This window comes from Streptomyces tritici (assembly GCF_048500665.1).
GTDB lineage: Bacteria > Actinomycetota > Actinomycetes > Streptomycetales > Streptomycetaceae > Streptomyces > Streptomyces tritici.
This window is the reverse complement of record NZ_CP183183.1, coordinates 6,985,503-7,040,065: the sequence shown is the minus strand read 5'-3', so window position 1 is coordinate 7,040,065 and position 54,563 is coordinate 6,985,503. Positions and strand designations below refer to the sequence as shown.

The 54,563-nt window shown below is 73.5% G+C and carries 53 protein-coding genes (2 of these 53 cut by a window edge); 28 read left to right on the top strand and 25 right to left on the bottom strand.

Annotated elements, in window-relative coordinates:
- The 4 genes from ACNJ93_RS32510 to ACNJ93_RS32495 all read right to left on the bottom strand — a co-directional run.
- A protein-coding gene (locus ACNJ93_RS32510) for a winged helix DNA-binding domain-containing protein (RefSeq protein ID WP_418961058.1) crosses the window boundary here: on the bottom strand, positions 1–1,052 show its 5' portion. It extends 40 nt beyond the left edge of the window; 1,052 of the gene's 1,092 nt are visible here — the first part of the coding sequence; the start codon lies at positions 1,050–1,052; its stop codon lies beyond the left edge, outside the window.
- Between the two features lie 114 nt (positions 1,053–1,166).
- Positions 1,167–2,840: an FAD-dependent oxidoreductase gene (locus ACNJ93_RS32505; RefSeq protein WP_418961057.1), complete on the bottom strand. Its 1,674-nt coding sequence runs from the start codon at positions 2,838–2,840 to the stop codon at positions 1,167–1,169.
- 36 nt (positions 2,841–2,876) lie between these two features.
- The gene (locus ACNJ93_RS32500) at positions 2,877–3,815 is read right to left on the bottom strand and encodes an AurF N-oxygenase family protein (RefSeq protein WP_418961056.1); all 939 of its coding nucleotides are present in this window, start codon (positions 3,813–3,815) and stop codon (positions 2,877–2,879) included.
- A 181-nt stretch (positions 3,816–3,996) separates the two neighbouring features.
- Positions 3,997–4,389, bottom strand: a complete 393-nt coding sequence (locus tag ACNJ93_RS32495) for a winged helix-turn-helix transcriptional regulator (protein WP_418961055.1) — start codon at positions 4,387–4,389, stop codon at positions 3,997–3,999.
- A gap of 118 nt (positions 4,390–4,507) precedes the next feature.
- Between ACNJ93_RS32495 and ACNJ93_RS32490 the strand changes: the two genes are divergently transcribed.
- A complete protein-coding gene (locus ACNJ93_RS32490; RefSeq protein WP_418961601.1) occupies positions 4,508–5,353 on the top strand; it encodes an NAD(P)H-binding protein in 846 nt (281 codons plus the stop codon).
- Between the two features lie 72 nt (positions 5,354–5,425).
- Positions 5,426–6,109: a class I SAM-dependent methyltransferase gene (locus ACNJ93_RS32485; RefSeq protein ID WP_418961054.1), complete on the top strand. Its 684-nt coding sequence runs from the start codon at positions 5,426–5,428 to the stop codon at positions 6,107–6,109.
- Positions 6,110–6,310: 201 nt separating this feature from the next.
- Here the strand turns inward: ACNJ93_RS32485 and ACNJ93_RS32480 are convergent, their stop codons facing one another.
- Complete coding sequence (locus tag ACNJ93_RS32480) at positions 6,311–7,378, bottom strand: enoyl-CoA hydratase/isomerase family protein (RefSeq protein ID WP_418961053.1); 1,068 nt, start codon at positions 7,376–7,378, stop codon at positions 6,311–6,313.
- A 151-nt stretch (positions 7,379–7,529) separates the two neighbouring features.
- On the opposite strand from ACNJ93_RS32480, the gene ACNJ93_RS32475 reads away from it, so the two are divergent.
- A complete protein-coding gene (locus tag ACNJ93_RS32475) occupies positions 7,530–8,315 on the top strand; it encodes an SGNH/GDSL hydrolase family protein (RefSeq protein ID WP_418961052.1) in 786 nt (261 codons plus the stop codon).
- A gap of 60 nt (positions 8,316–8,375) precedes the next feature.
- Here ACNJ93_RS32475 and ACNJ93_RS32470 read toward each other — a convergent pair whose 3' ends face one another.
- Positions 8,376–9,182: a LysR family substrate-binding domain-containing protein gene (locus ACNJ93_RS32470; protein ID WP_418961051.1), complete on the bottom strand. Its 807-nt coding sequence runs from the start codon at positions 9,180–9,182 to the stop codon at positions 8,376–8,378.
- Positions 9,183–9,239: 57 nt separating this feature from the next.
- On the opposite strand from ACNJ93_RS32470, the gene ACNJ93_RS32465 reads away from it, so the two are divergent.
- The 5 genes from ACNJ93_RS32465 (at position 9,240) to ACNJ93_RS32445 (ending at position 12,420) form a co-directional block, all read left to right on the top strand.
- On the top strand, positions 9,240–9,620 hold the full coding sequence (locus ACNJ93_RS32465; RefSeq protein WP_418961050.1) for a DUF5997 family protein: 381 nt from the start codon (positions 9,240–9,242) through the stop codon (positions 9,618–9,620).
- Positions 9,621–9,777: 157 nt separating this feature from the next.
- Positions 9,778–10,413, top strand: coding sequence for a hypothetical protein (locus ACNJ93_RS32460; protein WP_418961049.1), 636 nt, complete (start codon positions 9,778–9,780; stop codon positions 10,411–10,413).
- 309 nt (positions 10,414–10,722) lie between these two features.
- Positions 10,723–10,914, top strand: a complete 192-nt coding sequence (locus tag ACNJ93_RS32455) for a hypothetical protein (RefSeq protein ID WP_418961048.1) — start codon at positions 10,723–10,725, stop codon at positions 10,912–10,914.
- 97 nt (positions 10,915–11,011) lie between these two features.
- Positions 11,012–11,368 (top strand): hypothetical protein, encoded by a 357-nt coding sequence (locus ACNJ93_RS32450; protein ID WP_418961047.1) that lies wholly within the window; start codon positions 11,012–11,014, stop codon positions 11,366–11,368.
- Positions 11,369–11,412: 44 nt separating this feature from the next.
- Positions 11,413–12,420 carry a DUF7638 domain-containing protein gene (locus ACNJ93_RS32445; protein ID WP_418961046.1) on the top strand — a complete coding sequence of 336 codons (1,008 nt, stop codon included), beginning with the start codon at positions 11,413–11,415 and terminating at the stop codon, positions 12,418–12,420.
- Positions 12,421–12,430: 10 nt separating this feature from the next.
- On the opposite strand, the gene ACNJ93_RS32440 is transcribed toward ACNJ93_RS32445, so the two are convergent.
- Positions 12,431–13,051, bottom strand: coding sequence for a TetR family transcriptional regulator (locus ACNJ93_RS32440; RefSeq protein WP_418961600.1), 621 nt, complete (start codon positions 13,049–13,051; stop codon positions 12,431–12,433).
- 110 nt (positions 13,052–13,161) lie between these two features.
- Here ACNJ93_RS32440 and ACNJ93_RS32435 point away from each other — a divergent pair, with 110 nt between their 5' ends.
- The gene (locus ACNJ93_RS32435; RefSeq protein WP_418961045.1) at positions 13,162–14,103 is read left to right on the top strand and encodes an oxidoreductase; all 942 of its coding nucleotides are present in this window, start codon (positions 13,162–13,164) and stop codon (positions 14,101–14,103) included.
- A gap of 5 nt (positions 14,104–14,108) precedes the next feature.
- Here the strand turns inward: ACNJ93_RS32435 and ACNJ93_RS32430 are convergent, their stop codons facing one another.
- Positions 14,109–15,608: an alpha/beta hydrolase gene (locus tag ACNJ93_RS32430; RefSeq protein WP_418961044.1), complete on the bottom strand. Its 1,500-nt coding sequence runs from the start codon at positions 15,606–15,608 to the stop codon at positions 14,109–14,111.
- A gap of 157 nt (positions 15,609–15,765) precedes the next feature.
- On the opposite strand from ACNJ93_RS32430, the gene ACNJ93_RS32425 reads away from it, so the two are divergent.
- Positions 15,766–16,908, top strand: coding sequence for an AI-2E family transporter (locus tag ACNJ93_RS32425; protein ID WP_418961043.1), 1,143 nt, complete (start codon positions 15,766–15,768; stop codon positions 16,906–16,908).
- 12 nt (positions 16,909–16,920) lie between these two features.
- Here ACNJ93_RS32425 and ACNJ93_RS32420 read toward each other — a convergent pair whose 3' ends face one another.
- Genes ACNJ93_RS32420 through ACNJ93_RS32410 form a run of 3 tightly spaced genes read right to left on the bottom strand, consistent with a single transcriptional unit; the run spans position 16,921 to position 19,341 of the window.
- Positions 16,921–18,522 (bottom strand): MFS transporter, encoded by a 1,602-nt coding sequence (locus ACNJ93_RS32420; protein ID WP_418961042.1) that lies wholly within the window; start codon positions 18,520–18,522, stop codon positions 16,921–16,923.
- Positions 18,523–18,571: 49 nt separating this feature from the next.
- Positions 18,572–18,862: an SHOCT domain-containing protein gene (locus ACNJ93_RS32415; RefSeq protein ID WP_418961041.1), complete on the bottom strand. Its 291-nt coding sequence runs from the start codon at positions 18,860–18,862 to the stop codon at positions 18,572–18,574.
- A 38-nt stretch (positions 18,863–18,900) separates the two neighbouring features.
- The gene (locus ACNJ93_RS32410; protein ID WP_418961040.1) at positions 18,901–19,341 is read right to left on the bottom strand and encodes a DUF6325 family protein; all 441 of its coding nucleotides are present in this window, start codon (positions 19,339–19,341) and stop codon (positions 18,901–18,903) included.
- A gap of 188 nt (positions 19,342–19,529) precedes the next feature.
- On the opposite strand from ACNJ93_RS32410, the gene ACNJ93_RS32405 reads away from it, so the two are divergent.
- On the top strand, positions 19,530–20,450 hold the full coding sequence (locus ACNJ93_RS32405) for a MerR family transcriptional regulator (RefSeq protein WP_418961039.1): 921 nt from the start codon (positions 19,530–19,532) through the stop codon (positions 20,448–20,450).
- Positions 20,451–20,481: 31 nt separating this feature from the next.
- On the opposite strand, the gene ACNJ93_RS32400 is transcribed toward ACNJ93_RS32405, so the two are convergent.
- Positions 20,482–20,748, bottom strand: coding sequence for a hypothetical protein (locus ACNJ93_RS32400; protein ID WP_418961038.1), 267 nt, complete (start codon positions 20,746–20,748; stop codon positions 20,482–20,484).
- A gap of 190 nt (positions 20,749–20,938) precedes the next feature.
- Here ACNJ93_RS32400 and ACNJ93_RS32395 point away from each other — a divergent pair, with 190 nt between their 5' ends.
- Entirely contained in the window at positions 20,939–22,495 is a 1,557-nt protein-coding gene (locus tag ACNJ93_RS32395; RefSeq protein ID WP_418961037.1) for an FAD-dependent oxidoreductase, read from the top strand.
- 15 nt (positions 22,496–22,510) lie between these two features.
- Here ACNJ93_RS32395 and ACNJ93_RS32390 read toward each other — a convergent pair whose 3' ends face one another.
- Both ACNJ93_RS32390 and ACNJ93_RS32385 read right to left on the bottom strand, forming a co-directional pair.
- Complete coding sequence (locus ACNJ93_RS32390; protein WP_418961036.1) at positions 22,511–24,940, bottom strand: endo-beta-N-acetylglucosaminidase; 2,430 nt, start codon at positions 24,938–24,940, stop codon at positions 22,511–22,513.
- A gap of 149 nt (positions 24,941–25,089) precedes the next feature.
- Positions 25,090–26,112, bottom strand: a complete 1,023-nt coding sequence (locus tag ACNJ93_RS32385; RefSeq protein ID WP_418961035.1) for a LacI family DNA-binding transcriptional regulator — start codon at positions 26,110–26,112, stop codon at positions 25,090–25,092.
- Positions 26,113–26,244: 132 nt separating this feature from the next.
- Here ACNJ93_RS32385 and ACNJ93_RS32380 point away from each other — a divergent pair, with 132 nt between their 5' ends.
- From ACNJ93_RS32380 to ACNJ93_RS32350, 7 genes are all read left to right on the top strand, one after another.
- Positions 26,245–27,540 carry an ABC transporter substrate-binding protein gene (locus ACNJ93_RS32380; protein WP_418961034.1) on the top strand — a complete coding sequence of 432 codons (1,296 nt, stop codon included), beginning with the start codon at positions 26,245–26,247 and terminating at the stop codon, positions 27,538–27,540.
- Positions 27,541–27,544: 4 nt separating this feature from the next.
- Positions 27,545–28,417, top strand: a complete 873-nt coding sequence (locus ACNJ93_RS32375) for a carbohydrate ABC transporter permease (RefSeq protein ID WP_418961033.1) — start codon at positions 27,545–27,547, stop codon at positions 28,415–28,417.
- A 2-nt stretch (positions 28,418–28,419) separates the two neighbouring features.
- Positions 28,420–29,265: a carbohydrate ABC transporter permease gene (locus ACNJ93_RS32370; RefSeq protein WP_418961032.1), complete on the top strand. Its 846-nt coding sequence runs from the start codon at positions 28,420–28,422 to the stop codon at positions 29,263–29,265.
- Positions 29,266–29,309: 44 nt separating this feature from the next.
- Positions 29,310–30,611: a glycoside hydrolase 5 family protein gene (locus tag ACNJ93_RS32365; RefSeq protein ID WP_418961031.1), complete on the top strand. Its 1,302-nt coding sequence runs from the start codon at positions 29,310–29,312 to the stop codon at positions 30,609–30,611.
- 89 nt (positions 30,612–30,700) lie between these two features.
- Positions 30,701–33,748, top strand: coding sequence for an alpha-mannosidase (locus ACNJ93_RS32360; protein ID WP_418961030.1), 3,048 nt, complete (start codon positions 30,701–30,703; stop codon positions 33,746–33,748).
- A gap of 106 nt (positions 33,749–33,854) precedes the next feature.
- Positions 33,855–34,586 (top strand): flavodoxin family protein, encoded by a 732-nt coding sequence (locus ACNJ93_RS32355; RefSeq protein WP_418961029.1) that lies wholly within the window; start codon positions 33,855–33,857, stop codon positions 34,584–34,586.
- 288 nt (positions 34,587–34,874) lie between these two features.
- The gene (locus ACNJ93_RS32350) at positions 34,875–38,579 is read left to right on the top strand and encodes an NB-ARC domain-containing protein (protein WP_418961028.1); all 3,705 of its coding nucleotides are present in this window, start codon (positions 34,875–34,877) and stop codon (positions 38,577–38,579) included.
- Between the two features lie 110 nt (positions 38,580–38,689).
- Here ACNJ93_RS32350 and ACNJ93_RS32345 read toward each other — a convergent pair whose 3' ends face one another.
- On the bottom strand, positions 38,690–39,145 hold the full coding sequence (locus ACNJ93_RS32345) for an Lrp/AsnC family transcriptional regulator (protein WP_418961027.1): 456 nt from the start codon (positions 39,143–39,145) through the stop codon (positions 38,690–38,692).
- Positions 39,146–39,285: 140 nt separating this feature from the next.
- Between ACNJ93_RS32345 and ACNJ93_RS32340 the strand changes: the two genes are divergently transcribed.
- Together ACNJ93_RS32340 and aspA are read left to right on the top strand one after the other, a co-directional pair.
- Positions 39,286–40,377 carry an asparaginase gene (locus ACNJ93_RS32340; protein ID WP_418961026.1) on the top strand — a complete coding sequence of 364 codons (1,092 nt, stop codon included), beginning with the start codon at positions 39,286–39,288 and terminating at the stop codon, positions 40,375–40,377.
- A gap of 486 nt (positions 40,378–40,863) precedes the next feature.
- Positions 40,864–42,291 carry an aspartate ammonia-lyase gene (gene aspA, locus ACNJ93_RS32335; RefSeq protein ID WP_418961025.1) on the top strand — a complete coding sequence of 476 codons (1,428 nt, stop codon included), beginning with the start codon at positions 40,864–40,866 and terminating at the stop codon, positions 42,289–42,291.
- Here aspA and ACNJ93_RS32330 read toward each other — a convergent pair.
- On the bottom strand, positions 42,285–43,538 hold the full coding sequence (locus tag ACNJ93_RS32330; protein ID WP_418961024.1) for an MFS transporter: 1,254 nt from the start codon (positions 43,536–43,538) through the stop codon (positions 42,285–42,287). The genes aspA and ACNJ93_RS32330 overlap by 7 nt on opposite strands.
- A gap of 169 nt (positions 43,539–43,707) precedes the next feature.
- Between ACNJ93_RS32330 and ACNJ93_RS32325 the strand changes: the two genes are divergently transcribed.
- The gene (locus tag ACNJ93_RS32325; RefSeq protein ID WP_418961023.1) at positions 43,708–43,986 is read left to right on the top strand and encodes a hypothetical protein; all 279 of its coding nucleotides are present in this window, start codon (positions 43,708–43,710) and stop codon (positions 43,984–43,986) included.
- An 8-nt stretch (positions 43,987–43,994) separates the two neighbouring features.
- Here ACNJ93_RS32325 and ACNJ93_RS32320 read toward each other — a convergent pair whose 3' ends face one another.
- The 5 genes from ACNJ93_RS32320 to ACNJ93_RS32300 form a co-directional block, all read right to left on the bottom strand.
- Positions 43,995–44,384 carry a helix-turn-helix domain-containing protein gene (locus ACNJ93_RS32320; protein WP_418961022.1) on the bottom strand — a complete coding sequence of 130 codons (390 nt, stop codon included), beginning with the start codon at positions 44,382–44,384 and terminating at the stop codon, positions 43,995–43,997.
- A gap of 46 nt (positions 44,385–44,430) precedes the next feature.
- A complete protein-coding gene (locus ACNJ93_RS32315; RefSeq protein ID WP_418961021.1) occupies positions 44,431–46,530 on the bottom strand; it encodes a SpoIIE family protein phosphatase in 2,100 nt (699 codons plus the stop codon).
- Between the two features lie 103 nt (positions 46,531–46,633).
- Entirely contained in the window at positions 46,634–47,014 is a 381-nt protein-coding gene (locus ACNJ93_RS32310; RefSeq protein WP_418961020.1) for a hypothetical protein, read from the bottom strand.
- A gap of 263 nt (positions 47,015–47,277) precedes the next feature.
- Positions 47,278–48,051: a hypothetical protein gene (locus ACNJ93_RS32305; RefSeq protein ID WP_418961019.1), complete on the bottom strand. Its 774-nt coding sequence runs from the start codon at positions 48,049–48,051 to the stop codon at positions 47,278–47,280.
- A gap of 100 nt (positions 48,052–48,151) precedes the next feature.
- The gene (locus ACNJ93_RS32300; RefSeq protein ID WP_418961018.1) at positions 48,152–48,760 is read right to left on the bottom strand and encodes a hypothetical protein; all 609 of its coding nucleotides are present in this window, start codon (positions 48,758–48,760) and stop codon (positions 48,152–48,154) included.
- Between the two features lie 202 nt (positions 48,761–48,962).
- Between ACNJ93_RS32300 and ACNJ93_RS32295 the strand changes: the two genes are divergently transcribed.
- The 3 genes from ACNJ93_RS32295 to ACNJ93_RS32285 all read left to right on the top strand — a co-directional run bounded on the left by ACNJ93_RS32295 (position 48,963) and on the right by ACNJ93_RS32285 (position 50,827).
- Entirely contained in the window at positions 48,963–49,187 is a 225-nt protein-coding gene (locus ACNJ93_RS32295; RefSeq protein ID WP_418961017.1) for a DUF6479 family protein, read from the top strand.
- 137 nt (positions 49,188–49,324) lie between these two features.
- Positions 49,325–50,203, top strand: coding sequence for a Rieske 2Fe-2S domain-containing protein (locus ACNJ93_RS32290; RefSeq protein ID WP_418961599.1), 879 nt, complete (start codon positions 49,325–49,327; stop codon positions 50,201–50,203).
- Positions 50,204–50,272: 69 nt separating this feature from the next.
- Positions 50,273–50,827 carry a hypothetical protein gene (locus ACNJ93_RS32285; protein WP_418961016.1) on the top strand — a complete coding sequence of 185 codons (555 nt, stop codon included), beginning with the start codon at positions 50,273–50,275 and terminating at the stop codon, positions 50,825–50,827.
- Here the strand turns inward: ACNJ93_RS32285 and ACNJ93_RS32280 are convergent.
- From ACNJ93_RS32280 to ACNJ93_RS32265, 4 genes are read right to left on the bottom strand one after another with little or no spacing between them, the layout of a single operon-like run.
- Positions 50,817–51,002 carry a hypothetical protein gene (locus ACNJ93_RS32280; RefSeq protein WP_418961015.1) on the bottom strand — a complete coding sequence of 62 codons (186 nt, stop codon included), beginning with the start codon at positions 51,000–51,002 and terminating at the stop codon, positions 50,817–50,819. The two genes, ACNJ93_RS32285 and ACNJ93_RS32280, sit on opposite strands and share 11 nt — an antisense overlap.
- Positions 50,995–51,180: a rubredoxin gene (locus tag ACNJ93_RS32275; protein ID WP_418961014.1), complete on the bottom strand. Its 186-nt coding sequence runs from the start codon at positions 51,178–51,180 to the stop codon at positions 50,995–50,997. Before ACNJ93_RS32275 ends, ACNJ93_RS32280 begins: the two co-directional genes overlap by 8 nt.
- On the bottom strand, positions 51,177–51,347 hold the full coding sequence (locus ACNJ93_RS32270) for a rubredoxin (RefSeq protein WP_418961013.1): 171 nt from the start codon (positions 51,345–51,347) through the stop codon (positions 51,177–51,179). Before ACNJ93_RS32270 ends, ACNJ93_RS32275 begins: the two co-directional genes overlap by 4 nt.
- Positions 51,344–52,525 (bottom strand): alkane 1-monooxygenase, encoded by a 1,182-nt coding sequence (locus ACNJ93_RS32265; protein WP_418961012.1) that lies wholly within the window; start codon positions 52,523–52,525, stop codon positions 51,344–51,346. The genes ACNJ93_RS32270 and ACNJ93_RS32265 overlap by 4 nt, the downstream gene beginning before the upstream one ends.
- Positions 52,526–52,640: 115 nt before the next feature.
- On the opposite strand from ACNJ93_RS32265, the gene ACNJ93_RS32260 reads away from it, so the two are divergent.
- From ACNJ93_RS32260 to ACNJ93_RS32250, 3 genes are all read left to right on the top strand, one after another.
- Complete coding sequence (locus tag ACNJ93_RS32260) at positions 52,641–53,240, top strand: TetR family transcriptional regulator (protein ID WP_418961011.1); 600 nt, start codon at positions 52,641–52,643, stop codon at positions 53,238–53,240.
- A gap of 55 nt (positions 53,241–53,295) precedes the next feature.
- Positions 53,296–54,297, top strand: coding sequence for an ArsR/SmtB family transcription factor (locus ACNJ93_RS32255; RefSeq protein WP_418961010.1), 1,002 nt, complete (start codon positions 53,296–53,298; stop codon positions 54,295–54,297).
- 136 nt (positions 54,298–54,433) lie between these two features.
- Positions 54,434–54,563 carry the start of a YncE family protein gene (locus tag ACNJ93_RS32250; RefSeq protein WP_418961009.1) on the top strand. The gene runs 1,004 nt beyond the window's last position, so 130 of the gene's 1,134 nt are visible here — the first part of the coding sequence; the start codon lies at positions 54,434–54,436; its stop codon lies beyond the right edge, outside the window.

The following is a 54,563-nucleotide window of genomic DNA, read 5'->3' as shown; positions in this document are numbered from 1 at the left end:
GCGGCCAGCGCGGCCCGCGCGGCGGCGGGAAGCGGGGCGAAGAGGTCGACGCGCACGTCGGCGGACGGGGCCGTGACCTGCCGGCTCCAGGTGCCGACGGCGAGGCCGTCGACGGTGACGGTCGGGCGCAGCAGTCCGCCGCCGGGCCATACGGCCCGTCGGTGGGCGGCCGGCACGGACAGGTCGCGGCTGCGGTAGCCGGTGAGGTAGTTGTCGTAGGCGGGCAGCAGCCGCACGTCCGGGCCCGAGTCGTTCCCGTCGCCGTCGCATGTCTCGCCGTCCGTGCTGCGGCGGGGCGCGAGCACGGTGAGTCCTTCGTACGCGGTGGTCGTCCCCGCGTCGGCGAGCGCGCGCCACGCCGTGCGGGCCCGGCCGAGCGGCAGGCCCGACCAGCCGGCGAAGTCCGTGACGTCGGCGGGGCCGTACGCGCGCAGGTAGCGGCGGGCGAGTTCGTCGGCCGCGGCCTCCGGCTCCGCGCCCGTCCCTCGGTCCGGAAGCCAGTCGTCGAGCAGGACGAACGTCGCCTCGCCGGCCCGCTCGGGCCCGTGCACCAGGATGCCGCCGAGGGCGGCGTGCCGGATCAGGTGGAACGCCGCCTGACCCTCCGGGTCGACGCCGAGCGGCACCAGACGCTCCGTCAGCTCGAGGCGGGTGAGGGGTCCGTGGTCGGTCACGGCGCGCCGCAGGCTCGCGTCGGCGCGTGCACGCAGCGCGTCGTCGAGGCCGAGTTCGCGGTAGCGCCGCGCGCCGGCGCTCAGCAGCCGCGGGGCGAGCAGCCGGAGCAGCCAACGCGCGTCGGCGGCGGGGACGGTGTGCAAGGTGCCGCGCATGAACCAGCCGCGGACGATGCTGCGGTCGTCCTCGTACGCGGCGCGGACGGCCTCCGGGTCGATGGCGCGGCCGCGGGCCCGGATGCCGAGCCGGGCCGCGACGGCGTCCTGCGCCTGGATCGCGAACACGCGCCGGACGACCGACGCGGGGTCGGCCTCCCGTACGCCGCCGCCGATGGCCTGGGCCCGGGCCCGCATGGTCCGGACTGCCTGCTCCCCCACGCCCGTCGTCCTTCCGTCCCGGTGCGGCCGCCGCGGGCCGTCGGGCCATCCTGCCGTACGCGGCGCGACACCCCGTACGCCGATGGCGGTGTGCGGGGTGTCGCGCGGGGCGGCTCAGCGGGCGAGGCTCCAGCGGCCGCGCCGCTTGGAGGCGGCCACCAGGTCGCCGACGGTGGCGAGTTTGACCCGGGGTCGGCCGTCGGCGGCGCCCCGGGCTGTCTCGGCGCGTTCGATGGCGCCGAGACCGCGGGCGTCGACGAGGTGGGCGGCGCGCCGGCGGACGAGGCGCTGGAACGCCTTGGCGTTCCGGGCCGGCGAGGGCGCGGGCAGGGCACCGGCGACGGCGTCGGAGAGGAGCGTGCCGACGGTCTCGGCGGCGCAGGTGCGGTTGGCGCCGATGCCGCCGGAGGGGCCGCGCTTGATCCATCCGACCACGTACGTGCCGGGCCGGCCCGTGACCCGGCCGCCCTCGTGCGGGATGGTGCCGGTCGCCTCGTCGAACGGCAGGCCGGCGACCGGTGCGCCGCGGTAGCCGATGGCGCGCAGCAGCAGTCCGGCCTCGATGTCCTGGACGCCGGCGGCGTTCTCGGTGCGCACCGTGCGGACCCGTCCGTCGCCGAGGGCTTCGGCCGGGGTGCTGTGGAAGCGCAGCACGATGCGCCGTCGGCCCTCCGCGGGCGGGCGGGTCCAGTCGACGCTCTCGCGGGGGACGTCGCGCAGGAGCGCGGCCTTGTCCTTCGGTCCGGCGGCCTCGACGGCGGCGGCGGTGCGCGGGTCGTGGTCGTCGACGACGAGGTCGACGCCGGGCAGGTGCTTGAGGGCGAGCAGTTCGGGCACGGTGTACGCGGCGTCGTCGGGGCCGCGCCGGCCGAGCAGGACGACCTCGCGGACGGTGCCGGCGCGCAGGGCGGCGAGCGCGTGGTCGGCGATGTCGGTGCGGGCGAGGGCGTCGGGGTCGGCGAGCAGGATGCGGGCGACGTCGAGGGCGACGTTGCCGTTGCCGACCACGACGACGCGCTCGGCGGTCAGGTCGACGGCGTCCGGGGCGACTTCGGGGTGGGCGTTGTACCAGGCGACGAAGGCGGTGGCGGAGAGGCTGCCGGGCAGGTCCTCGCCGGGTATGCCGAGGCGGCGGTCGGTGGACGCGCCGACGGCGTACACGACGGCGTCGTGGTGCGCGGCGAGTTCCTCGGTGGTGATGTCGTCGCCGACGTGCAGGCCGAGGTACATGCGGACGCGCGGGTGGTCGTGGAAGCGGGAGAAGGTCTCGCCGACCTTCTTGGTGGCGGGGTGGTCGGGCGCGACGCCGTAGCGGACCAGGCCGCCCGCGACGGGCAGCCGGTCGACGAGGGTGACCTCGGCGTCGGTGTGCAGCAGCAGGTCCTGGGCGGCGTACATGCCGGCCGGTCCGGTGCCGACGACGGCGACGCGCAGCGGGGCGAAGTCGGAGGGCAGCACGCGGGAGAAGGACGGCTCGCCCCAGGCGTGGAAGTTGGGCCCGTGGTCGGAGGGTTCCGGTGTCGCGGCGCCGTCCGGGTCCTCGTAGTAGGCGGCGTTGATCGCCGCGTACTCCTTGCGGGGGCCGGTGAGGGCGTCGACCGGGAAGATCGCGTCGACGGGGCAGGCGTCGGCGCAGGCGCCGCAGTCGATGCACGCCTTGGGGTCGATGTGCAGCATGTCCGTGCTGCCGAAGGCACGTTCCTCCGGCGTGGGGTGGATGCAGTTGACCGGGCAGACGGCCACGCAGGTGGCGTCGTTGCAGCAGGTCTGGGTGATGGCGAAGGTCATGGCGTCGCTCGGATCTGCTCTGGGGGGAACGTGGGGTCAGATGAGGTGGGCGCGCTTGTAGAAGGCGAGCGCGGGCCGGGTCAGCAGGCGGCAGGAGGCGAGGAAGTCCATCAGGCCCGAGCAGCTGGACCGCATCATCGACTTGTGGTGCTGGTTGGCGCGGGCCTCGGCGAGGGCGCGCTCGGTGTCGAGTCCGGCGTTCTCGTAGACCTTCTTGTTCACCATGCTGGTGACGATGAAGTACGAGGCGACGGCGACGACGAACGCCTGGATGTGGCGGCGGACGCGACCGGCGCGGGCGAGGCGCCTGCGCGTCTCGTCGCGGGCGAACTTCATGTGCCGCGACTCCTCGACCACGTGGATGTTGTTGATGGTGCGCACGAAGGGCACCACGCGCTCGTCGCGCATCCAGTCCCGCTGCATGACGTCGAGCACCTCCTCGGCGACGAGGATCGCGGCGTACGCGGCCTCGCCGAAGGCGAGCGTCTTGAAGGCGCGGCCGAGTTCGAGGACGTAGCGGGGCGGCCGGTAGGCCGGGGCGCCGAGCTTGGCGGCGCCCCGCGCGAACATGATGGAGTGCCGGCACTCCTCGGCGATCTCGGTGAGCGCCCACTGGAACTTCGCGTCGGTCGGGTCCTTCGCGTAGATGTCGCGGAGCACCATCTGCTGCAGGATCATCTCGAACCAGATGCCGGTGCTGGCGACCGAGGCGGCCTCCTGCCGGGTCAGCTCCTTGCGCTGCTCCTCGGTCATCTCGTTCCAGTACGCGGTGCCGTAGAGCGAGCACCACTCGGGGCTGGCGCCGTGGAAGTCCTTGTCGAGCGGGGTGTCCCAGTCGACCTCGGTGGCCGGGTCGTAGGCCAGGATGGCGGCCGACGCGAGCAGGCGCCGGGCGACGGCGTGCTCGTGGTCCCGGTCCTCGCTGCGTTCCCGGTCCCGGTCCGCGGTCTCGGGGCGGACGGTGCTGCTGGCCATGCTGCGGCTCCTCGGCTCGACGGTGCGACTTCCTGATCGCTGTCTCGTACCTGCGTACGCGGGGCGTGGCATGGCGGCCGGAGCGACGCCCACGCTCCGGCCACCCGCTTGTTAGACGGACCGTACAACAAGGGATGCGCGCGAGCCTACCCCCAAGTAAGAACGAACCTCCGGGGGCCGATCACCGGGGCCCGTCGGCCGCGTCGTACGCCGCACGCGCCGCCTCCACGCGGTCGAGGTTCCCGGCGGCCCACTCGGCGAGGTGGGCGAAGAGCGGGGCGAGACTGCGGCCCAGCTCGCTGATCTCGTACTCGACCCGGGGCGGGACCTCGGGGTGGTACGTGCGCACCACGAGCCCGTCCCGCTCCAGCTGGCGCAGCCGCTGGGTCAGCACCTTGGGGGTGATCCGGGCGATCCGCCGCTCCAGTTCGACGAACCGCTGCCGGCCGTGGGCGTGCAGGGACCACAGGATCGGCGTGGTCCACCGGCTGAACACGATGTCCACGACCGGGCTGACCGGGCAGGCGAGTTCGGGATCCGATCCCGGCTGCCGCTCCCATGTCGTCTCCGCCATCGGGCACTTCCCTTCCAGGGGGTCACTTTCCTCTAGGTACCTACTATGCGGCCGCTGTTAGCGTCCTCGCACGACGGATGCGGGGAGCCGACCCCGCTCTTTTTCCTGGGGGTTCATGATGTTTGTGGTGACGGGTGCGACCGGCAACGTGGGACGCTCTGTGGTACGGATCCTGGCCTCCGCCGGGGAGCGGGTCATCGCCACCTCGCGCGGGGTCTCGGCGGCCGACGTTCCGGACGGCGTACGGCACGTGCGCGCGGATCTCGCCGACGCCGACGGGCTCCGCCCGCTGTTCGAGGGGGCGGACGCGGTGTTCCTGCAGAGCGGCGGGGCGAGCGCGGAGCGGCTGAGTCCGCGGGACCTGGTCGACGCCGCGAAGGCCGGCGGAGTGGGCCGCATCGTCCTGCTGTCCTCGCAGGGCGTGGCGACCCGGCCCGATTCCGCCTCGCACGGCAAGACGGCGCGCCGCTTCGAGGACGCGGTGCGGGATTCGGGCCTGGAGTGGACGATCCTGCGGCCCGGCGGTTTCGCCTCCAACTCCTTCGCCTGGATCGAGTCGGTGCGCGCCCGGCGCGAGATCGCCGCGCCGTTCGCCGACACCGGCCTGCCGGTGATCGACCCGGACGACATCGCCGAGGTCGGCGCGGCGGCCCTGCGCGAGGACGGCCACGTCGGGGAGATCCTCGAACTGACCGGGCCGGTCCTCAGCACCCCGCGGGAACGGGCCGCGGCCCTCTCCGAGGCGCTCGGCGAGCCGATCCGCTTCGTGCCGCAGACCCGGGAGGAGGCGTATGCCGAGATGGTCCGGTTCCTGCCCGAGCCGGTGGTCGTGACGACGCTGGACATCCTCGGCGCGCCCATCGCGGCGGAGCAGCGGATCAGTCCGGACGTCGAGCGGGTCCTCGGCCGGGCCCCGCGTCCGTTCGCGGAGTGGGCGGCGCGGAACGCGGAGGCGTTCCGGTAGGGATCCCGTGGCGCAGGGGCCCGCACAGTGTGAACGGCCCTGTTGTCAGTGGCGGTTGCCAGGATCGGCCGTATGACTGAGACCGCTGAGACTGTCGAGACCGCTGAGATCACCGCGTACTGGGACGCCGCCGCGGCGGCCTTCGACGAGGAGCCCGACCACGGCCTGCGGGCCGCGCCCACCAGGACGGCGTGGGCGGCGCGGCTCCTGTCGTGGGTGGGGGCGGAGGAGGGCGGCGCCGGGCTCGACGTCCTGGACGTGGGCTGCGGCACCGGATCGCTGTCCCTGCTCCTGGCGGGGGCGGGCCACCGGGTGACCGGCGTCGACCTCGCCCCGCGCATGGTGGAACGAGCGCGGGCGAAACTGCACGCCGCGGGCCTGCCGGCGCGCTTCCTGGTGGGTGACGCCGCGCAGCCGCCGACGGGGACGGCGCGCTACGACGTCGTCCTGTGCCGGCACTTGGTGTGGACGCTGCCCGACCCGGCGGCGGCCCTGCGGGAGTGGGTCGCGCGGCTCCGGCCGGGCGGCCGGCTGATCCTGGTGGAGGGCCGCTGGCGCGAGGCCGGGGAGGGCGCGGCGCCGTACGTGCCCGGTGCGGCGTCACTGCCCTGGAACGGCGGGGTGACGGCCGCCGAACTGTCCGCCGCGGTACGGCCCCTGGTGGCCGCGCTGCGGACCGAGCCGCTCAGCGGCGCGTCCGAACTGTGGGGCGGGCCGGTGGACGACGAGCGGTACGCGCTGGTCGCCGAGGTGTGAGCGGTGCCGCGCAATCGACTGCGCATATGCCGGTGACTCGTTCCTGCAGGAGTCTTTTGCGGGACCGTGCCGGGTGCCATGCTGAGCGCGGCGCCTGGCAGCCCCCCGAGATGCGAGGAGCCGTCGGCCCCGCCCTGCGTCTGCGCAGCGGCGGGGCCGCGCCGTCCCTCCCGCCCTCCCCACGGGAGGGCCGGCGAGTGCTCAGACGGGGGGCGTGAGCCCGAGGTCGCCGCCCTCCGGGGCGGTGAAGTACCGGGCGACGTCCTCGTCCGTGACCTCGGCGAGCGTGGCCGGCGACCAGCGCGGGGTGCGGTCCTTGTCGACGACCTGCGCGCGGATGCCCTCCACCAGGTCGGCCGAGGCCAGCGCGGCACAGGAGAGCCGGTACTCCATGTTCAGGACGGTCTCCAGGGAGTCCGCCCGGCGGGCCCGGCGGAGCGCGGCGAGCGTGGTCTTCAGCGCGGTCGGCGACTTCGCCAGGAGCGTGGTCGCGGTCTCCTTCGCCTCGGGCGTGCCGACGTCGAACAGCCGCTCCACGATGGCCTCCACGGTGTCCGCCGCGTAGCAGGCGTCGATCCACGCACGCTGCTCGGCGAGCACGCCGGGCGGCGCGGTCCGCGCGAACCCGGCCACCGCCTCGTGCGCGGGCGTGCGGGTCAACTCGCCGGCGAGCTCCGGAAGTTCCCCGGCCGGCACGAAGAAATCGGCGAGCCCGGTCAGTACGGCGTCCGCGGCTCCGACGGGCGTGCCGGTGAGGGCGAGGTGGGTGCCGAGTTCGCCGGGCGCACGGCTCAGCAGGTAGGTGCCGCCGATGTCGGGCACGAACCCGATGCCGGTCTCGGGCATCGCCACCCGGGAGCGTTCGGTGACGACGCGCACGGACCCGTGGGCCGAGACGCCGACCCCGCCGCCCATCACGATGCCGTCCATGAACGCCACGTACGGCTTGGGGTAGCGGGCGATCCGGGCGTTGAGCCGGTACTCGTCGCGCCAGAAGCCGGGCGAGGCCGTGCCGCCGACGAGGGCGTCCGCGTGGATCGCACGGATGTCGCCGCCCGCGCACAGGCCCCGCTCGCCGGCCCCCTCGATGACGACGGTCTCGACGGCCGGATCGTGCTCCCACCGGGTCAGCGCCTCGTCGACGCTCCGCACCATGCCGTGGGTGAGGGCGTTGATCGCGCGGGGCCGGTTGAGGGTGAGGAACCCGGCGCGCCCCTCGGTGCGCCGGAGCACCTCCGGCTCGCGGGCCTGGGTGGGCTGGTCGGACATGGACAACGCCGTTCCTCCCGGAAGGATCTTCGGACCGGACCACGGTAACCGCTGAGCCGATCGGCGGAGAGGAATAGTCAACGATGCGAATATTCACCTTCGCCTGTATCGTCGGCGGCAGGTGTGAGCGCGAGCGGAAGGCGGAGGTCGGATGTCCCGGTCGAGCGAGGCGTACCGGCGCTATGTCGCCCTGGGCGACAGTCAGTCCGAGGGGGTCGGGGACGGGGACGACGTCGCCGGTCTGCGCGGGTTCGCCGACCGGCTCGCGGAGCGACTCGACGCCGTGGCGCCCGGGGTCCGGTACGCGAATCTGGCGGTTCGGGGCCGCCTGGCCGGTCAGGTGCGCGCGGAGCAGCTGGGCCCTGCGCTGGCGCTGCGACCCGATCTGGCCACGGTCGTCGCGGGCGTCAACGATCTGCTGCGGCCGCGGTTCGACGCGGCCGAGGTGGCGGGTCACCTGGAGGAGATGTTCGCCGCGCTCCGGTCCGCCGGCGCCGACGTCGCCACGGTGACGTTCCCGGACATCGCCCGGATCACCCCGCTGGCCAGACCCCTGGCGCCCCGGGTGCACGAGCTGAACCACCGCATCCGCGAGGCGGCACGGCGACACGGCGTCGTGGTCGCCGAGACGGCGCACCACCCGGTCACCACGGACCCGCGACTCTGGGCGGACGACCGGCTCCACGCCGCACCGCTCGGCCACGACCGCATCGCCGCCGCGCTGGCCCACGCCCTGGAGCTGCCGGGCAGCGACGACTCCTGGACGCGGCCGCTGCCGCCCGCGACGGTCCCGGGCGGTCTGCGCGCGGCCGCGGCGGAGCTGGGCTGGGCGGCCGGTTTCCTCGGTCCCTGGCTGGTACGCCGACTGCGCGGCCGCTCCTCGGGCGACGGCCGTACGGCCAAGCGCCCGGAGCTGCTGCCGCTCGGGACGGCGTAGGGGTCCGCGAGGGAGCGCCGCCGCACGCTTCGTCGGGGCGGCTCCGCGGATCCCGCGTCGCTACGAGCGTCGGCGCGGCCGCCCGGGCTTCGAGCCCTTCGTCCCGCCGGCGGCCCCGCGACCGCCGCGGCCGGCGGCGGACCGGCCGCCCGACTTCCCGCCGCCCGACTTCCCCGTGCCGGACTTGCCGGCTCCGGACTTCGCGGCTGCGGGCTTCCGGCCGGCCGCCGCCTTCGGCTTGTCGTCCTGCTCCGGGCGGCGGCCCCGCGAGCTGTTGACGGTGCGGCCCCGGACGATGCCGATGAAGTCCTCGACCCGGTCGGTGGTCTCGTCCTTCGGCCAGGACAGCGCGATCTGCGACTGCGGGGCGCCGGCGACCGTCCGGTACGTGAGGTCCTTGCGGTGGTGCAGCCGGGCCAGGGACTGCGGCACGACCAGGAGCCCGATCCCCGCGGCGACCAGCTCGATCGCGTCCGCCGTCGTCGCCGGGCGCTCGAAGGCCGGCTTGCCCGGCGGGCGCTCCCAGCCGAGGGTGTCGTCGAGCGGGTGCAGCAGGATCTCGTCGGCCAGGTCCTCCAGGGCCAGCTCCTCGGCGGCGGCGAAGAGGTGGTCCTTGGGCACCACGACGACCGTGGTCTCGACGTAGAGGGGGATCGCGCTCAGATCCTCCCCCTCCACCGGCATGCGCACGAAACCGGCGTCCGCCCCGCGGTCGCGCAGCACGCCGAGCGCGTCGGCGGCGGCGACGGGGGTCAGGATCAAGGGGGTCTCCGGCAGGCGCTCGTTCCAGATCCGGACCCACTTCGAGGGGGTCACACCGGGGACGTACGCGAGCCGGAACGAGGGGGTTTCTTCCGAGCCGGTCACCGGTCCAGGCTACCGGGCGTGGTCGGGACCAGCGCACATGCTCGATATTCTCGACGCATGACAGCGCAGCACAACCCCCAGACGATGAAGCCGGCCACCGCCGCGAAGAAGCTCGGCGTGTACCTGCCGGCCACCCCCGCCGAGTTCCAGGAGGGCGTCGTCTCGCGCTCGGAGCTCGACGCGCTCCAGACCGACCCGCCGGAGTGGCTGCGCGAGCTGCGCCGCACCGGCCCGCACCCGCGCCCCGTGGTCGCCGCCAAGCTCGGCGTGTCCATCTCCGGACTGGCCCGCGGCGGCGTCACCGAGGCCCTCACCACCGAGCAGATCGAGGCGCTCAAGGCGGAGAACCCGGAGTGGCTCCAGAAGGAGCGCGCCACGCAGGCGGAGACCCGCAAGGAGGCCGCCCGCATCAAGGCGAAGAACGCCGAGCGCGACTGAGCGGAGCCGGGAGCGCTCCCACGGCTCCTGCTGGGCGGCGGGCGGCGGGCCGTGGGGATTCGCAAGTTCTTCCGGAAAACAACTCCGTTGCACAATCAACAACCTCATACTGTGAGGTCCGGACTCCTGGTTCCGACACACAGTCACGAGGACGCTCATGGCCGGACTTCTGCGCAAGCCGCCCTCCGACGCCATCGCCCGCGCCCTGCGGGAGGAACTCGGCCTGACCCACGCCCCGCCCGCCGTGCCGCTCCCGTCGGGCGGCGGCGGGGTGCCCGCGGACAGTCTGCTGCCGCCCCGGGAGCGGTTCGGCGGCGCGGACGCCCCGGCGCACGGCTACGTGTACGTCGACGCGCCCGCGCCGCGCCCCTTCGAGTTACGGGTCTCGATCACGGGCGACACCGGTCTCGAGGACCCTGCGGCGCCCGTCGCGCCCGTCCTGGACGCCGACGCGCTCGGCGATCTGGTCTACGCCGTGCCGCTGCTCGCCCCCGTCGCCGCGCCCTTCGCCCTCGGCGCCCCGCAGGGCCCCGGCAGGACCGGCCGGTCCGTCTTCGAGGGCGACCTCGCGCCGGTCGTGGGCCGGCTCAACGCGGATCCGAGCCTGCTGGACCGCGCCAACGCGCTGGCCGCCGTCAAGGAGTCGCCGGAGCGGCTGCTCACGGTGGAGCCGATGCCGCACGGCGCCGTGCTCCGGGTGCGCACCCGCCGCCAGACGGTCCTGCGCGGCTGGAGCCTCGGATCCGAGCACGTCCTGGACCTCGCCGAGCGCATCGAGACCGCGCTGTACTGACCCTCCGCGACCGCGCCGACACGACGTCCGGCCGCGGGCTGTGGCACAGTGCCCGCCGGCCCGCGGCCTTCCGGTGCGCGGGCCCGCACGGCCGGCGGGCGTGAGGTGCGGGATGTCGGCGGAGCGGCCCGACGCCGTCCCGCCGGGCGGGACGCGGCGCCCCCGCGCCCGCGGCCGGCGGTCACCCGTCCGGCGGACACGGGGGCGGCCCGGACGCACGCCACCCGAACAGCCCCGCACGGGGCGTGCGTCGGCCCCGGTACCGGTCCACTGGAGGAGTCAAGCGTCCGCCGAATCCCGGAGACGGCCATGTACGAAATGCACGTCGGCACCGCCCCGCCGGACGGAACCCTCGTCTGGCACATCGCCGCGAAGGACCGGGCGACCGCGCTCTGCGGCCAGTCGCTCCCGGACGAGCACTCCGCCGACCGCGACAGCACCGACCGGCACTGTGTGCCCTGTATGAGCTCCTTCCAGGAACTCCTCGATCAGCGCGCCTGAGCGGCTGGTTATCCTGTGACCTGCGCCGACGCGGGGTCGGCGCGACCCGCGAGGACGAACGTGCGCCGCGGGGCGCACGGCAGGAGACGGAGAGCCGATGGACGCCCAGCACTTCGAGCGGATCACCGCCTTCATCGAGGCACGGCTCACCCCGGTCTTCGACCCCGCGAACGGCAGCGACCACGGTTTCGGGATGGACGACACGTCACGCGCCCTGCGCGCGCTGCGGAACGCCGTGGCCGCCGCGTCGGCGGTCAAGGGGCTCGCCGCGCAGCGGGCGACGGCCGACCCGAAGCTGCGCAACGTCATCGACCAGGCGCTGGAGCACAACTGGGACGTGCTGCGCGGCATCGCCCGGATGTGGGAGGACCACCCGGACTTCCTCAAGGAGTTCAAGCGCCACGCCTGGGACTTCGACCTCGAGCCGGCCGCCGCGGCCGGCTCCGAGGGCTGACCCGGCTCGTCCTGCACGTCGGGGTGGCGGCCTAGACTCCCCCGGTGAGCAAGCAGAAGATCTTCCGCGAGGTCGACGGGGAGCGGATACCCGGTGTCTCGCGTCCGGCGTTCCTCCGCAACGGCGACCACCACTACCTCGTCCAGCTCGGGATCTACGCCGACGGCATGGTCGACTGCTGGGGCTTGGTCACGCTGGAGGAGTTCGCCGCCGACGTCCGGCGCGGCCGGATCGTCACCCGGTTCGAGGAAGGCATGCGCGCGGCCGTCCACGCCACGGTGGAGTGGGAGTTCGGCCGCGTGCTGTCGGGCAACCTGACCCCCGAGTCGCTGATCGCCGAGGTCCGCGACGACATCGACGACCTCAACGGCCGGCTGGACTCCACCGCCCGCGCCTGGCTGGCCGTGGACGCGTTCCGTGCGGAGCCCACCGAGGAGCGGCGGGCCGCGCTCCGCGCCGCGTACGAGCAGATTCCGGAGCACGAGCGCCACATGGCGCTCGCGGACCATTCGGTGGGCGACGGCCCGCTGTACGACCTGGCCATGGGGATCGGTCCAGAGGTGACGGAAGATCAGTACCGGGAATCCCTGGCCTACTTCGAGGAGGAGTGGGGCGATCCGCGCGCCTGCCCGGCTCCCGTGGCCGTGCCCGGTCCCGACCCGACCGTCCTGCTCGCCCCTTGGCCGCCCGGCCGGGGCGCGCCGCAGCCGCCCGGGCTCGCGGTGCTGCGCAACGAGTGGCCGGCGCCGATCCGGGTCGGCGGCACGGAGTACGCCTCGGTGAGCGAGGCGTGGGCGGCGCTGGACCCGCCGGCGCAGGCGCGTACGGCGGTGATGGCGGCGCTGCTGCGGGCCAAGTACGAGCGGCATCCGGAGCTCGCGGCGGTGCTGACCGGGACCGGGACGGCACGCATCCACTGGCGGGCCGACTGGTCCGACCCGGACGACGGCTTCTGGGGGTGCGAGCCGGCGGACGGGCGCAACTGGATGGGCCGGCTCCTCGAACTCGTCCGCGACGAACTGCGGCTGAGCGAGCTGGGCCTGCCCGTGTGAGCCGAGGGCGTCAGTCCTTCCGCGCGGGCGCGACGGCGTCCAGGGCGGGTACGACGGCGTCCAGGGCGGGCGCGATGACGGCGAAGGCGCGTTCGACCAGTTCGGCGGGGTCGTCCGCGCCTTCGCCGTCGCTCCAGCGCCGCAGCACCGTGTCGTAGGCGGCCAGCGCCATGCCGGCCGCCAGGCGAGGATGGAGATCCGCGTCGGCGTCGAGCCCCAGGCGGGCGGCCAGTTCCCCGGCCAGGTCGTCGCGCCACTGCGCCTGCCGTTCGAGGAAGCGCGCGAGGAGCGCGGGGGTGCGCAGGATGAGCCGGACGACGCTCAGGGCGCGGTCGGTGTGCTCGCCGCAGGTGTCGAGCGGCAGTCGTACGGCGTGCAGCAGGGCGACGGACGGCGGCTCGTCGGCGGGGCGTTCCGCGAGGGCGGTGCGGACGTCCGCGCCCATCTCGGTCAGGAAGCGGACGACCACGTCCTCCTTCGACGCGAAGTAGCGGAAGAAGGTCCGCTTGGAGACGCCCGCGGCGGCGGCGATCTCATCGACGGTGACGCCGTCGAAGCCCTTCTGCGCGAGGAGTTGCAGGGCCGCTTCGGTCAACTCGGTGGAGACCAGCAGGCGCTTGCGCTCGGCCATGGTCACGTCGGGGCGGGGAGTGCTCACCGGTCGATCCTACCGTCGCATGCCATACATGGCACTGCGAAGCGTCCTTGACACCGAGTGACACAGAGGGCAACGTGTGCCGCATGACTCGGCATCAGCAATGGACCGCCGCCCACATCCCCGACCAGACCGACCGGGTGTTCGTCGTCACCGGAGCCACCAGCGGCCTCGGTCTGGCGACCGCACGGGCCGTCGCCAGCCGGGGCGGCCACGTGATCCTCGCGGTGCGCGACGAGGAGAAGGGCCGCCGCACGGTCGCGGAGCTCGCCGCCGCACAGCCGGGGGCGAGCCTGGAAGTACGCCGGCTGGATCTGGCCGACCTGTCCTCCGTACGCGCCTTCGCGGACGGACTGCGCGCCGACCGCACCCACGTGGACGTGCTCGTCAACAACGCGGGGGTCATGGCGCCGCCGCGCACCCTCAGCGCCCAGGGCCACGAGCTGCAGTTCGCCGCGAACCACCTCGGCCACTTCGCGCTCACCGGACTGCTGCTCGACCTGCTGGCCGCCGGACGCGACCCCCGCGTGGTCACGGTCAGCTCGCTCAAGCACCGGCAGGGCCGACTGGACTTCGACGACCTGTCCGGCGAGCGGCGCGCGTACCACCCCATGGGGTTCTACAGCCACTCCAAGCTGGCCAACGCCGTCTTCGGGCACGAACTGCACCGCCGGCTCTCCGAGGCGGGCAGCCCCGTGCGCAGCCTCCTCGCCCACCCCGGCTACGCGGCGACGGCCCTGGCGGCGGGCTCGGTCGGCCTGGTGAAGGCGATGTTCGGCCGCCTGCTCGTCCCCCTCGCCCAGTCCCCCGACCAGGGCGCGCTGCCCCAGCTGTACGCCGCCACCGCGCCCGAGGCGCGGGGCGGCGAGTTCTACGGCCCGAGCGGGCCGGGCGAGCTGCGGGGCGCGCCGAGCCGGGTCCGGCCGGCGGCGCGGGCGACGGACGCCGCGACCGGCCGCCGGCTGTGGGAGGTCTCGGAGCGGCTGACCGACGTACGGTTCGCCCTCCCCGGACCGGCGCGCCGGTAGCCGGCTCAGTCCTCCAGGCGGTCGAGCACCGCGCGCAGTGTCCGTTCGACCGCCCGGCGGGCGTCGTCGGAGTGGTCGACGGTCTCGAAGCCGTGCTCGCCGTCGGGCAGGTCGATCACCTCGACATCGGTGCCGGACTCGTCCGCGGCGGCCAGGAACGCGGCGACGGTCGCCGCGAGCTCGGCGCGCTCCCGTCCGACGCGGAGCAGCACGATCGGAGGGCGCTTCCCGTCGGCACTCAGGGCGGCGACCGGGTCGAAACAGGGGTCCGCCGGGCCCCAGTTGGGCAGCGGCGCGAGCAGCGGGTACGTGGCCGCCACACAGCGCAGCCAGGACGGGGGCTCGGCCAGCCACCGGGCGGACAGCAGTCCGCCGCCGGAGAAGAACCACAGGGCGACGCGGTCCGCGTCGACCCTCGGATCGGCCCGGACGAGGTCGACGGCCTCGGCCAGGTCCTCGGCGGCCCGCGGGTAGGCGGAGACGTCGTGCAGCCGGTGGTCCAGGGTCACCCCGACCGCGCCGAGGTCCGCCACGCAGCGGGCGTGACCGACGAACCCCGGCCAGTCGCGCGGCGTGGGCTCCGCTCCGGCGGGCACGGGGCCGCCGTGGACGAACACCACCGCGGGGCGGGGGGTGTCGGTCTCCGGCAGGTACAGGTCGACTCGTCCCACGCGCTCGCGCCGCCGCTGCGGCGGGTCGAGCAGGAACGGCCGCAGGTGAGGGGGCGGTTCGCCCTCGGGCCGGCGGGTCAGCCGGTGTCCCTCGCCCTTGGCGGCGGCGAGCAGGGCGTCGGCCAGCTCGTCGGGCGCGGAGAGCATCGGCCAGTGTCCGGTGGCCAGTTCGAAGAAGGTGACCGCCGGGTCCGTCAGGGCCTGGAGCCGGGGGTCGCCGAGTTCGACCAGTGCCTGGACGCCGGCGATGCTCGCCCCGTTGCCGGTGCAGAGCACGCCGGTCACCGGGAGCGCGGCGGCCGCGGCGGTGACGCGGAGCGGCTCGGTGAGGGTGGCCGGGGGCTGGGGGGCGGCCCGCCGGACGAGCAGGCCGAGCGTCTCGTCGTCCATCCCGTCGGTGCTCCCCCACCGCTGCCAGTCCGCCCGCGAGCCGGGCGGCGGCAGCTGCCCGTGGTCGCCGGTCGGTACCGCGTGGACGGACGGATCCGGGACGAGGGCGAGGGCCGGCGCCCCGTCCTGGACGAGCCCGGTGTCCACGTGGACGAGGCGGGTGACCCGTCCGGGGCGGAGCCCTGCGGCGCCGACCAGCGGGTGGACGCCGTAGTCGTGGCCGACGAGGACCAGGTCCGGGTCCTCGATACGGTCGATGAGCTCCACCACCTCCCGGACGTGCCGCTCCAAACCCGTCCCCGGCGGGGCGGGCGGCGCGTCGCCGCCCATCCCGGTCAGCACCGCCGGATGCGCCTCGGCGCCGGCGGCGCGCAGCCGCGCCGCGACGTCCTCCCACACCCAGCCGCCCGTGTACGCCCCCGCCGCCAGAACGAATGCCGTCATGACTCTCCCCTCGGTCCGGTCCTGTCGACTGCCCGGGCACGGTAGGAACTCCCCCTGGGGGAGATTCAAGTGAGGGCGGGGGGCGCGTTCCGGCGCCGGCAGGGGCGGGTTCCGGGGCGGGGCCCGGCGGGCGGAGGCCGTTCCATAGGGTGGCCCCATGTCTGCCTCGTTGAGTTCCGCGAAATCGGCCGCCGCGCTGAGAACCGCGGCCCGCGTCTCCGCCGAGTCGTTGCTGGTGCTGCTGATGGCGGCGGTCGCGCTGTGGATCCTCGGCCGCATGTGGTCGGTCGTCTGGCCGCTGATCGTGGGCCTGTTCCTCACCACCCTGACGTGGCCGCCGACCCGGTTCCTGCGCCGGCATGGCTGGCCCCCCGCCTTGGCTGCCACCACCGTCACCCTCTCGTTCCTGCTGGTCGTCGCGGGCATCGTGGCGCTCATCTCGGTGCCGGTCGCGTCCCAGTCCGGCGAGCTGTCGAAGGGCGTCGTGGAGGGCATCCAGCGGCTGCGGGAATGGGCCGCGGGACCGCCGCTGAACATCGGTCAGGACGAGCTGACCGGCGCGTTCGACTCGGCGGTGGAGCGGGTCCAGAGCAGCATCGGCAGCATGGTCACGGCCGTGGTGTCCGGGGTGGGCACGGTGTTCAGCGGTGTGGTCACCGCCTTCCTGGCGCTGTTCCTGATGTTCTTCTTCCTCAAGGACGGGCCGCGTTTCCTGCCGTGGCTGGCCCGTCAGCTCCCCGGCCGGCTCGCGGTCGACGTGCCGGTCGTGGCCGAGCGGAGCTGGGACACGCTGGGCGCGTTCGTGCGCAGCCAGGCGTTCGTCGGTCTGCTCGACGCGGTGTTCATCGGGCTCGGGCTGTGGATCCTCGACGTGCCCCTGGTGTGGCCGCTGGCGGTGCTGACGTTCGTGTCCGCGTTCGTGCCGATCGTGGGCGCGCTGTTCGCCGGACTGGTCGCGGTCCTCATCGCGCTGGTGTCGAACGGGCCGACCGACGCGCTGATCGTGCTGGCGATCATCGTCGTGGTGCAGCAGCTGGAGGGCAATGTGTTCCAGCCGATGATCCAGAGCAGGGGTCTCGGGCTGCACGCAGCCGTCGTCCTGCTCGCGGTGACCCTGGGCGGCAGCCTCGCCGGCATCGTGGGCAGCCTCCTCGCGGTCCCCGTGGCGGCGCTCGTCGCGGTGTTCTGGAACTACCTGCGCGAGCAGCTCGTCGAACCGGGCCAGGACCCCGCCCCCGGGGAACCGGACGAGGAACCGGACGCCGACGCCTCGCCGGCCCCGGTTCCCGCCGCACCGTGACGGCCGGATCCCTCACGTCCCGTGGCCGTCGGGCCGGACGCCGCCGCTCTTGGGGCGGCTGGGCCCGGCCCGTTCACCCGGCAGGCGCCGGGTGAACGGGAAGCTCGCCAGGATGATTCCGCCGCACGCGAGGACCGCCGCCTTGAGGCCGTCGATCTGGGCCTTCTGATAGCTCTCGACGAGCGCGGCCGCCTCGGTCGGCGGGATCGTGGGCTCCTTCGCCAGCGCGGCGGCGAGATCGTCGGCGGGGACGAAGGAGACACCCGCCTCCACCCGAACCGCGGCCCGGTCGGCGACCGCGTCCGAGACGCGCGGGTCGTCCTCGACGTTCGAGGTGACGGAGCCGGCCAGCGCACCGATGAGCAGGGCGCCGATGAGCGCCGTGCCCAGCGACGAGCCCAGGTTCTGCGCGGTGTACTGCAGTCCGCCGGCCTCGCTGCGGTCCTGCTCGCGGACGCTGGACTGGACGACGTTGCCCAGCTGGGAGGCGAGCAGCCCCAGGCCGAGACCGAGGAAGGTCATCGCCGCCGCGAAGGACCCGCCCTTCAGCTCCGGCTCGATCGCCGTGATCAGCCAGACCGTCGCCCCGAGCAGGACGACCAGCCCGGCCCGTACGACGGTGCGCGGCGAGGCGACGCGAAGGAGCAGGCTGCCGCACATGGAGGCGGCGAGCATGGCGAGGGAGACGGGCAGCAGCTTCAGCCCCGTCTCGAAGGCGTCGAGCCCTTGGACGATCTGCAGGTAGAGGGGGATGACGAAGAACAGGCCGAGCAGGATGGTGTTCTGGTTGAGGAGCGTGGCCAGCCCCGAGCGCAGTGCTCCGTTCTTCAGCAGGTCCAGCGACACGAGCGGGTCGCGCCCCCTGGCCTCCCGCCGCCGTTCGTGACGGCAGAACAGATACAGCAGGGCCGCTCCCGCCGCCACCACGAACAGGGTCGGCGCGAAGCCGAGCACCGTGAACGGCGGGTTGCGCGGCTGTACCCAGCCCCACGTGCCGCTCTGCAGGACGGCCAGGACCATCAGGGCGAGGCCCGCCGCGGAGAGCACCACGCCGGTGACGTCGAGTCCGGGCCGGCCGGCCGGCCGGCGCTGCGGAGGGAGCCAGCCGATCAGGAGCAGGAGCATCGCCACGAGGACCACCTCGCCGGCGAAGACCAGCCGCCAGGTCAGGTAGGTGGTGACCCAGCCGCCCAGCAGCGGGCCGACCGCGATCCCGGCGCCGGCGAGACCGCCGACGACCCCGTAGGCCACGGCGCGGTCGCGGCCCTCGTAGGAGCCCGCGACCAGCGAGGCGAGGGCGGGCAGCACCAGTGCGGCGCCGAGGCCCTCGATGACGGACCAGCCGAGCGCCAGCACGCCGAGGGTGGGAGCGACCGCGGTCAGTCCCGAGCCGATCCCGTAGACGACCAGTCCCACGACGAACACGCGACGCCGGCCGAACATGTCGGCGAGTTTGCCGCCCGTCAGCATGAAGGCGGCCATCACCAGGGTGTAGAGGGTGATGACCGCCTGGATGGCGGTGACCTCGGTGTCGAAGTCCTCCACCAGACGGCTGATGGACACGTTCATGACGGAGGCGTCCAGCACCATCAGGAACTGGGCCGTCCCCAGCACGACCAGCGGCTTCCATCTGCCCGCCGCCGGTCGCGTCGCCGTCCCTGGTTCAGGTGCCAAGGAGCCGGGCCTTCTGCGCGGCGAACTCCTCTTCGGTGAGCACTCCCTGCTCCTTCAGCGTGGAGAGCTCCTTGAGCTGAGCGATCTTGACGTCCATCGGCACTTCCTGCGCGACGGGCGCCGGAGCGGCCGGCGGAGGCGAAGGCGGAGGCGGCTCTTCGTAGACGGGGTCCTGCCGGGCCCACCGGCCGGCCTGACGGCGCGAGACGCGGTTCGAGACGGCGGTGGCCGTGCCGGCGACGACGGCGGTGCGTGCGATGCCTCGCAGCAGTCCTGGCATCTGTGCCTCCCGTTCGGTGCGGAGGGGGACGGCCGTCCTCAGGCCGCGTCGAGCGCGTCCAGCGCGGCGACGACGTCCTGGACGGGAATCCGTCCGTTGGCGATCATGCGCGCGCCCGCGCGCCGCAGGGCTGCGGCCAGCGGGGCGGCCCACAGGTTCTCGTAGAGGAGGATGGCGGCGGAGTCGCCGGGGGACAGCAGACCGCCCGCCTCGGCTCTGTCCTCTTCGCCGAGCAGACCGGAAGAGACGCCCTCGAAGAAGGTGAGGTCCAGCTCTCCGTCGGCGTCCACGTCTGCCAGCTCCATGCCGAACAGCGACCCGTCCTCCGCCTTCCTGACGAACGTCAGGTCGAGGATGCGGATGATGCCCCGGTCGACCAGGTCCCCGAGGAGCGGAAGCCCCTCGCCGGTGAAGCGGCTGCCGGGGAACTCGATGACCAGGTAGTCGATGGGGCCGGGCTCGTCGGGCTCTGCGGACACGTCAGCTCCTCTCGACGGGCCGGGCGTGCACACGCCCGGCCGACGCACACTCCTCATCCTGGCACCGTTCCCGCCGGATCTCCCGCCGAGGCGGGCTGCCCAGGTGCACCCCTCGGAGACCGGAGGCCGGCCTCGGACGGGGCGCGGGATACTGGTGCGCCGTGGGACACGGGCAGGGAGGGGCTGCGATGGGGGCGGACCGCGGCTGGAGCATCGGCGAGCTCGCCGAGCGGGCGGGGGTCACCGTCAAGACCGTGCGGCACTACTCGGACCGCGGGCTGCTGCCCGAGGCGGGCCGCAGCGGCGGCGGGCACCGGCGGTACGGGCCGGAGGCGCTGGAACGACTGCGGCTGATCCGGTCGTTGCGCACCCTCGGCCTGCCGGTGCCGGAGGTCGCGCGGGTGCTGGCCGACGAGGACGGCGAGGTCCTGGAGGGCGTCGTGGAGGGCCGGTTGCGCGAGCTGGGCGCGCAACGCGCCGCGCTGCGCTGGCGGGAGGCCGCGCTGACGCTCGTACGGGACTGCGCGCCCGAGGAGCGGGCGGAGCGGCTGCGGCTGGTGGGCGCCGTGCCGGTGCCGCCGAGCACGGAGGCGCTGGCCCGGTTCTGGCGGCGCTGGCTGCCGCCGCGGATGCCCGCGCGGGTGGTGGCGACCGTCCTGGAGCGGACCGTGCCGCAGCCGCCGGAGGACCCGTCGACCGGTCAGGTGCTGGCCTTCGCACGGCTGCACGCCCTCGTCGCCGCCCCGTGCGGGGGTGGCGAACGCCGGCAGCCGGCCGCCCACCTCGCGGACGGCGGGCACCGGCCGGCGGTGCTGTACGAGGGCCTCGACGAGGCGTACGCGCTGGCCGCGCCGAGCCTGCGGGCGGGCCTGGCCCCCGGCGCGGGCGAGGCGCTGGACTGCTTCGTCGCCGCCTACGCCCGCTCCGCCAGGGCGCGCGACACGCCCGCGTTCCGCCGCGCGCTGGGCCGCGTCCTCGCCGCCGACCCGCGGATCGACGCCTACTGGGAGCTCGCCGCCGAGGTGTTCGGCCCCGGCCACACCACCGCCGGAGCCGCCCACGACTGGCTCCTCGCGGCCCTGCACACCGAGACCGGACCCGCCGCCTGAGCCGGCACCGCCCGATCGCGCCGAACCGGTTCTACGGCGTGTCGCCCCGCCAGTCCCAGCGTCTCGGGTCGCCGGGGCGCGGGGCGTACTGGGCGTGCCCGCCCGGGCCGTACGCGCCTATCTCCGTCGGCAGGGCGACCGGCTCGCGGAGCCGGTCCTCGGGCCAGCCGGTGACGTCGAGCAGCAGTCCGTCGAGCGGGCCCGCCACCAGCTCGCGGTACGCGCGGCCGGGGCGCGGCCCGGGGTCGGGGTCGTCGTGGTCGGCGCCGTAGACACGCCCTCTCATCAGCTCGTCCATGCCCGCAAGCATCGCAGCCGGCACTGACAACGCCCCCTCGTATCGAGCACCGCGGAGCCGGCCACCGGCGGTCGTCGCCCGGTCACCCCCGGCGGTCGCCGGGCGCCGGGGCACATGCCGTGCCGGCCAGCGGGTAAACCGACAGAGCGGGTACGCCACGAGGGGGGCACGATCCGGCGGGAGGCTCGCCATGCACGACCCCTTGGACCTCAACGGCGGAAGCGGGCCGCCGTCGCATTGGCTGGCCACCGCGCACCGCCGGCCGCGGCCCCGGCTCGAGGAGGACCTGACGGTCGACGTGGCCGTGATCGGCGGCGGCATCGCGGGCCTGGTCACGGCCTGGGAGCTGGCGCGGGCCGGCCGCGAGGCGGTGGTCCTCGAGGCGGACCGGATCCTGTCGGGGACCACGGGGGCGACCACCGGCAAGGTCACCGCCCTGCACGGCCTCACCTACGAGCGGCTGCGCCGGACGGTCGGCACGGAGGGCGCGGAACTGTACGCGGCGGCGCAGCAGGACGCGGTCGCGCGGTTCGCCGCGCTGTGCGCCGAGCTGGACACGGACGCCGAACTCGAACGGCGGTCCGCCTTCACCTACGTCACCGAGCCCGGCCGCGCCGCCGAGGTCCGGGCGGAGACCGCGGCGGCGCGGGCCGCCGGCCTGGACGCCCACTTCGTCACCGAGACGGAGCTTCCGTTCCCGGTGGCCGCGGCCGTCCGTCTCGACGACCAGTACCAGTTCCATCCCGCGGCCCTGCTGACGGCGCTCGCGGACGCGTTCACCGCCGCCGGCGGGCGCGTCCACGAGCACACCCGGGTCGTCGACCTGCACGAGCGCGCCCACATCCGTCTGGAGACGGAGGACGGCATGGTGGTCCACGCCGCGCATGCCGTGGTCGCCACCGGCTACCCCGTGTTCGTCCCGGCGTCCCTGCAGATCCGGCTCTCCCCGCGGCACGAGCTGGTGGTGGCCGCGCCCCTGCCGGAGTCGGCGGACCCGCAGGGCATGTACCTCACTCCGGAGGACCGGACGCGGTCGGTGCGCACCTGCCCCTACGGGGACGGCCGGCGGCTGCTCCTGGTGACGGGCGAGGCGTTCCGCCCGGGCGCCGGTGACGTCGGCACGCGGTACGCGCGCCTGGAGAGCTGGGCGCGGCGGCACTTCCCGGGATTCGGGGAGGACGGCGCGCCGCTGCGCTGGGCCGGGCAGGACGTGGACTCGGTGGACCTGCTGCCGTACGTGGGGCATCTGCATCCGGGGACCCAGCACGTGTACGTGGCCACGGGGTTCGGCGGCTGGGGCATGACGGGCGGGGTGCTGGCGGGCCGGCTGCTGACGGCCCAGCTGCTCGGCGGGCCGCGGCCGTCGTGGACGGAGCTGTTCGATCCCCGGCGGATGGCGCCGCTGCGGACCTGGCCCGATCTCGTACGGGAGCAGAAGGACGTCGCGGGGCACTTTCTCGGCGACCGCCGGCACCTGGAGCCGGCGGAGTCGCTCGACACGCTGATGCCCGGCAGCGGGGTGGTGGTGCGGGACCACGGGCAGCCGCGGGCGGTGCAGCGGGACCGGTCGGGGGTGCTGCACTCGGTGTCGGCGCGGTGCACGCACCAGGGGTGCCTGGTGGCGTACAACGAGGCCGAGCAGACGTGGGAGTGCCCCTGCCACGGTTCGCGGTTCGCGCCGGACGGGACGGTGCTGCAGGGGCCCGCGACGGAGCCCCTGCCGCGCCGTGCCCGGCCGGACGTGTGAGGGACGGGAGCCGCGTTACGGTCCCCAGGCCTCGAACTCGTAGATCCGGGCGGCCGGATCGCCGTTCTGGGTGGGCCGGGTGATCTGGAGCCGGACGTAGCGGGCCGTGACGGACACCGGGTGGTTGGTGACGGCGGCCGTGTTGCCGGTGACGGTGGCCGCGGTGGTCCACGGGTCGGCGGTCGAGGAGCGGACCTGGACGGTGAAGTCGCGGGTGTTCCAGTCGGCGCTCTCGCCGCCGGCGGCCGCGTGCCGGACGGTGACCCGGTCCAGGGCGCGGGTCGAACCGAGGTCCACCTCCAGCCACTTGGCGGTGGTCAGCGTGCACCACTTGTCGGCGTTGCCGCCGCTGACGCTGCCGTTGACGGCCTTGGCCGGCGTCTCGGAGGCGTTGCACTGTCCGGAGGCGGTGGCGGGCCGGTTCAGGGCGAGGTTCGTGCCGGGTGCGGTGCCGGACCAGGAGACGGTGGTGGTGGCGACGGGTGAGCGGCCGTACTCGGTGGAGACGGCCTCGACGTCCAGGGTCGTGGTGGTCTCCGTGCCGACGCGGTCGAGGCGGGGCACGAAGTACGCGTCGTTGGGCGTCGCGCCGAGGAAGGTGCGGCTGCCGTCGGGGTTGCGGCGGTGCACCTCGTAGTGGTGCACGGAGCCGGTGGCGGAGGGGGTCCAGCCGAGGCGGAGGGTCTTGCGGCTGTCGCTGACGTCGGTCGAGCCGAGGACGGTGACGCCGGTCGGCGCGGCGGCGGTGTCGACGGTCCCGTCGTACACGGCGAGTTGTCCGACGCGGATGTCGTACGCGGGGTCGGAGCCGGCGGCCTGGAGGCCGATCTGGGCGAGGGTGCGGCCGGCGTACGCGGACAGGTCGAGGGTCTTGGTCTCCCAGCCCGTGGTCGTGGTGGAGCCGAGGTCGAGGGTGGTGAACGCGGTGGGCGCGTCGGTGAAGGAGACGGCGGCCTTGAGCCGGGTCGGTCCGGCGGCCGGGGTCTTCACCACGACGGAGAGCCTGGTGTCGGCGGCCACGGGCAGCTTCGTCTGGTACAGGCGCAGGGTGTTGGCGGCGTCGAGGACGCCGCGCAGCCGCAGCGAGGAGCCGCCCTCGTAGGCGTCGGTGAAGTCGACGGAGGGGGTGAGGCGGGTGCCGGTCGAGGAGATCAGCCAGCGGTAGGTGGGCGGCACGTCCTGGAGGGAGAGGTTGTTCCAGCCGGTCGAGGAGACCCGGTTGCCGCGCGCGTGATAGAAGTCGCCCTGGCCTGCGTTGAACGAGGTGACGAACGGTTTGGCGGTGACGGCGGAGGACTCGGGGATGTAGTGCGCGAGGCCCTTCCAGGAGGACGTGGTCGTGGTGTTCGACGGGTCGCCGTTGGCGCCGTCCCAGTAACGGGCCTCGCGGGCGTGCGAGTCGGCCCGGTCGGCGGACGAGGTGAAGGTCCACTCGGGGCGGTAGATGCCGAGCGAGGTGACGTGCCTCTGGCCTGCGGGGAAGACGGAGCTCCAGGGCACGGAGGTGTGGTAGCCGTTGGCCTCGGTGTCGATGCCGGCGGCCAGTTCGTACTCGCTGCGGCCGAGGTTCCGGGCGAGGGTGCGGGAGGAGTCGAGTCCGGCGGCGCTCCAGCCGAAGTCCAGGAACATCGAGTCCGAGGTGCGCTGCGTGCCCTCCTGGAGGAAGGCGTCGTTGGCGCTGGTGAGCGCGTCCTGCCAGCTCACGGAGCCGGATTCGGTCATGGCGTCGTACCACATGAACTCGACCGGTCCGAGGCTGCGGGCGTAGCGCATGGCGTTGCGCAGTTCGGTGGCGAGGGCGGCGTCGCCGCCGGCGGTCTCCTGGTTGACGAACCAGCCGTCGAAGCCGTAGTGCCGGGCCACCTCGGCGAGTTTGGCGGCGACGGGGTAGGTGCTGCCGGACTTCTGGACGAAGTCGCGGACCCACTGGATCTGGCCGCCGTAGGCGGTGGGCGGGAAGAAGACGGTGCCGTAGACCTTCACGCCGTTGCGGTGGGCGGCGTCGATGACGGTGGCGTTGGGGGCGAGGATCAGGCCCTCGCCGGCGGAGCCGCCCCAGAAGACCAGTTTGTCGACGTACTGCCAGTGGCCGAAGGCGTAGTAGTGGGGGGCGAGGGAGCCCTGGGAGGGGTTGTTCGAGGTGGGGCCGAAGGAGACCAGGGCGGTGACGCCGCCTTCGCCCGCGCGGGCGTTGGCGTTGGCCTTGAGGGCGGGGTCGGAGACGCGGGGCCGCAGGGGGACGCGGGAGCGGTTGAACCGGGCGTCGGGGTCGGTGGCCGGGCTCCAGTCCAGGATCGTGTTCGGGTACCAGTACGAGGCGTAGGGCTGGTCGCCCGCCGCGGCGGCCCGCACCGGGGCGGGCGGGGACGCGCCGTGCGCGGGGGTGAGGCCGAGCACGGCGGCGATCAGGGCCGCGGTCAGCAGGAGGGTGAGGGGTCGTCTCATCCGGGGCTCCGTTCCAGCGTTCGGGGGGTGGGGGTGCTGGACGTGCGGGGACGTGCGTGACGTACGAGATGCACGGGACGTGCGGGAGGTACTGCGGGACGGGGCGTGGTGGCCGCGTCCGACGACCCGGGAGGCTAAACGGCTTTAGTTCACGGGGTCAAGGCCGGCGGCGCGGTGCTCTCGCGGACGGTGAGCCGCGGGGTGGGGTTCTTCGTGTCGCCCGCCGTGTCCGGATCGTCGACGACGGCGAGCAGCGTGCGCGCGACCTGCTCGCCGAGGGCGAAGGTGTCCCGGGACAGCGCGGTGAGCGCAGGATGCACGATCCGGGCGAGCGCGGAGTCGTCGAAGGAGACGATCGAGAGCTCGCCGGGCACGGCGACGCCCATCTCCGCGGCCACGCCGAGGCCCGCGACGGCCATCACGTCGCTGTCGTAGATGATCGCGGTCGGGCGTTCGGGGCGGGCGAGCAGCGTACGCGTGGCGGCGGCGCCCTCGGCGTCGCTGAAGTCGGTGGGCAGGGACACGGCGGTCAGGCCCAGCCGGCGGGCGCTGTCGCGGACGGCGCGGATGCGGCGCTGCGTGTGCTGGAAGGCGGGCAGTCCGGCGAGGTGGGCGATGCGCCGGTGGCCGAGGGCGGCCAGGTAGTCCACGATCGACACCATCGCCTCGCGGTCGTCGGCCCAGACGCTGGGCAGGCTGCCGTGCCGCCCGGGGCCGCCGATGACGAGTGCGGGGACGCCGAGCTCCTCCAGGACGGGGACGCGCGGGTCGCGGACCTGGAGGTCGACGAGGACGAAACCGTCCACGCGGTGCTCGGAGGTCCAGCGGCGGTAGACCTCGATCTCGGCGGCGGTGTCCTCGACGACGAGCAGCTGCAGGGCGGTGCCGCGGACGGACAGGCCGGCCTGGAGTCCGGAGAGCAACTGGCCGAAGAACGGCTCGAGTCCGATGGTGCGGGCGGGCCGGGCGAGGACGAGTCCGACGGCGTCGGCGCGGGCCCCGCCGAGGGCGCGGGCGGCGCTGTGCGGGCGCCAGTTCATCTCCTGCGCGACCTGCAGGATCCGTGCGCGCGTGGTCTCGCTGACGCCCGGTCTGCCGTTCAGCGCGAAGGACACCGCGCCTTTGGAGACCCCGGCCCGTCGGGCGATGTCGGCGATCGTCGGTCTGGCCATGCAGCGCCCCTTCGGTCCGCACACCTTCTTGACACGAAAGTCTAGCCGGAGCATAGTCCCCCATCGCTAGACCGGTTTAGTAGCTCCGTCCCGCACGACGACAGGCAGTTCCGAGCACACCGGGAGACCTCTATGCGCAGCAGACTCTGGATACGGCCGGTCCTGGCGACGGTCGCGGCGGCGGCCCTGGCGGGCTGCGGCCTCGGCGACCCCGGCGCCTCCGACGGTGCCGGCGGCGGGAAGGGCTCGCCGGTCGACGGCGAGGTCAAGGGCAAGGTGTCGATCCAGACCTGGGCCCTGAAGCCGAAGTTCACCACGTACATGCAGGGCGTGCTCGACGCCTTCGAGAAGAAGCACCCCGGCGTCGAGGTCCAGTGGCTGGACCAGCCGGGCGAGGGCTACTCGGACAAGGTGCTCAGCCAGGCCGCCGGCGGCAGCCTGCCCGACGTCGTGAACCTCCCGCCGGACTTCGCGCTCCCGCTGGTCGAGCAGAACATGCTGCTCGACATCGCCACGGCCGACCCGAAGGCGGCAGACGAGTACGTGGAGGGCGGCCTGGAGGCGTACCGCTTCGGCGGCCACCAGGGCACGTTCGGCTATCCGTGGTACCTCAACACCGACGTCAACTACTGGAACGCCGAGCTGCTCACCAAGTACGGCCTGGACCCGAAGAAGCCCCCGGCCACACTCGACGAGCTGATCACCGCCGCCCGCCAGGTGAAGGCCAGGTCCGGCGGCGTGACGTATCTGATGAGCCGCAAGCCGGGGCTGATGGACTTCGCCAACGCCGGGGTGAAGCTGATGTCCGAGGACGGCAAGCGCTTCACGTTCAACACGCCCGAGGCGGCGGCGCTCCTCGACACCTACCGCTCCGCCTTCAAAGAGGGGCTGCTGCCCAAGGACGTGCTGACCGAGACGTACGCGGGCAACGCCAAGCTGTTCAACGCCGGCACGGCCGCCTGGACGACCGGCGGCGCGAACCACATCAGCAGCATCGCCACCGACAACCCCTCCCTGGCGCCCAAGGTGGTCTCCTCCCCCGCGATGGGCACCCCGCCGCTGTACGTGCAGGGCCTGTCGGTGTCGAAGGCGACGAAGAACGCGCCCGCGGCGGTCGCGCTGGCCCGCTGGGTGACCAACGCGGAGAACCAGGCCGCCTTCGCCCGGCTGACCAGCATCTTCCCGTCGACGAAGGCGTCCGCCGCCGACCCCTTCTTCAGCAAGAGCGACGGCACCAACGCCGGTGACGCGAAGGTCACCGCGTTCACCTCGCTCGCCCAGGCGAAGATGCTGCAGCCCGTCCAGGCGAACGACGCGATCAACACCGTCATCAACCAGCAGATCGCCCTCGCGATCAGCGGCCAGGCCCCGTCCGCGAAGGCCCTGGACACGGCGGTGGCCCGCGCCAACCAGCTGCTCGAGGACTGAACGGATGACCCACCGGCGCTGGTTCACCCCCTGGCTGCTCGCCGGGCCGGCGGTCGTCTGGCTGCTGGTGTTCAACCTCTGGCCCGCCGTCAACACGGTGATCCTCTCGTTCACCAACGCCAAACCCCTCGGCGGCGGGCACTTCACCGGCCTGGAGAACTACGAACGAGCCCTGACCGACGAGCAGTTGACGGACGCCCTGCTCAACAGCATCGTCTACCTGCTGATCTGCCTGCCGCTGCTGACCGTGCTGCCGCTGCTGCTGGCGCTCCTCGTGGAGAAGAAGCTGCCCGGCATCACGTTCTTCCGGACCGCCTTCTACACCCCGGTCGTGGCCTCCGCGGTCGTGGTGGGCATCATCTGGGGCTGGGTGCTCGACGACCGGGGGCTGATCAACGGTCTGCTCGGTCAGCTCGGGCTCGCCGACCGCCCGCTCTCCTTCCTCACCGACCGCTGGCTGCTGCTGTTCAGCGCGATCGCGCTGACGGTGTGGAAGGGCCTCGGCTACTACATGGTGATCTACCTGTCGGCCCTCGGGAACGTGGGCCGGGAGCTGCACGAGGCCGCCGCCGTCGACGGCGCCTCCGCCGTCCGCAGGTTCTGGCACGTCACCCTGCCCGGCGTGCGGCCGACGATGATGCTGATCTCCGTGCTGATCTCGGTCTCCGCGCTGCGGGTCTTCTCCGAGCTGTACGTGCTGTCCAACGGCACCGGCGGACCGGGCGGCCGCGACATGTCCGTGGTGATGCTGATCCAGATGTACTCCCGGGGCTTCACCGGACACATCGGCTACGCCTCCGCGCTCAGTCTGCTGCTGTTCCTCATCACCGTCGGGCCGATGCTGCTGCTGGCCCGGCTGAACCGGAAGGCGGCCTGACCATGACCGCACGCGGATTCGGCACGCCCACCCCGGCCGGGACGGCGGTGCGCTACCTGCTGCTGGCCCTGGTGCTGCTGCTCACGATCGGCCCGTTCCTGTGGCAGCTGTCGACCTCCCTGAAGGGCCCGCACGAGGACGTGTACTCCCGCGTCCCGTCGTTCCTGCCCGAGGACTTCACGCTCGCCAACTACGCCGAGGTCGCCGAGACGATCCCGGTGTGGACGTACGCCGTCAACTCGCTGACCGTCGCCGCGGTCGCCGTCCTCGGCAACGCGGTCGGCGCGACGCTGGCCGGCTTCGCCCTGGCCCGGCTCCGGTTCCGCGGCCTGCGGCTGGTGACCGGGCTGTTCCTGGCGACGCTGGTGCTGCCCGGCGAGGTCACGATCGTCTCCCAGTACGTGACCGTCCGCAGCCTCGGGCTCACCGACACGCTCACCGGCGTGGCCCTGCCCGGCGCGATCGCGATGCTCAACGTGCTGCTGATGTACACGGCGTTCCGGGCCGTGCCCGCCGACCTGGACGCGGCCGCGCTGGTGGACGGGGCGAACGTGTGGCAGCGGCTGGTCCACGTGGGGCTGCCGAACGTCCGGGGCATGCTCAGCGTGGTCGTGATCTTCACCTTCATCGGCGCCTGGGACGACTTCCTCTGGCCGCTGATCGTGCTCACCGACCCGGACCGCTACACCCTCACCGTCGGACTCCAGTACCTCGACGGCACCTTCACCGCCAACCCGCGGCTCATCGCCGCCGGGACGATGATCGCCTTCCTCCCGATCGTGATCGTCTTCGCCTCGCTCCAGCGGTTCTTCTTCAAGGGCGTCGAGGAGGGAGCGGTCAAGGGATGAACCGTGAGCACCGGACGCGTTCAGGAAAGGACCCACTGCCGCGCATGACCACTCCCCCGGACTCCGCCCGCCCGAGGTTCGGCGTCAACTACACGCCCAGCAGGGGCTGGTTCCACCACTGGCTCGACTTCGACCTCGACGACGTCCGCGCCGACCTGGACTCGGTCGCCGCACTCGGTTTCGACCACGTCCGCGTCTTCCCGCTCTGGCCGCTGTTCCAGCCCAACCGCACCCTCATCAGGCCGCGCGCCGTCGAGCAGCTGGTGCAGCTGGCCGACGCGGCCGCCGAGCGCGGCCTGGACGTGGCCGTCGACGGACTGCAGGGTCATCTGTCCAGCTTCGACTTCCAGCCGTCGTGGACGGTGACCTGGCACCGCCGCAACATCTTCACCGACCCGGACGTCCTGGACGGCCAGGCCGCCTATCTGCGCACCCTGGCCGCCGCCCTCGCGGACCGGCCGTCCTTCCTCGGCATGACGCTGGGCAACGAGATCAACCAGTTCTCCGGCGACCCGCATCCCGACCCGGACCGGATCACGCCGGCGCAGGCCGGTGACTGGCTGCGCCGGATGCTCGCCGCCTGCGAGGAGGGCGCACCGGGGCGGCTGCACCTGCACGCCGCGTACGACGCCGCCTGGTACGCGGACGGGCATCCCTTCACGCCCGCGCACGCGGCACGGCTCGGCGCGGCGACCGCCGTGCACTCCTGGGTGTTCAACGGCACGGCCCAGCGCCACGGGCCGGAGTCTGTGGCCGTCGGACAGCACGCGGCGTACATGATCGAGCTGTCGAAGGCCTGGGCCGACGACCCGCACCGCCCGGTGTGGCTGCAGGAGGTCGGCGCGCCGGCCCCGCACGTGCCGGCGGACCGCGCCGCCGCCTTCACCCGGACGACGGTCGAGGCCGCGCTGGACTGCCCGGACGTGTGGGGCGTGACGTGGTGGTGCTCGCACGACGTGGACCGGGCGCTGGCCGACTTCCCCGAGCTGGAGTACACCCTCGGCCTGCTCGCCAACGACCGTACGGTGAAGCCCGCCGGCCGGGAGCTGGCGGCGCTGGTGGCGGAGGCCCGCGCGGGCGGGTTCCGGCCGCCCGCGCCGCGTACCACGGCGCTCGTCGTCGACCTGCCCGAGGAGCCCGTCGAGCGCGCGGTGTGCGGGCCCGGCGGGGCGGTGTTCGAGGCGTTCATGCGGCTCGCGGCGGACGGGGCACGGCCGACGACCGTGCTCGCCGGGCGGGCCGGGGACCGTGCGCATCTGGCCGCGCGCGGCATCACCGAGCTCGTCACCGTCGAGGAGGCCGGAGTCGGCCGGTCCGCGTCTCCCGTTTCCCGCCCGGTGTGCTGAATCCTGCCTTCTGCGCGCCACCGGCCCTACCGTTGCCCACCTCCGTCCGTGTCGGCTTCCTTCCGCACCGCGTCCTCTGGAGCGTCCGCATGCACAGTGACCGCAGCCTGATCGAGTCCCGTCTCAAGCGCGTCCTCGAGGAGCGCATCCGCCCCGCCGTGTATCCGGAGTCGGTCCCGCTGGAGGCCGGGATCTGGGTCGCGCCCGACGAACCGGTGCCGGTGGCCGAGGGTCTTGCCGCCCCCCGCAGCCCGATCTCCGTCGGCACGCGCTGGGGCGCGCCCTGGGGCACCAGCTGGCTGACGGTGTCCGGGGCGGTGCCGGAGGCGTGGGCGGGCCGGACGGTGGAGGCCCTGATCGACCTGGGCTTCGACAAGAACATGCCGGGCTTCCAGTGCGAGGGCCTGGTCTACCGGCCGGACGGCACACCGGTGAAGGGCCTGCACCCGCGCAACCAGTGGGTGCGGGTGGCCTCGCCCGCGGTCGGCGGCGAGGAGGTGCTGCTGCACGTGGAGGCGGCGTCCAATCCGGTCGTCCTGGACTACCACCCGTTCCTGCCGACGACGCTGGGCGAGAAGGAGACGGCGGGCACGGAGCCGCAGTACCGCCTCGAGCGGCTGGAACTGGCCGTGTTCGACGAGACGGTGTGGCAGCTGGTCATGGACCTGGAGGTGCTCGGCGAGCTGATGGCCGAGCTGCCGGTGGAGGGCGCCCGGCGCTGGGACCTCCTGCGGGCCGTGGACCGGGCGCTGGACGCCGTCGACCTGCAGGACGTGAACGGGACGGCCGCGGCGGCGCGCGCCGAGCTGGCGGAGGTGCTCGCCACGCCGGCGGAGCCGTCGGCGCACCGGATCAGCGCGGTCGGGCACGCGCACATCGACTCGGCGTGGCTGTGGCCGCTGCGCGAGACGGTCCGGAAGGTGGCGCGGACGACGGCGAACATGACGGCGCTGCTGGAGGCCGAGCCGGACTTCGTCTACACGATGTCGCAGGCGCAGCAGTACGCGTGGATCAAGGAGCACCGGCCGGAGGTGTACGCGCGGGTCAAGAAGGCGGTCGCCGAGGGCCGGTTCGTGCCGGCGGGCGGGATGTGGGTCGAGTCCGACACGAACATGCCGGGCTCGGAGGCGATGGCGCGTCAGTTCGTGCACGGCAAGCGGTTCTTCATGGACGAGTTCGGGGTGGAGAACACGGAGGCGTGGCTGCCGGACACCTTCGGTTTCGCCGGCGGGCTGCCGCAGATCATCAAGGCGGCGGGCTCCACACGTCTGCTGACGCAGAAGATCTCGTGGAGCCAGGTGAACAGCTTCCCGCACCACACGTTCTGGTGGGAGGGCATCGACGGGACGCGGATCTTCACCCACTTCCCGCCGATCGACACCTACAACTGCGCGATGGAGGGCCACCAGCTCGCGCACGCGGTGCGGAACTTCAAGGACAAGGGGCGGGCCCGGCACTCGATCGCGCCGACCGGCTGGGGCGACGGCGGGGGCGGCACGACCCGCGAGATGGTCGCCAAGGCGGCCCGGCTGCGGGACCTGGAGGGTTCGCCGCGGGTGCGCTGGGAGCGCCCGGCGGAGTTCTTCGCGCGGGCGGAGGCCGAGTACCCGGACGCTCCGGTATGGGTCGGGGAGCTGTATCTGGAGCTGCACCGGGCGACGCTGACCAGCCAGGCGCGCACCAAGCAGGGCAACCGGGCGAGCGAGAACCTGCTGCGGGAGGCCGAGCTGTGGGCGGCGACGGCGGCCGTGCGGGCCGGTTTCCCCTACCCGTACGAGGAGCTGGACCGGATCTGGAAGACGGTGCTGCTGCACCAGTTCCACGACATCCTGCCGGGCTCGTCGATCGCCTGGGTGCACCGCGAGGCGGAGAAGACGTACGCGGCGGTGGCCGAGGAGCTGACCGGGATCATCGGGGCGGCGCAGCGGGCGCTGGCCGGGGACGGTTCGGCGGGCGGCGAGGTGGTGTTCAACGCGGCTCCGCACGCGCGGGCCGGGGTGCCGGCGGGGGGCGCCCGGCCGGCCGGCCCGCCGGCGGACGGCGCGGGCTGTCGCGTCCGGGCCCGGGAGGGCGGCGGGTTCGTCCTGGAGAACGGGCTGCTGCGGGTGGAGGTGGACGGGCGCGGGCTCGCGGTCTCGGTGCTCGACCTGGCCACCGGGCGGGAGGCGGTCGCGCCGGGCCGGGCGGCGAACCTGCTGCAGATCCACCCGGACTTCCCGAACATGTGGGACGCCTGGGACGTCGACCAGTTCTACCGGAACACGGTCACCGACCTGACGGACGCCGACGAGGTGATGGTGTGCGAGGAGACCGCGGAGTCGGTGTCGGTGCGGGTGACGCGGTCGTTCGGCGCGTCGCGGGCGGTGCAGACGCTGACGCTGACCGCCGGGGCGCGCCGGCTGGACCTGGACACGGAGGTCGACTGGCACGAGACGGAGAAGTTCCTGAAGGCCGCGTTCCCGCTGGACCTGCACGCCGACCGGTACGCGGCGGAGACGCAGTTCGGTCATCTGTACCGGCCGACGCACACCAACACCAGCTGGGAGGCGGCCAAGTTCGAGGCGTGCAACCACCGCTTCGTGCACCTGGAGGAGCCGGGCTTCGGCGTGGGCCTGGTGACCGCGTCCACGTACGGGCACGACCTGACGCGGACGGTGCGGCCCGAGGACGGCGGCACGACGACGACCGTGCGGGTCTCGCTGCTGCGCGCCCCGCGTTTCCCCGACCCGCACACCGACCAGGGCGTGCACCGCTTCCGGCACGCCCTGGCGCCGGGCGCGTCGGTCGGCGACGCGGTGCGCGAGGGGTACGGCATCAACCTGCCGGAGCGGCGGGTGCCCGGGGACGCGGAGGTGCGGCCGCTGGTCTCGCTGGACGAGGAGGCCATGGTGGTCAGCGCGGTGAAGCTGGCGGACGACGGCAGCGGCGACGTGGTGGTGCGGGTGTACGAGGCGCACGGCGGCCGGGTCGCCGCCCGGCTGGCCACCGGATTCGCGCACACGGAGGTCCGGGTCTGCGACCTGCTCGAACGCCCGCTGCCGGAGGAGCGGGCCGAGGTGGAGCAGGACGGCGGCGTCGCGCTGCGGCTGCGCCCGTTCGAGCTGCGCACGCTGCGGTTCGTGCGTCCCGTCGGGTGACGTCGGACGCGGGGCGGGCGTGCCGGGATCCGATGCGCCCGCCCCGCGGGCCAGGGTCGGGGCGGTCCGACCGTACGACCACAGATCCCGGCCCGAGGAGCCCCCGATGCCGATGCCGATGCACGCCGACGCCGCCTTCCGCTACGACGACCTGCGGGCGCTCTACATCAACTGCACGCTCAAGCCGACGCCGGAGCGCAGCCACACTCAGGGGCTGATCGACATCAGCACCGGGATCATGGAGCGCCAAGGCGTGCAGGTCGAGGTACTCAGGGCGGTGGACATCGACATCGCGACCGGTGTCTGGCCGGACATGACGGAGCACGGCTGGGAGACCGACCAGTGGCCGGTCATCTATTCGAAAGTCATGGCCGCCGACATCCTCACGCTGGCGGGGCCGGTGTGGCTGGGCGACAATTCCTCAGTCATGAAGAAGGTCATCGAGCGGCTCTACGCCTGCTCTTCGATTCTCAACGAGCGTGGCCAGTACGCCTACTACGGTCGGGTGGGCGGCTGCCTGATCACCGGCAACGAGGACGGCGCCAAGCACTGCGCGATGAACGTGCTCTACAGCCTGCAGCACCTCGGCTACGTGATCCCTCCGCAGGCCGACGCGGGGTGGGTCGGCCCGGCCGGCCCCGGACCGTCGTACCTCGACCCGGGCTCGGGCGGTCCGGCGAACGACTTCACCAATCGCAACACCACCTTCATGACCTGGAACCAGCTCCATATGGCAAGGATGCTCAAGGACGCCGGGGGCATCCCCGCCCACGGAAACCAGCGTTCGGAGTGGGACGCCGGCTGCCGCTTCGACTTTGAGAACCCCGAGCACCGCTGACCGCGGGCCGGTACGGTCGGAGGTCCGGTGGAAGTCAGCTCCGGATCAAGCAGGTCCGTCGCGGTGCAGTGCCCGCGACGACAGGAGCCTCGGCCCGGGTGCTCGTTCAACCACCTGCCGACCCGCTACGAGATACGCGCCGACCTCCACCTGCGGCTGCTCCAACCCGCTTGCACCGTCCACTGCTTGGGCTGCTACTCCGAACCTCATTCTGAAATGATCGGTAAGAGGCCTTGTCGGTGGGGCTGTCTATCCTGTCGGTCGGACAGGGCCCAGGGGGAGGAACGCATGACGCTCGACGGTGGCCGGGTCGCTGCTCGCGGGTTTCAGTACCAGTACTTGCGTACCGTAGAAGCGTTGCTGGCCGGGCTCGGCACAGGTGAAGTGGCGGCGTGCCGGGTCGAGGGACCTGCTGGAGCGACGTCGGTCCATATGGCTGACTGCGTCGACTTCGATCTGGTCGACACCGACGGGCGTTCTCGCGTGGCAGTGCAGGTCAAGAGCGCCGGGCCGACGCGTGTGGTCCGGGCCCGGGACGCCGTGGCGGTACTGCTGCATTTGATCACCGGCTTCGACGCCATGAAGTACCGCTTGATCACGTCCGCCTCCCCCAGCGAAAGCTGTCTGCGGCTGGCCGAAGTACTCAGGCTGCACGGCGCCGACATACCCTCCCTGCAGGAGGAGTTGGAGGCGCTCCTCAAGCGAGCTCCGACCACTTGGGCGCTGTGCAAGGCGCTGACGCCACAGCAGTGGGAGCGGTTGGGACGTGCCGAGATCGAGTTCGACCCGCGCAGCGAGGCGCAGTTGCGCCAGGACCTCAACGATGCGTTGCGCCTCCAGCGAGAGCGAAGCGGGCGTGGGCTGTCCGATCGCGTCGGCGGCTTCGTACTGGGATACCTGGTGGCCGAGGTCATGCGGCGTGCGGCCGATCCGAGCCTGGCGCAGTGGGACGTCGAAGACTTCCGGCGTTTGGCGCTGGCTGAGGACGAGCAGCTGATCGCTGCGGTCGGCCGGCAGGATTTCGGTCTCTTGTACGGTCCGATGCCGCGGGTCCCCGAGGTGTCCAGGTCGGATCTGATCGCCGAGATCGACGCGGTCGTTTCCGGCGGTTCAGGAAACTCCGGCACCGTTCCGGTGTGTGTCGTCACCGGCTTGTCGGGGCTGGGTAAATCGAGTCTGGCCGCGGCTTACGTCGCGGAGCACGCCTACCGCTACGACACGATCTTCTGGGTCGAGGCCGAGACGGAGGAGGCGCTGACCGCGTCGTTCGCCCGGATACTCGGTCATCTTACGGGGACCGGCGGTTCTGTGGAGGTGGCGGACCCTCGGCTGATCCGTGAGCGGGTGCACGCGTTGCTCCAGGCTTTGCCAGGGCCGTGGCTCATGGTGTTCGACGATGCGGCGGCCAAGTCCACCCGTCCGTGGTTGCCCAGCTTGGGCCGGGGCGAGGTCATCGTCACGTCGCTGGGCGGCAACTGGCGTCATGCCCGTGGACACGTCGAAGTCAGTGCCCTGCGCGACGAGCAGGCGCTGGAGTTGCTGCGGCTGCGCCTGGGGCTGTCGGACCGTGAGGCTGCGCAGCATGCGGAGGTACTGTCCCGCCTGGCGCAGGCCCTGGCGTGCTGGCCGTTGGCCATCGAGGTGGCGTGCGGCTATCTGGTCAGCTGCGGCATCGGGGTGCATCGGCTCGATGCCTATGCGGACACACTGCTGCAGCGAGCGGCGGACGATGAAGACTCGGTCCCGTCCGGCTATCCCCGCACACTGGCAGCCGCAGTCGCCTTGAGCGTCGAACGTCTGGTCGCGAGTGCCCAGGCCAGGAACCTGGTGAAACCCACCCTGTCCACTCTCGCGGCCTTGTGCTGGCTGGCTCCACGTCGGATCCCCGTCCATCTCACCCTCGCCTGCGCAATCGTCGGCATCGAGCAGTTGCCGCCGTCTCCCGGCTGGCTGGTCCTGGACGAGGTCGAACATCCCGTACGCGAGGTCTTCCGCGAACTCACCAACGTCTCCTTGGTGCGCTACGACGAGCCACTGCCGGTTCGCAAGGAGGCCTTCGCGGGAAGCGAAGACACCGTTTCGATGAATTCGGTGCTGCAGGTCGTCCTGGCACGGCACCTCGGTCTGTCGCAGATTGCCGCGACGGCGCTGCCGCAAGTGGCCGCCCACACCAATCAGTGGCTGCTGGGGGCGATCGAAACAGGCGAGGCCGAGCGCTCATGGGAGCTCGCCCAGCATGTCACTGCCTTGATCGGGCACGTCGAGGATGCCGGGATCGCCGACCTCCAGACCTGTCTGCTCATGGGGAACCTCGCGGCCTTCCATCTCGCGCACGGCCAGCACGAGACCGCGCAGCAGCTGCTCGAGCGCGAGCTGGTACGACTTGAGCAGGCCGGCCGTCCCGATCTCGGTCTGGCCGCACAGGTCGAAGTCCTGCTGGCCCACATTGTGCAACTACGTGAACCCGTCGACGCGGCCGACCAGATCGAGGAACGGCTCGGTCGAGTGTTGTCCCATCTCCTCACCCTGCCTGCCCCGCTCGATCCCCGTTCGATCGATCTCGCCGCCAACGCGGTGCTGGTCCTCCAGACCCAGCTGCGCCTGGCTCCCCACGACGGCCTCTCCCGGCTGCTCCAGGGCTTTGTCCCGGTGTCTGATGCCGCCCCGGGAACGGCAACCACCCAGGCACTGCGCGACCTCACTGACATCTCGGAACTGCTGAGCGCGGGGGAAGCCCACCGCGCCGAACAGGCTGCATCCGCTGCCATCGCCACCGTGTCCGAGCCCTGGACCAAGTCCACGGCAGAGTTGAAACGCCTGCTCATCGAGGCTCTCGTCCAGCAGGAGAAGTGGCAGGACGCCCATGCAGCGCTCACCGACTTCCTGCCCTACTCCGGACCCCGCACTCTGCACAGCTTCTCCGTGCGAAACCTCGTACACAATGCCGGCCTTGCCGGCGCATGGAAGTGGGTCACGACCGGAAACCAACAGGCAGTCGAGTTTTTGGGGCGCCTCCTCGAGGAAACCAGCATCGACGAGAACCCGACGCCGGAAATCCCGACGGATCACGCGCGCTTCGTCCTCCTGCGTCTGGTGCACGGCATGTGGCGTTCCTTCAGCGCCGACTCCGCGGCCTCCGCGCCCATGGACCTGATGAAGCATCTGACCGACAAGACGTTCACCGAGCCCTACGATCCGGACAACGTGTGGGAACGGCTCTACCAAGGACTCACACCGCGCCTCGCGGTGCTGGCTGGGGAAGTCGTGCATCGCAAGCACCAGGCCGAGAGCGAGGCGATCGTCTCCACCGCCGGCACCGGGCTCCTTGCCGACCCGGCGATGCGCGCTGTGTACGAGGCAGCTCCATGCCATGGACGAGCGGCAGTGTCCTCCGACCCGGCCTACTCCGTCCTGGGCGGAACCTCCAACCTCGATGTCCTGCTTCCTGAGTTTCGCCACATCCTCCCCGGCCCCCGCGCCATGGTGTTCCTCGAACCCACCGCCATGTGCGCAGTGACTTCTCTCGAATCCGGCAAGTCGACCGAACTGCAGATCCACCGGGCCTGCGACAAGGGCTTCAGGCGCCTGATGGACAGGGCCGCCAGCGTTCCATCAGCCGAGGACCTCACCCTCACTCTCACCGGCCGACACCTCGTGCTGGAACATAGGGACGGCACGGTCATCGCCCGCGCCGACGTCCACGTCTCCGGCCAATGGCTCAAGGCAGCACGCACCCGGCGCACCGTGGTGGTCTACTACGGCTACGGCCTCGAGCTGCACGAGACGGCGGCCCACCAGCGTCTGCTCTCATCGCCCGCAACACTTGGTGAACGCTTGGCAGACGTCAGCAGCAAAGGCCTTCTCGCCGCCGCACTCGTGTCCGTGAACCTCCATCCCTCCCCCACCCCTGACGCGCAGGACCGCACGCCCGCGCCTCCGCGCAAACAGCCCAAGAGAGGGAGTAAGCGGTCGCGGAGCCAGCGTGGCAGGTGATGCGGGGCCGCGCGAGTGGGCGACCGCGTGCCCTCATGCCGACGGGGACCCTTCAGTCGCCTGATCCGCCCTGAGCTGGAACCGCTGCCCGCGGGGGGTGGCCTTGGGTGTCAGCCCTGGACGGGGAGCCCGCGGGGTTCCTTGATCCGCTTCATGATGATCTGCGAGTTGACCTCGGTGACGCCGCCGAGCGTGGTGAGCCGCTCGATCCACAGCCGCTCGTACGCGGCGAGGTCGGCGACCGCGATGCGCAGCAGGCAGCCGGGGCTGCCGAAGAGCCGGTAGGCCTCGATGACGTCGGGGATGTCCTGCAGGGCCGCCTCGAAGGCCTCGACGGCCTCCCGGTCGCGGCGGACCTCGATGGAGACCAGGACCTCGAAGCCCCGGCCGACGGCCTCGGGGTCGACGATCGCGCGGTAGCCCTGGATCACGCCGTCCTGCTCCAGCTGGCGGACCCGTCGCAGGCACGGTGAGGCGCTCAGGCCCACGCGCTGGGCGAGCTCCTGGTTGGTGAGCCGGCCGTCCTGCTGGAGCTCGCGCAAGATGTGGAGATCTATGGCATCCATGGCGCAATTATCCACCACGGATGTTGCGGGGCCCGCTGGAATCCGCAACCCGATTGCGCGGGTTTTTTCCTATTCTTGCGGCGGCCGTGGCGACGGACGCCCGCGCCGAGGAACCGCACGAGATCCGAGGACGAAACCCCATGGAATGGATACGCGACGAGCGCCCGCGCCGGATCACCCTCATCAGCACCGGCGGCACCATCGCCAGCCGCTGGCAGGGCTCGGGGTACGCGGCGGAGGCCGCCGGCAGTGACGTCCTCGACGCGGCCGCGCTGCCCGAGCACGTGACGGTCGACGTGGTCGACCTGTTCAACGTCAACAGCTCGCGGATGACCTCGGTCCGGCAGCTGACGCTGCTGCGCGCGGTGCACGAGGCGCTCGCCGACCCCGGGGTGGACGGCGTCGTGATCACCCACGGCACGGACACCCTGGAGGAGTCCGCCTTCTTCCTGGACCTGCACCACACCGACCCGCGTCCGGTGGTGCTCACCGGCGCCCAGCGCCCCATCGGCACCGCGGACAGCGACGGTCCGGGCAACCTGTACGACGCCCTCCAGGTCGCCGCCTCGGTGCGGGGCCTCGGGGTGCTCGTGGTCTTCGACGGTCTCGTGCACCCGGCCCGCGGCACGGTGAAGACCCGGACCCTGGCCGCCGACGCGTTCTCCGACCCGTCCGCGCAGAGCCTCGGCAAGGTCGGCTTCGGCCGGGTCGACACCCGGCGCACCCCCGAGCGCCCGGCCCCGCTGGCGCTGCCCGCCGCCTCGGCCGAGCCGGAGGCGGCCGAGCTGCCGCGGGTCGACGTGATCACCCACCACAGCGACGCCGACCCGCTGCTGTTCCGCGCGGCGCTGGCCGCCGGGGCGCGGGGCATCGTGCTGGTCGCCACGGGCGCGGGCAACGCCACGCCCGAGTTCGTGGAGGCGGTCCGCGAGGCTGTGGAGCGGGGCGTGCTGGTCGCGGTCACCACGCGCGTGCCGGCCGGTCCGGTCGCCGAGATCTACACCGGCGGCGGCGCGGTCGACCTGGTCGCCGCGGGCGCCCTGCTCACCGGCACCCTGCGCGCGGCCCAGACCCGCATCGCCGTCCTGGCCGCGCTGCTCGCGGACGTCGCGCCGGAGCAGCGCCGGGAGCTCCTGCGCGAACTCCTCGTCGGCCCCGCGTACGAGGCCCCGACGATGATCCCCGAGCCGGACCTCCGCACCCCCGAGCCCGCCGGGGCATCCGCCGCGTAGCCCTGGTCGGGCGGGCCGGAGACCTGGCCTGCGGCAACCCGCGGGCGCAGGCCGGTACTTCACCGTGCCCGTCCGCGGGCGGAGGCCCGAACCTCAGCCGCGGCAGTCCGCGGGGCGGATGCCGGTACCTCGCCCGCTGCACTCCGCAGGGGCGGAAGCCGGTACCTCGCCCGCGGCACCCCGCAGGGGCGGAAGCCGGCACCCCACCCGCGGCACCCCGCAGGGGCGGAAGCCGGCACCCCACCCGCGGCACCCCGCAGGGGCGGAAGCCGGACCTCGCGCGCCGGGCGGCGCAGGTCCGGACGGCGGAACCGCCGTCTCGCCCGCTGGGCCGCGCTCGCTCCGAAGCCCCCGCGTCCGGGCCACCGCACCCGAGCCCGCCCGCCGTCCCCGGCGGCGCTCGCCGCCGGGGACCCGGCCCGACGACACCCCCGGACCCGACGACATCTCCTGCCCTCCCCGTCCTCCTCCGCTGAAAGCCGTGCCATGACCCTCCCCTCCCCTGCCTCCCCCGCCCCCGTCACCCGTCGCGAGCACGACCTGCTCGGTGAGCGGGACGTGCCCGCCGAGGCGTACTGGGGCGTCCACTCCCTGCGCGCCACGGAGAACTTCCCGATCACCGGAACGCCGATCTCCGTGTACCCGCGGCTGATCGACGCGCTCGCCGCCGTGAAGGAGGCCGCCGCCCGCGCGAACCAGGAGCTCGGGCTGCTGCCCGCGGCGAAGGCCGACGCCATCGCCGCCGCCTGCCAGGAGATCCGCTCGGGCAAGCTGCACGACCAGTTCGTCGTCGACGTCATCCAGGGCGGCGCCGGCACCTCGACGAACATGAACGCCAACGAGGTCATCGCCAACCGGGCGCTGGAGCTCCTCGGTCACGCCAAGGGCGAGTACCACCACCTGCACCCCAACGAGGACGTCAACCTCAGCCAGTCCACCAACGACGTCTACCCGACCGCGGTCCGCATCGCGACGATCCTCGCGGTGACCGACCTGCTGCGTGCCGCGGCCGTGCTGCAGGACGCCTTCGCGGAGAAGTCCGTCGAGTTCCGCGACGTCCTGAAGATGGGCCGGACGCAGCTCCAGGACGCGGTGCCGATGACGCTCGGCCAGGAGTTCTCCACGTACGCGGTGATGCTGGAGGAGGACCGCGGCCGGCTGGGCGAGGCGATCGAGCTGATCCACGAGATCAACCTCGGGGCCACCGCGATCGGCACCGGTCTCAACGCCCCGGCCGGGTACGCCGAGACGGCCCGCCGGCACCTCGCGGAGATCACCGGCCTGTCGCTGGTGACCTCGGCGAACCTCGTCGAGGCCACCCAGGACTGCGGCGCGTTCGTGCAGCTGTCGGGCGTGCTCAAGCGCCTGGCCGTGAAGCTCTCCAAGACCTGCAACGACCTCCGGCTGCTGTCCTCCGGCCCGCGCGCCGGACTCGCCGAGATCAACCTGCCCGCGGTGCAGGCCGGTTCGAGCATCATGCCGGGCAAGGTGAACCCGGTGATCCCGGAGGTCGTCAACCAGGTCGCCTTCGAGGTGATCGGCAACGACATCACCGTCACCATGGCCGCCGAGGCGGGCCAGCTCCAGCTCAACGCGTTCGAGCCGGTGATCCTGCACGCGCTGTCGCGCAGCATCACCTCCCTGCGCCAGGCCTGCCTGACGCTCGCCGAGCGCTGCGTGGTCGGCATCACCGCCAACACCGAGCAGCTGCGGGCGGCGGTGGAGAACTCCATCGGGCTCGCCACCGCCCTCAACCCGTACATCGGCTACACCGAGGCCACCGCCATCGCCCAGGAGGCGCTGCGCACCGGCCGGGGCGTGGCGGAACTGACGCTGGAGCGCGGCCTGCTGCCCGCCGAGCGCATCGCGGAGCTGCTCACCCCGGAGCGCCTGGCGGGCCCGAACCGTCACTGACGGCGGCGGCCCCACCGGGCCAGCGCCGCGGCGGCGGCCAGGTACGGCAGCGCGAGCAGCGCGAACGCCGTCCCGTGGCCGGACGCGGTGCCGAACACCGTGTAAAGGCCGAACACGGCGAGGGTCACCACCTCGCTGCCCACGCCGGCCAGCGAGGTGACGGTGGCCCGGCTGTCGCCGGTGATGCTGTCCTGCAGCCGGGCGTCGACGAGCACGGTGCCCAGCTGGAAGCCGCCGAAGGCGACGGCGACCAGCACGATCGCGGCGGGGGTGCCGAGCAGCGCCCCGGCCGCCAGGGCGACGCCGGACACGGCGAGCAGGACGGCCAGGCCCCGTGGGCCGAGTCGCTGCGCACGGCCGGCGAGCAGTCCGCCGACCGTGGCGCCCGCCCAGACGAGCAGCAGCAGCCGCGGCTCGGTACCGGGCGCCACGCCGGTGTCGCGGACCAGCAGCGGCGTGTATTCGTCGAGCGCGCCCCACACGCCGGTGACGGCGGGGACCAGCAGGACGGCGAAGCGGACGGCCTTGTCGTGCCGGGCCTCGGCCAGTCCGACGCGCAGGGTGGCGGCCCAGCCGGCCTCCGCCTCGGCGACCGTCTCCGCCGCATCACCAGCCGGTGCCGCCACCTTCCGGCGGCGGTGTTCCGGCAGGGCGGTGGCGAAGGCCGCCGTCAGCAGGCAGGCGGCCACGCTGGCCGCGCCGACCAGGAGGTAGCCGCCGGACGTGAACGCCGGCCCGGCCAGCGCCGTGGCCGCCATGACCGCCAGCAGGCCGGCGGCCCGGGCGCGGCCCATGAGCCGGGCGTACCGGTCGGCGGCACCGGTCCTGTCGAGCTCCTCGTACACCAGGGCCTCGAGGGCGCCGGAGCCGAACGCGCCGCCGGCGCCCCACAGCACGAAGCCGAGGGCGAAAGCCCCGTACGAGGGGAACAGCACCCACAGGGCGAAGCCCGTGCCGGTGAGCAGCGGGCCCAGCTGGAGCAGCCGCTTGCGCGAGACGGTGTCCGCCCAGACGCCGGAGGGGACTTCGAGCAGGACGTTGGTCAGGGACCAGAGGGCGAAGAGCGAGGAGATCTGCCAGAGTCCCAGTCCCGTGTCGCTGAACAGCAGCGCGTACACGGGGTAGAGCAGGACGAATTCTTCGCAGAACGCATAGCCGTAGAGCGCGGCCGCGATGCGGCGGACGCCGCGGGCCGGGGCACCGTGTGCGGTGCCCGGGGCGGGCGGCCGCTCGGACGAAACAGTCATGTTGCCTTCCCGGTGAGGACAGCTCGGACGCCGTGGGTACGGGGTCGGCGGCGGTCCTCGGGAAGGCCGGGTGCCGGATCAATGTCGCCAGATCATGGGTTCCATGCTAATCCGGATGCACGTCCCCGTCCGGGGATTTCCGGTCCGCCGCGAAGGCGAGGGGAGGCCCATGGATCCGTCGGTGCTGATGGCGGCGGTCGCCGCGGCGGCGCTGGTGGTGCGCATCGCCGTCCTGGAGTGGCGCACCCCCGGCAGCGGCCGCCGGGAGTGGGGCTTCGTCCGGGACCGGAAGGCACTGGGCGCGGGGGCGGTCGCCGCGCTGCTGCTGGCGGCGGGCGGGTGGCCGGTGGCGGGCGACGGGGCGGTGGCCTGGGCGCTGCTGACCGGGGTGCTGGTCGCGTACGTGGCGCACCGGCGCCCGCCCCGTGACTCCGGCTCCGGGGAGTGAGGCCGGCCTCAGGCGGCCAGGCGCACCTCGCCCTGCCGTGCGGGCATCGTGGGGCGCCGGGCGGTCAGGCTGCGGACGCTCGTGACGCTGCCGGCGCCCGTCAGGGTGCGGACGCGCGCCGGGGTGCGGACGGCGGTCAGCCGGACCAGTTCCTCCTGGGCCAGGGTGAGCAGGTCGGCGAGGCTCAGGCCGAGTCCGCCGGCCGCGGCTGCGAGCAGTTCGGAGGAGGCTTCCTTGCGGCCGCGTTCGATCTCGGAGAGGTACTGCATCGAGATCCGCGCGGCGTCGGCGACCTCCTGGAGGGTGCGCCGCTGGGCCCGCCGTTCGCGGCGCAGGACGCCGCCGACGACGTCCCGCCAGAGGGGTTCCTGTGCCTGCTCGTGCTTCGGTGTGCTCACGGCTCCAGCCTAGGAGCGGGGCCCGCCGCACGACCCACCGAAACGTTCAGCCTCCGGCGAAACCTGGGGAGTTGGGGCCGGAGCCGGCGTCGCCGGGGGTGCGGGCGAGCAGGACCGCCACGTCGTCCTGGGCCGGGCACGGCAGCAGCCGGGCGAGGATGCCGTCGCAGACCTCGTCGAGCGGCCGGTCGAGGCCGCGGAGGGCGAGGGCCAGTTCGGCGAGGCCCTGGTCGAGGTCGCGGTCGCGGGCCTCGATCAGCCCGTCGGTGTAGAGCACGAGCAGGCTGCCCGGGGGCAGCGCCACCTCTTCGGCGCCGAACGCGCGGCCGCCCGTGCCGAGCGGCGTACCGGGCGGGCCGTCGAGGAACGCGATGTCTCCTCCGGGGGTGACCACGGCGGGCGGCGGGTGTCCGGCGCGGGCGATGACGCAGCGGCCGGTGGCGGGGTCGTGGACGGCGTACACGCAGGTCGCCATCTCGTCCTCGCCGAGGTCGGCGACGACGTCGTCGAGGGAGCGCAGCATCGCCTCGGGCGGGATGTCGTGCCGGGCCAGGGTGCGCACGGCGGTGCGGAGTTGGCCCATGACGGCGGCGGCGTGGATGCCATGGCCCATGACGTCGCCGATGACGAGGCCGGTGCGCCCGTTCGGCAGCGAGATGACGTCGTACCAGTCGCCGCCGACGTCGTGGTCGCTGGCGGGCAGGTAGCGGCCGGTGAGTTCGAGTCCGGTGTCCCGGGGCAGCGCGCTGTTGGTGAGGCTGCGCTGCAGGGTGAGGGCGGCCTCGCGCTGGGTGGTGTACATGCGGGCGTTGTCGATGTTGAGCGCGGCGCGGGCGACGACCTCGTCGACGAGCACGCGGTCCTGCTCGTCGAAGCGCTCGCGGCTGCGCAGCCGGGTGACGGTGACGGCGCCGAGGACGGTGCCGCGGGCGACGAGCGGGACCATGCGGGCGCAGCTGAGCTGCGTCATGAGGTAGGTGCGCAGCGGGTCGGCGCGGGGTTCCCGGATGAGCGCGGGGACGTCGATGTCGTGCAGGTCGAGGGGGCGGCCCTCGTGGAGGACCTGTTCGTACACGGAGTCGAGCGGGATCTGGAAGGTCTGCCCGGGGGCGAGCAGGGCGGTGGGCGCGTTCGGGTCGGGGAAGCGCACGGCGAGCCGGCGCAGCAGGCCGCGCGTGGAGGCGCCGCTCTCGTCGGGTTCGAGGACGGATTCGAGCAGTTGGACGTCGGCGGAGTCGGCGAGCCGGGGCACCAGGACCTGGACGAGTTCCTCGGCGGTCTGCCCGAGGTCCAGGGTGGTGCCGATGCGGGCGCCGGCCTCGGCGAGCAGGGCGACGTTCCGGCGGGCGCGTTCGGCCTCGGCGCGGTCCCGCTCGGCGACGGTGATGTCGATGATGGAGGCGATCAGGCCGAGGGGGCGGCCGGCGTTGTCGAGGAGCGGGGCGTACGAGCAGGACCAGGTGCGGTCGCGCTCGGGGTCGGCGGCGGTGCGGCCGGTGCGGCGGGCGTCGACGACGGCCTTGCCGTCGCTCAGGGCCTGGCGCATCAGTCCTTCGAGGGCGGCGGCGTTGACGCCCGGGACGACGTCGGTGAGGCGGCGGCCGACGTGGTCGGCGGCGGGGACGCCGTTCATCCGGGCGAGGGCGTCGTTGACGCGGACGAAGCGCAGGTCGAGCCCGAGGGTGGCGAGGCCGATGGGCGACTGGGTGAACAGGCTCTCCAGGGCGGCCAGCGAGTCCCGCATCCGCAGGACCTCGGAGGTCTCCACGGCGATGAGCATCGCCCCGGTACGGCCCTCGGGATCGGCGGCGGGCAGGATCCAGGTCTCCATGGTGACGTGGTGACCGTCGCGGTGCCGTACGGGCAGGGTGCCGACGACGGTCTCCCCGGCCTGGACGCGGCGGGTGAGCTGGTCGGCGAGCGCCTGGTTGTTGTCGGGGACCAGCATGGCGGAGGCGGGGCGGCCGAGCACGTCCTCGGGGCGGTGGCCGAGGAGGTCCTGTGCGGCGAGGGACCACTCCACGACGCGGCCCTCGGCGTCCTCGCGCCAGAGCGCGATCGGCAGCAGTTCGTTCAGGACGCCCGCGTACCCGACAGCCGCCGGCGGCTGCTGCCGGACCTCGCTCGTCGACTGGTGAGTGTCCAACGCACCGACCTAACCCCTGAGGGCCCGTTCCTCTCGACTCACCCTAGCCGAGACGGCGTCGGCGGGCCTTCGCACCGGCCTCGGCGTGGGCCGACCGGGGGTGTCACCAGATGATCACGCCGACGCCGAGGCGTTCGGCCCGCTCGGCGGCGTCCTCGATGTTGCGCAGGCGCCGCGGGATCCCGTCGAGGAACTCCTCGTACGTCCAGTGCGGGTCGTCCTTGGGGGCGACGAGCGCGAGGGCGGAGCGGACGAGGGCGCACTCCCGGCGGAAGGCGGGGACCTCGGCGGGCGGCACCAGCAGGTTGTCGTCGGCGAGCCGGGGGAAGTACGTCGCGCCGAGGGCGCGCATGGCGTCGTTGCCCCAGACGACGGTGCGCCAGCGTTCGAAGCCGGCGAGGTCACAGGCGCCCTCGGGGACGTCCAGGATCTCGTCCCAGAGGCCGTCGGGGCCGGGGACGTAGAGGTCGACGCAGAGGCTCATGCGGGACAGCAGAGCACGGCGGGGAGCGGTCGTTCCACCGGATTTCGCGGGCGTACACAGAGCAGTCCCCGGCGGTTCTCGTCGTGTCCGTGGGTCGTCGACCGTCGTCGGCGGCTCCTTCGGCGACAAGATCTGCCGGGGGCCTGGCCAGAGCCGAGAAAAGGGTCTCGCGCGCCTCCGGACGTCTCCGTCGGCGGGGTGGCTCTTTCCGGTATTCCGGTGTACCTACCAGTCTCCGCCGTTTCGCCGATGAGTCAACACTTTCACCCGATTTGTTCGAATTTGCCGTCGGTCGTCTCGGCCTGCCGGTCGGCGGCGGCCCCGGCGGGCATGTGGTCGCCCTGGCGGCTGATCGGAACCAGGAGCAGCCAGAGGGCCGCGACCCCCGCCAGCACCTTCGGCACCGGGCCGGCCGCGCCGGCGAGCGCCGGGAGCGCGAGGAGGAACGGAACGGCCAGCAGGACGACCCGCTCGACGGCCCAGCGCGGCGTCCAGGCCAGTTCCCGGCGGCGGGCGGGCGGGATGACGCGGCCGAACCAGGCGATCACGCCGCAGAGCAGCCCGCCGACCAGCAGGCAGATGCCGGCGGTGATCCACCGCAGGGCGCCCAGCGCCTCGCCGGCGTCGTGGGCGAGCGGAAGCATCGCGAGGACCCCGGCCTCGAAGGCGACGAGCAGCCAGCCGGCGAACTGGAGGCCGCCGAGCCGGCGGCTCTCGCCGGGGCGGTCGTGCGGCACGAGGCCGCCCGCCCCGGCGAGCGGTGTACCCGGCCGCCCGTGCCGGCGCAACGCGCGCCGCGCGGCGAACAGGACGCACGGCCAGGCGACCGCCAGGGCGAGGGCCGCTCCCCCGGCCGGCAGCACGCCGGTGGGCGGCTGCGGTACGGGGTGCCGCCACACGAGCACACCGGCCGTCGCCGCGAGGAGCACCGCGCCCGCGACGCAGGTCCGGGCGGCCGCGACGAACAGCCGGGCGGTGCGGCGCGCGCCCGCGCCGTCCGGATGCAGCCGTTCGACGTCGTCGAGACTCAGCAGCATGGCGGCGATGGTGGCACGCCGCCCGTCCGTTCCGGTCTCCCGCACGCGAACGTCCGGCGTCGGGAACGTGACGACATGCGGCGGCCGGCGACGGGTGGACTCAGTCGACGGCGCCCATGGTCAGGCTGCGGAGCGGGCGGCCGTCCCGGTCCAGCTCCACGATGTGCGTCTTCAGGTCGGGGCCGTCGCCGGTGACGACCCGCACGCGGTCGGGGCCATCCCAGCGCACCTCGACCAGCCCGTTGGCCGGGTCGTCGCCGTTGAACGCGCCGAGCTGCCAGCGGCGGACGCCGAGTCCGGAGCCGGTGTCGACGTACACCCACCACAGCGGGTCGATCATGTCCGCGCCCTCGGTCACGACGAGCCTGCGGTCGGTGCGGCCGGGAGCCGCCTCGTCGAGCGTGTCGACCGTGAAGGAGCCCATGACGACGAGCAGCGCGATCGGGGCGGCGGCGATCGTGGCGAGCACGGCCGCCCCGATCACCAGGCCGCGCACGATGCCGTTCCGTATCGCCACGCCGATGCCCGCGACGGCCGCCACGAAGGCCAGGGCTCCGAAGAGCAGCGGATGATCGAGCACCTGGGCGACCCGGAGCAGCCCGCCGTCCCGGCCCGCCAGGTGCCCGAGTCCGGCCGCCCCCACCAGGGCGGCGGCCCCTCCGAGCAGCCAGCCGGCTCTCGCCCGGCGCTGCCGTGTCGTCAGTTCCACGTCCGGATCCCCCCACATGTGTTCGATCTTGGAGGCGCAGAGTAGCGGACCGATGGGGGTCACCGACCGGCGGCGGGCAGCCGGGTACGGACCCGGGCGGAGTCGGCGGCGGTCGATTGGCCGGAGCGTGCCCGGGTAGCCGCCGGACGTAGCCGGACCGCGACGGCGCGGACCGGACCGCGTGCCGACAGGAAGGGCGCTCATGATCCTCTCCTCTCTCTCCGCCGTGGTGGCCGTGAGCAGCGGGCCGTCGGTGTTCCTGCTCGTCGTCGGCGCCGTGATCGCCGCGCTGCTGATCGTGGCGGTCTGGTGGGGCCAGCGGTGGACCGCCCGGCGCCGTCGCGCGCCCTCGGACGCGGAGCAGCCCCCGTCGGCGCGCCGGAGGCGAAACTCGTGGCAGGCGCCCGACGACCGCCCCGACCGGTGAGGGCCGCCCCGGGGCCGCCTGCGGGCGGCCCGTTTCGGCGCGCCCGAAGGGGTTATTCGCCGGGTGTGAACAGCTTCCCGCAGGTACTGCGGTCCGCCTGGCCCTCGGGCCGCGGACCGGGACGCGTGCTGAAGGCGATGGACCGGCTGGAGAACTCACCCCGGCCGGACCGCGTCGCCGACGCCCTGATCGCCGCCGTACGGCGCCTGCCGCTCGGCCCGGCCCGGGACGTGCTCCACGGACGGTGGCTCGGTCACCCCGTCCACCCGCTCCTCGTGCAGTTCCCGATCGGCGCCTGGCTGTCCGCCGCGGTGCTCGACCTCGTGCCGGGCAAGCGCAAGGCCGCTCGCCTGCTCGTCGCCGCCGGACTGGCCGGCGCCGGGCCGGCGGCCGTCGCCGGCTGGGTCGACTGGGCGGAGATGCGCCGCCCCCAACTGCGGGTCGGGCTGGTCCACGCGGCGGCGAACATCACCGGAGTCGCCCTCTACGCCGCCTCCCTGACGGCCCGTTGCCGCGGCCGGCACGTACGCGGACGCCTCTTTGGCTACTGCGGCCTCACCGCCATCGCGGCGGGCGGTGCCCTCGGCGGCCACCTGGCCTACCGGCAGGCGGCCGGGACGAACCACGCCGAAGCGGTGACCGCGCTCGCGCCCCCCGGGTGGCACACGGTCGCCCTGCTCGCGGACCTCGTGATCGGCCGGCCGCGGCGCGGCCGGGTCGGCGACGTGCCCGTCGTGCTGGTGCGGACCGACGCGGACACGGTCCGGTGCCTGGCGGAGCGCTGCAGCCACATGGCGGGACCGCTCGCCGAGGGCGAGCTCGTCGACGGGTGCCTGCGCTGCCCCTGGCACGGCAGCACCTTCCGCCTCGACGACGGATGGAACGTGACCGGCCCGGCGACCGCGCCCCAGCCCGTCTTCGACACCCGCACCGTCGACGGCCGGGTCGAGGCACGGATCCGTACGACTCTGCGGGAGCCCTCCGGCGACGGCCCGGCGGCGGACGGCGAGTCCTGATCCCCCGCCGGTCCCTGCCCCGCCGATGACGCGCCCCCGCGCGCCCGACGCCCAGATACGGGAGGAACGATGCACGGCGACACCAAGGACGCGCCGCTCCACCGCAGCGAGCGGAAAGAGCACCCGGACCCCGGCCTGTGGGCCGTCTATCTGCGCGACCACCTGACCGGCGCCGCCGCCGGGACCGCCCTGATGCGCCGCATCGCCCGCGCGCACCGCGGCGCGCCCGAGGAGCCCCGGCTCCGCCGGCTCGCGCAGGAAACCCGGGAGGACCAGCGCAGTCTGCGCGCGTGCATGGCGCAGCTGGGCGTGCGCCCCTCGCGCGGACGCATCGCCCTCGGGCTGCTCGCCGAACGCGCCGGACGGCTGAAGCGGAACGGCCGGGTGCTGCGCCGCTCCCCGCTCAGCGACGTCGTCGAACTGGAGGCCATGCGCATGGGCGTGGAGGGCAAGGCGGCGTGCTGGCGGGCGCTCGGCACGCTGGCCCGCACCGACCCGCGCCTCGACCCCGATCACCTCGACCATCTCGTCCGCCGCGCCCGCCGCCAGGCGCGGACGCTGGAGGCGGTCCGCAGCGACTGCGTCGCCCGGCTCGCCGTGGACGGCGGGCCCGTCACGGCCTGACGCGCTCACGTTCCTGCCGCAGCCGGCGGAACTCCGCCGGGCGGTTCGCGCACACGCGCCCCGTCGGCCGGCCCAGGTGCCGGGTTCCGGCGGTGAAGTCCAGGGCGGCGAGGTCGCCGTGCCCGGACGCACGCGGCTCGGACGCGTACGCCTCGGACGCGTCCGGCTCAGGCATGGGTGATCTCGGCCATCTCGAAGTCGGCCTTGGCGGCCCCGCAGTCGGGGCAGGACCAGTCGTCGGGGATGTCCTCCCAGCGGGTCCCGGGCGGGAAGCCCTCCTCGGGCCAGCCCTCGGCCTCGTCGTAGACAAAGCCGCACACCAGGCACTGCCACTTCTTGGGGGGCGGGTTCACTCGCTCTCCTCGGACTCGAAGTCGATCTTCTCGCGGACGCCGCAGTCGGGGCAGCACCAGTCGTCGGGCACGGCGCTCCAGGGCGTGCCGGCGGGGAAGCCCTCGCGGGGGTGGCCGTTCCGTTCGTCGTAGACGTAGTCGCAGCCGGGGCAGCGGAAGCGGCTCATGCGGCGGCTCCGTACCGGGCGAGGATGCGCTCGCGCCGGGCGGGCTGGATGTTGGCGCGGGTGACGTCGCCGCCGTAGTGGGCGACCACGCGGTGGTCCATGACGCGGCGCCACAGCGGCGGGAAGTAGGCGAGGACGATCATGCCCGCGTAGCCGGTCGGCATCTCGGGCGCGTCGTCGAAGTGGCGCAGCGACTGGTAGCGGCGGGTGGGGTTGGCGTGGTGGTCGCTGTGCCGCTGGAGGTGGTAGAGGAACACGTTCGAGGCGACGTTGTCGCTGTTCCAGCTGTGCCGCGGGGCGCAGCGCTCGTACCGGCCGCTCGCGGTGCGCTCGCGCCTGAGGCCGTAGTGCTCGGTGTAGTTGATGACCTCGAGCAGGCAGAAGCCGAAGACGGCCTGGAAGGCGAGGTAGGGCAGGACGCCGGGGCCGAAGGCGAGGGCGAGGCCGGCGAAGAGGACGACGGACATGGCCCAGGCGGTGAGGATGTCGTTGTGCGGGCTCCAGACGGACTTGCCGACGCGGTCGAGCCGGGTCTTCTCCAGGTGCCAGGCGGAGGTGAGGCTGCCGGCGACGGTACGGGGCAGGAAGCGCCAGAAGCTCTCGCCGAGCCGGGCGCTGGCGGGGTCCTCGGGGGTGGCCACGCGGACGTGGTGGCCGCGGTTGTGCTCGATGTAGAAATGGCCGTAGAAGCTCTGGGCGAGGGCGATCCGGGAGAGCCAGCGCTCGGCGGACTCCTTCTTGTGGCCGAGTTCGTGGGCGGTGTTGATGGCGATGCCGCCGACACCGCCGAGGGTGACGGCGAGGCCGGTCTTGTCGGCGAGGGAGAGTCCGCCGTCGGCGAGCAGCCAGCAGCCGAGGACCAGGCCGGCGTACTGGAGGGGCAGGTAGAGGAAGATGCACCAGCGGTAGTAGCGGTCCTGTTCCAGCTGGGCGAGGGCGCTCTCCGGCGGGTTGACGGAGTCCTTGCCGATCATCTGGTCGATCACCGGGAACAGGATGTAGAGCACGCCGAAGCCGGTCCACCAGAAGAGGCCGCTGCCGGTGGCCTCGACGAGCCCCCAGCCGATGAAGGGGAACGCCGGGATGACGAGGCCGAGCAGCCAGAGGTACCGCTTGGGGTCGCGCCAGCTCAGGGGGGTGACGGTGGGTTCCACGGGGGGTTCGTCGTGCACGGCCATGCCGGCTCCTCGCCATCGAGTGGACACTTCACTTCCGTACTGTCCAGTAGTTAGACAGTGGCGACAGGTTGCGTCAATGCTCTGGCCAGACACCGATGGATAAAGTGGGGACACCATGACACGCTTTCGCGAAAGTGTTCGATCCCTGCTCCGCGAACAGGTACTGGACGCCGCCTATCACCTCGTCGCCGCGGACGGCTGGAGCGTGCTCCGGATGGCCGGGATCGCCCGCGCCGCCGGCATCAGCCGCCAGACCCTCTACAACGAGTTCGGCTCCAAGGAGGCGATCGGCAAGGCCCTCGTCCAGCGCGAGCTGGAGGGCTTCCTCGTGGGCATCCAGCGGGAGTTGGACGCCCACCGGGGCGACCTGGAGGCGGCGGCCGCGGCGGGCGTGCAGTACACCCTCCAGCAGGCCGTGGACAATCCGCTGATCAAGGCGATCCTGCTGGCCGCGCGCGGCGGCGAGGACGACCTGCTCGCCTACCTGACGACGCGTCCGGAGCCGGTGTTCGACACGGCGATGGCGATGCTCGACGCGTACGCGATCGAGGCGTGGCCGGACGTGGACGAGGAGTCGCGCGGGCTCGCCGTGGAGACGATCGTGCGCCTCACGGTCAGCCACATCGTCCAGCCGGCCGCCTCCCCCGAGGAGTCCGCACGCCGCATCGCGCGGATCACGTACCGGATCGCGCACCCGGGCGGCCGGCGGCGGTGACGGCGGAGCGACGGCCTCGGCGCGCCGCCACGGGACGTTCCGCGCGAGGGCGGCGATGATCCGGATCCACTGCACCGCCGAGGACTTCGGGCGCGTGCGGTTCGCCGCGCGCCCCGCGCCGCTCCAGGAGCTGAACGCGGCGCTCGGGATGCTCCTGCGCCGGGACGACGCCCTGCTGTACGGGCGTTGGCGCCGGCGCGTGGAACGGGCACTGCCGCCGGCCTCCCAGGCGCTCGCGGATCTGGTGCCCGCGGGGCGGGCGCCGCTGTTCCTCGACGGGTTCGAGGAGTCGCTGGACGCCGCCCTCGACGCGCCGCGGAGCACCCCGCAGGCCGTCGTCCGGGCCGAGTTGGCGCGGGTGTACGAGGGGCACGCCGTGCCTCCCCCGCTCTGGCTGCGCGGACTGCACCGGGGCGAGGCCGACGCCTGGCGGGTGCTGCGGCGGGCCCGGCTCGCCGCGTTCGAGGCCGTGCTCCGGCCTGTGTGGCCGCTCGTCCAGGACCTGCACCGTGCCGAGTTCAGCCGGCACGCGCTGACGGTGGCCGAGCGGGGCGTGGCCGCCGCCCTCACCGCGCTCGTCCCGGGCAGCAGCCTGCACGACGGCGTCTGGGCGTTCGACGGGCCGGACCGGGACGTCCGCCCCGGCGGCCGGGGGCTGCTCCTCGCGCCGACGTTCCACTGGACCGGCCGCCCCCTGCTCGGCCTGCCGCCGGGCGGGCCCTTGGTCGTCACGTACCCCGCCGGGCCGGGCCATCCACCGCCGGCCGCCGGGTCCGACGCCGGCTCCGACGGGGAGGAGCCGCTGGCCGCCGTCCTGGGCCGCACCCGGCTCGACGTGCTCCGGCTGCTGGAGCGGGAACACACCACCGGCGAGGTGGCCCGCCGGCTGCGGGTCAGCAACGCCACGGCGTCCGCGCACACCGCAGCCCTGCGCGCCGCCGGCCTGATCACGACGGTCCGCGCCGGCCGTGCGGTGCTGCACCACCGCACCGCGCTCGGCAGCCTCCTGCTCGGCACGGCGCACGGCGGCGCCCGTCCGGGTCGTCCGATCGGCTGACCCCGGCGTCACCCGTACGGGGCGGGGCCGGGGGCCGCCCTGCCGACCGTCCGCGGGCCGCCACGCGCCCAGGATGGACCGCAGAGCGGGACCGGGCGACCTCCCTCCCGGCCACCGCTCGGAAGGAGACGCGCCCATGAACCCGTCCGCACGCACCGCCCGCGTGGTCCTGCCCGCCGTCGCGGCGGCCCTGCTGCTCGCCGGCTGCGCCCAGTCCGGCGGGGCCGCCGAGCGGTCCTCCTCCACGGCGGAGTCCGGCCCGCCCG

Bases quoted from the DNA above. Each gene is read 5' to 3' on its own strand.
- ACNJ93_RS32290 (WP_418961599.1), top strand. From the start codon at position 49,325: ATGGACCGGCTGGAGAACTCACCCCGGCCGGACCGCGTCGCCGACGCC.
- ACNJ93_RS32345 (WP_418961027.1), bottom strand. From the start codon at position 39,145: ATGGATGCCATAGATCTCCACATCTTGCGCGAGCTCCAGCAGGACGGC.
- ACNJ93_RS32455 (WP_418961048.1), top strand. From the start codon at position 10,723: ATGTACGAAATGCACGTCGGCACCGCCCCGCCGGACGGAACCCTCGTC.
- ACNJ93_RS32390 (WP_418961036.1), bottom strand. From the start codon at position 24,940: ATGAGACGACCCCTCACCCTCCTGCTGACCGCGGCCCTGATCGCCGCC.
- ACNJ93_RS32270 (WP_418961013.1), bottom strand. From the start codon at position 51,347: ATGAGCCGCTTCCGCTGCCCCGGCTGCGACTACGTCTACGACGAACGG.
- ACNJ93_RS32500 (WP_418961056.1), bottom strand. From the start codon at position 3,815: ATGGCCAGCAGCACCGTCCGCCCCGAGACCGCGGACCGGGACCGGGAA.
- ACNJ93_RS32255 (WP_418961010.1), top strand. From the start codon at position 53,296: ATGATCCGGATCCACTGCACCGCCGAGGACTTCGGGCGCGTGCGGTTC.
- ACNJ93_RS32440 (WP_418961600.1), bottom strand. From the start codon at position 13,051: ATGGCCGAGCGCAAGCGCCTGCTGGTCTCCACCGAGTTGACCGAAGCG.
- ACNJ93_RS32490 (WP_418961601.1), top strand. From the start codon at position 4,508: ATGTTTGTGGTGACGGGTGCGACCGGCAACGTGGGACGCTCTGTGGTA.
- ACNJ93_RS32370 (WP_418961032.1), top strand. From the start codon at position 28,420: ATGACCGCACGCGGATTCGGCACGCCCACCCCGGCCGGGACGGCGGTG.
- ACNJ93_RS32350 (WP_418961028.1), top strand. From the start codon at position 34,875: ATGACGCTCGACGGTGGCCGGGTCGCTGCTCGCGGGTTTCAGTACCAG.
- ACNJ93_RS32450 (WP_418961047.1), top strand. From the start codon at position 11,012: ATGGACGCCCAGCACTTCGAGCGGATCACCGCCTTCATCGAGGCACGG.
- ACNJ93_RS32430 (WP_418961044.1), bottom strand. From the start codon at position 15,608: ATGACGGCATTCGTTCTGGCGGCGGGGGCGTACACGGGCGGCTGGGTG.
- ACNJ93_RS32380 (WP_418961034.1), top strand. From the start codon at position 26,245: ATGCGCAGCAGACTCTGGATACGGCCGGTCCTGGCGACGGTCGCGGCG.
- ACNJ93_RS32265 (WP_418961012.1), bottom strand. From the start codon at position 52,525: ATGGCCGTGCACGACGAACCCCCCGTGGAACCCACCGTCACCCCCCTG.
- ACNJ93_RS32360 (WP_418961030.1), top strand. From the start codon at position 30,701: ATGCACAGTGACCGCAGCCTGATCGAGTCCCGTCTCAAGCGCGTCCTC.
- ACNJ93_RS32400 (WP_418961038.1), bottom strand. From the start codon at position 20,748: ATGGACGAGCTGATGAGAGGGCGTGTCTACGGCGCCGACCACGACGAC.
- ACNJ93_RS32295 (WP_418961017.1), top strand. From the start codon at position 48,963: ATGATCCTCTCCTCTCTCTCCGCCGTGGTGGCCGTGAGCAGCGGGCCG.
- ACNJ93_RS32365 (WP_418961031.1), top strand. From the start codon at position 29,310: ATGACCACTCCCCCGGACTCCGCCCGCCCGAGGTTCGGCGTCAACTAC.
- ACNJ93_RS32305 (WP_418961019.1), bottom strand. From the start codon at position 48,051: ATGCTGCTGAGTCTCGACGACGTCGAACGGCTGCATCCGGACGGCGCG.
- ACNJ93_RS32505 (WP_418961057.1), bottom strand. From the start codon at position 2,840: ATGACCTTCGCCATCACCCAGACCTGCTGCAACGACGCCACCTGCGTG.
- ACNJ93_RS32355 (WP_418961029.1), top strand. From the start codon at position 33,855: ATGCCGATGCCGATGCACGCCGACGCCGCCTTCCGCTACGACGACCTG.
- ACNJ93_RS32425 (WP_418961043.1), top strand. From the start codon at position 15,766: ATGTCTGCCTCGTTGAGTTCCGCGAAATCGGCCGCCGCGCTGAGAACC.
- ACNJ93_RS32465 (WP_418961050.1), top strand. From the start codon at position 9,240: ATGACAGCGCAGCACAACCCCCAGACGATGAAGCCGGCCACCGCCGCG.
- ACNJ93_RS32385 (WP_418961035.1), bottom strand. From the start codon at position 26,112: ATGGCCAGACCGACGATCGCCGACATCGCCCGACGGGCCGGGGTCTCC.
- ACNJ93_RS32495 (WP_418961055.1), bottom strand. From the start codon at position 4,389: ATGGCGGAGACGACATGGGAGCGGCAGCCGGGATCGGATCCCGAACTC.
- ACNJ93_RS32375 (WP_418961033.1), top strand. From the start codon at position 27,545: ATGACCCACCGGCGCTGGTTCACCCCCTGGCTGCTCGCCGGGCCGGCG.
- ACNJ93_RS32480 (WP_418961053.1), bottom strand. From the start codon at position 7,378: ATGTCCGACCAGCCCACCCAGGCCCGCGAGCCGGAGGTGCTCCGGCGC.
- ACNJ93_RS32435 (WP_418961045.1), top strand. From the start codon at position 13,162: ATGACTCGGCATCAGCAATGGACCGCCGCCCACATCCCCGACCAGACC.
- ACNJ93_RS32325 (WP_418961023.1), top strand. From the start codon at position 43,708: ATGGATCCGTCGGTGCTGATGGCGGCGGTCGCCGCGGCGGCGCTGGTG.
- ACNJ93_RS32485 (WP_418961054.1), top strand. From the start codon at position 5,426: ATGACTGAGACCGCTGAGACTGTCGAGACCGCTGAGATCACCGCGTAC.
- ACNJ93_RS32340 (WP_418961026.1), top strand. From the start codon at position 39,286: ATGGAATGGATACGCGACGAGCGCCCGCGCCGGATCACCCTCATCAGC.
- ACNJ93_RS32310 (WP_418961020.1), bottom strand. From the start codon at position 47,014: ATGAGCCTCTGCGTCGACCTCTACGTCCCCGGCCCCGACGGCCTCTGG.
- ACNJ93_RS32280 (WP_418961015.1), bottom strand. From the start codon at position 51,002: ATGCCTGAGCCGGACGCGTCCGAGGCGTACGCGTCCGAGCCGCGTGCG.
- ACNJ93_RS32330 (WP_418961024.1), bottom strand. From the start codon at position 43,538: ATGACTGTTTCGTCCGAGCGGCCGCCCGCCCCGGGCACCGCACACGGT.
- ACNJ93_RS32460 (WP_418961049.1), top strand. From the start codon at position 9,778: ATGGCCGGACTTCTGCGCAAGCCGCCCTCCGACGCCATCGCCCGCGCC.
- ACNJ93_RS32395 (WP_418961037.1), top strand. From the start codon at position 20,939: ATGCACGACCCCTTGGACCTCAACGGCGGAAGCGGGCCGCCGTCGCAT.
- ACNJ93_RS32415 (WP_418961041.1), bottom strand. From the start codon at position 18,862: ATGCCAGGACTGCTGCGAGGCATCGCACGCACCGCCGTCGTCGCCGGC.
- ACNJ93_RS32260 (WP_418961011.1), top strand. From the start codon at position 52,641: ATGACACGCTTTCGCGAAAGTGTTCGATCCCTGCTCCGCGAACAGGTA.
- aspA (WP_418961025.1), top strand. From the start codon at position 40,864: ATGACCCTCCCCTCCCCTGCCTCCCCCGCCCCCGTCACCCGTCGCGAG.
- ACNJ93_RS32475 (WP_418961052.1), top strand. From the start codon at position 7,530: ATGTCCCGGTCGAGCGAGGCGTACCGGCGCTATGTCGCCCTGGGCGAC.
- ACNJ93_RS32405 (WP_418961039.1), top strand. From the start codon at position 19,530: ATGGGGGCGGACCGCGGCTGGAGCATCGGCGAGCTCGCCGAGCGGGCG.
- ACNJ93_RS32285 (WP_418961016.1), top strand. From the start codon at position 50,273: ATGCACGGCGACACCAAGGACGCGCCGCTCCACCGCAGCGAGCGGAAA.